The 57671-nt window shown below is 57.9% G+C and carries 44 protein-coding genes and 3 rRNA genes (2 of these 47 only partly in view); 15 read left to right on the top strand and 32 right to left on the bottom strand.

Features of this window, described 5'->3' with window-relative positions:
• On the bottom strand, window positions 1–4 hold the 5' portion of the coding sequence (locus CKV89_RS02445) for a GNAT family N-acetyltransferase (RefSeq protein WP_034401322.1). Its footprint begins 596 nt before the window's first position; the window shows 4 of its 600 coding nt (coding positions 1–4); its start codon is at window positions 2–4; the stop codon falls past the left edge of the window.
• An 852-nt stretch (window positions 5–856) separates the two neighbouring features.
• Here CKV89_RS02445 and CKV89_RS11650 point away from each other — a divergent pair.
• Together CKV89_RS11650 and cysE are read left to right on the top strand one after the other, a co-directional pair.
• Window positions 857–1141, top strand: a complete 285-nt coding sequence (locus CKV89_RS11650) for a hypothetical protein (protein ID WP_154657666.1) — start codon at window positions 857–859, stop codon at window positions 1139–1141.
• 823 nt (window positions 1142–1964) lie between these two features.
• A complete protein-coding gene (gene cysE, locus CKV89_RS02440; RefSeq protein ID WP_084441165.1) occupies window positions 1965–2831 on the top strand; it encodes a serine O-acetyltransferase in 867 nt (288 codons plus the stop codon).
• A 72-nt stretch (window positions 2832–2903) separates the two neighbouring features.
• On the opposite strand, the gene CKV89_RS02435 is transcribed toward cysE, so the two are convergent.
• Window positions 2904–3647: a chymotrypsin family serine protease gene (locus tag CKV89_RS02435; RefSeq protein WP_028327463.1), complete on the bottom strand. Its 744-nt coding sequence runs from the start codon at window positions 3645–3647 to the stop codon at window positions 2904–2906.
• Between the two features lie 315 nt (window positions 3648–3962).
• Between CKV89_RS02435 and CKV89_RS02430 the strand changes: the two genes are divergently transcribed.
• Entirely contained in the window at window positions 3963–5876 is a 1914-nt protein-coding gene (locus CKV89_RS02430; RefSeq protein WP_051277607.1) for a heparinase II/III domain-containing protein, read from the top strand.
• Window positions 5877–6317: 441 nt separating this feature from the next.
• On the top strand, window positions 6318–6503 hold the full coding sequence (locus CKV89_RS02420; protein ID WP_028327460.1) for a hypothetical protein: 186 nt from the start codon (window positions 6318–6320) through the stop codon (window positions 6501–6503).
• A 71-nt stretch (window positions 6504–6574) separates the two neighbouring features.
• On the opposite strand, the gene CKV89_RS02415 is transcribed toward CKV89_RS02420, so the two are convergent.
• Together CKV89_RS02415 and CKV89_RS02410 are read right to left on the bottom strand one after the other, a co-directional pair.
• Complete coding sequence (locus CKV89_RS02415; protein ID WP_084441163.1) at window positions 6575–6808, bottom strand: YbdD/YjiX family protein; 234 nt, start codon at window positions 6806–6808, stop codon at window positions 6575–6577.
• Window positions 6808–9087, bottom strand: coding sequence for a carbon starvation CstA family protein (locus tag CKV89_RS02410; RefSeq protein WP_028327459.1), 2280 nt, complete (start codon window positions 9085–9087; stop codon window positions 6808–6810). Before CKV89_RS02410 ends, CKV89_RS02415 begins: the two co-directional genes overlap by 1 nt.
• A gap of 219 nt (window positions 9088–9306) precedes the next feature.
• Here CKV89_RS02410 and CKV89_RS02405 point away from each other — a divergent pair, with 219 nt between their 5' ends.
• On the top strand, window positions 9307–10617 hold the full coding sequence (locus CKV89_RS02405; protein ID WP_157728069.1) for an FUSC family protein: 1311 nt from the start codon (window positions 9307–9309) through the stop codon (window positions 10615–10617).
• Between the two features lie 100 nt (window positions 10618–10717).
• Here the strand turns inward: CKV89_RS02405 and CKV89_RS02400 are convergent, their stop codons facing one another.
• Together CKV89_RS02400 and purL are read right to left on the bottom strand one after the other, a co-directional pair.
• Window positions 10718–11401: a phosphatase PAP2 family protein gene (locus tag CKV89_RS02400; protein WP_154657665.1), complete on the bottom strand. Its 684-nt coding sequence runs from the start codon at window positions 11399–11401 to the stop codon at window positions 10718–10720.
• Between the two features lie 29 nt (window positions 11402–11430).
• The gene (gene purL, locus CKV89_RS02390; RefSeq protein ID WP_084441238.1) at window positions 11431–15507 is read right to left on the bottom strand and encodes a phosphoribosylformylglycinamidine synthase; all 4077 of its coding nucleotides are present in this window, start codon (window positions 15505–15507) and stop codon (window positions 11431–11433) included.
• 113 nt (window positions 15508–15620) lie between these two features.
• On the opposite strand from purL, the gene CKV89_RS02385 reads away from it, so the two are divergent.
• Window positions 15621–16160, top strand: a complete 540-nt coding sequence (locus CKV89_RS02385) for a methylated-DNA--[protein]-cysteine S-methyltransferase (protein WP_051277604.1) — start codon at window positions 15621–15623, stop codon at window positions 16158–16160.
• Here the strand turns inward: CKV89_RS02385 and CKV89_RS02380 are convergent.
• From CKV89_RS02380 to CKV89_RS02340, 9 genes are all read right to left on the bottom strand, one after another.
• Window positions 16143–17012 carry a PRD domain-containing protein gene (locus CKV89_RS02380; protein WP_051277603.1) on the bottom strand — a complete coding sequence of 290 codons (870 nt, stop codon included), beginning with the start codon at window positions 17010–17012 and terminating at the stop codon, window positions 16143–16145. The genes CKV89_RS02385 and CKV89_RS02380 overlap by 18 nt on opposite strands.
• A 14-nt stretch (window positions 17013–17026) precedes the next feature.
• Window positions 17027–17545 (bottom strand): PTS sugar transporter subunit IIA, encoded by a 519-nt coding sequence (locus CKV89_RS02375; RefSeq protein WP_034401320.1) that lies wholly within the window; start codon window positions 17543–17545, stop codon window positions 17027–17029.
• Between the two features lie 640 nt (window positions 17546–18185).
• A complete protein-coding gene (locus CKV89_RS02370) occupies window positions 18186–18653 on the bottom strand; it encodes a hypothetical protein (protein ID WP_028327450.1) in 468 nt (155 codons plus the stop codon).
• Window positions 18650–19732, bottom strand: a complete 1083-nt coding sequence (locus tag CKV89_RS02365) for an alpha/beta hydrolase (protein WP_028327449.1) — start codon at window positions 19730–19732, stop codon at window positions 18650–18652. The genes CKV89_RS02370 and CKV89_RS02365 overlap by 4 nt, the downstream gene beginning before the upstream one ends.
• Entirely contained in the window at window positions 19729–21423 is a 1695-nt protein-coding gene (locus tag CKV89_RS02360; protein ID WP_028327448.1) for a GMC family oxidoreductase N-terminal domain-containing protein, read from the bottom strand. Before CKV89_RS02360 ends, CKV89_RS02365 begins: the two co-directional genes overlap by 4 nt.
• A gap of 2 nt (window positions 21424–21425) precedes the next feature.
• Window positions 21426–23387 carry a GMC family oxidoreductase gene (locus CKV89_RS02355; protein WP_028327447.1) on the bottom strand — a complete coding sequence of 654 codons (1962 nt, stop codon included), beginning with the start codon at window positions 23385–23387 and terminating at the stop codon, window positions 21426–21428.
• Window positions 23384–24583, bottom strand: coding sequence for a hypothetical protein (locus CKV89_RS02350; RefSeq protein ID WP_154657664.1), 1200 nt, complete (start codon window positions 24581–24583; stop codon window positions 23384–23386). Before CKV89_RS02350 ends, CKV89_RS02355 begins: the two co-directional genes overlap by 4 nt.
• A gap of 44 nt (window positions 24584–24627) precedes the next feature.
• Window positions 24628–25668, bottom strand: coding sequence for a glutathione S-transferase family protein (locus CKV89_RS02345; RefSeq protein WP_028327445.1), 1041 nt, complete (start codon window positions 25666–25668; stop codon window positions 24628–24630).
• A gap of 135 nt (window positions 25669–25803) precedes the next feature.
• The gene (locus CKV89_RS02340; RefSeq protein ID WP_028327444.1) at window positions 25804–26196 is read right to left on the bottom strand and encodes an RNA-binding S4 domain-containing protein; all 393 of its coding nucleotides are present in this window, start codon (window positions 26194–26196) and stop codon (window positions 25804–25806) included.
• An 84-nt stretch (window positions 26197–26280) separates the two neighbouring features.
• Between CKV89_RS02340 and CKV89_RS02335 the strand changes: the two genes are divergently transcribed.
• Window positions 26281–27162: a fructosamine kinase family protein gene (locus CKV89_RS02335; protein WP_034401319.1), complete on the top strand. Its 882-nt coding sequence runs from the start codon at window positions 26281–26283 to the stop codon at window positions 27160–27162.
• Window positions 27163–27788: 626 nt separating this feature from the next.
• Entirely contained in the window at window positions 27789–28250 is a 462-nt protein-coding gene (locus CKV89_RS02330) for a peptidylprolyl isomerase (RefSeq protein WP_231935425.1), read from the top strand.
• Window positions 28251–28330: 80 nt separating this feature from the next.
• Here the strand turns inward: CKV89_RS02330 and CKV89_RS02325 are convergent, their stop codons facing one another.
• Window positions 28331–28660 (bottom strand): hypothetical protein, encoded by a 330-nt coding sequence (locus CKV89_RS02325; RefSeq protein ID WP_028327442.1) that lies wholly within the window; start codon window positions 28658–28660, stop codon window positions 28331–28333.
• Window positions 28661–28794: 134 nt separating this feature from the next.
• Complete coding sequence (locus CKV89_RS02320) at window positions 28795–30636, bottom strand: phosphoenolpyruvate carboxykinase (GTP) (protein ID WP_028327441.1); 1842 nt, start codon at window positions 30634–30636, stop codon at window positions 28795–28797.
• Window positions 30637–30923: 287 nt separating this feature from the next.
• On the opposite strand from CKV89_RS02320, the gene CKV89_RS02315 reads away from it, so the two are divergent.
• On the top strand, window positions 30924–31238 hold the full coding sequence (locus CKV89_RS02315; protein WP_028327440.1) for a hypothetical protein: 315 nt from the start codon (window positions 30924–30926) through the stop codon (window positions 31236–31238).
• Window positions 31239–31299: 61 nt separating this feature from the next.
• Here the strand turns inward: CKV89_RS02315 and CKV89_RS02310 are convergent, their stop codons facing one another.
• Window positions 31300–32961 (bottom strand): dihydroxyacetone kinase family protein, encoded by a 1662-nt coding sequence (locus CKV89_RS02310; RefSeq protein WP_028327439.1) that lies wholly within the window; start codon window positions 32959–32961, stop codon window positions 31300–31302.
• Window positions 32962–33129: 168 nt separating this feature from the next.
• Here CKV89_RS02310 and CKV89_RS02305 point away from each other — a divergent pair, with 168 nt between their 5' ends.
• Window positions 33130–33927, top strand: a complete 798-nt coding sequence (locus CKV89_RS02305; RefSeq protein ID WP_154657663.1) for an HNH endonuclease family protein — start codon at window positions 33130–33132, stop codon at window positions 33925–33927.
• Window positions 33924–34523, top strand: coding sequence for a phosphoribosylanthranilate isomerase (locus CKV89_RS02300; protein WP_197697066.1), 600 nt, complete (start codon window positions 33924–33926; stop codon window positions 34521–34523). The genes CKV89_RS02305 and CKV89_RS02300 overlap by 4 nt, the downstream gene beginning before the upstream one ends.
• Here the strand turns inward: CKV89_RS02300 and CKV89_RS02295 are convergent.
• Complete coding sequence (locus CKV89_RS02295; protein ID WP_028327437.1) at window positions 34520–35650, bottom strand: AI-2E family transporter; 1131 nt, start codon at window positions 35648–35650, stop codon at window positions 34520–34522. The two genes, CKV89_RS02300 and CKV89_RS02295, sit on opposite strands and share 4 nt — an antisense overlap.
• Window positions 35651–35908: 258 nt before the next feature.
• On the opposite strand from CKV89_RS02295, the gene gnd reads away from it, so the two are divergent.
• Window positions 35909–36790, top strand: a complete 882-nt coding sequence (gnd, locus tag CKV89_RS02290; RefSeq protein ID WP_028327436.1) for a phosphogluconate dehydrogenase (NAD(+)-dependent, decarboxylating) — start codon at window positions 35909–35911, stop codon at window positions 36788–36790.
• Window positions 36791–36861: 71 nt separating this feature from the next.
• Here the strand turns inward: gnd and CKV89_RS02285 are convergent, their stop codons facing one another.
• The 4 genes from CKV89_RS02285 to CKV89_RS02270 form a co-directional block, all read right to left on the bottom strand.
• Window positions 36862–38871 carry an OPT family oligopeptide transporter gene (locus CKV89_RS02285; RefSeq protein ID WP_051277600.1) on the bottom strand — a complete coding sequence of 670 codons (2010 nt, stop codon included), beginning with the start codon at window positions 38869–38871 and terminating at the stop codon, window positions 36862–36864.
• Window positions 38872–39070: 199 nt separating this feature from the next.
• Entirely contained in the window at window positions 39071–39919 is an 849-nt protein-coding gene (locus CKV89_RS02280) for an aldo/keto reductase (RefSeq protein WP_028327435.1), read from the bottom strand.
• On the bottom strand, window positions 39916–40806 hold the full coding sequence (gene nadE, locus CKV89_RS02275; RefSeq protein WP_084441157.1) for an ammonia-dependent NAD(+) synthetase: 891 nt from the start codon (window positions 40804–40806) through the stop codon (window positions 39916–39918). Before nadE ends, CKV89_RS02280 begins: the two co-directional genes overlap by 4 nt.
• A gap of 31 nt (window positions 40807–40837) precedes the next feature.
• Window positions 40838–42346: a class I adenylate-forming enzyme family protein gene (locus CKV89_RS02270; RefSeq protein ID WP_028327434.1), complete on the bottom strand. Its 1509-nt coding sequence runs from the start codon at window positions 42344–42346 to the stop codon at window positions 40838–40840.
• Window positions 42347–42531: 185 nt separating this feature from the next.
• Here CKV89_RS02270 and CKV89_RS02265 point away from each other — a divergent pair, with 185 nt between their 5' ends.
• Window positions 42532–43497, top strand: coding sequence for an L-lactate dehydrogenase (locus CKV89_RS02265; protein WP_034401317.1), 966 nt, complete (start codon window positions 42532–42534; stop codon window positions 43495–43497).
• A 123-nt stretch (window positions 43498–43620) separates the two neighbouring features.
• On the opposite strand, the gene rrf is transcribed toward CKV89_RS02265, so the two are convergent.
• From rrf to CKV89_RS02250, 3 genes are all read right to left on the bottom strand, one after another.
• Window positions 43621–43737: ribosomal RNA gene (rrf, locus tag CKV89_RS02260) — 5S ribosomal RNA — on the bottom strand.
• Window positions 43738–43834: 97 nt separating this feature from the next.
• Window positions 43835–46905: ribosomal RNA gene (locus CKV89_RS02255) — 23S ribosomal RNA — on the bottom strand.
• Window positions 46906–47239: 334 nt separating this feature from the next.
• Window positions 47240–48760 (bottom strand): 16S ribosomal RNA (locus tag CKV89_RS02250).
• Together the 16S, 23S and 5S rRNA genes form the textbook arrangement of a ribosomal RNA operon.
• A gap of 686 nt (window positions 48761–49446) precedes the next feature.
• Between CKV89_RS02250 and CKV89_RS02245 the strand changes: the two genes are divergently transcribed.
• Window positions 49447–50691: an NAD(P)/FAD-dependent oxidoreductase gene (locus CKV89_RS02245; RefSeq protein ID WP_028327192.1), complete on the top strand. Its 1245-nt coding sequence runs from the start codon at window positions 49447–49449 to the stop codon at window positions 50689–50691.
• Window positions 50692–50707: 16 nt separating this feature from the next.
• Here CKV89_RS02245 and dnaB read toward each other — a convergent pair whose 3' ends face one another.
• Entirely contained in the window at window positions 50708–53077 is a 2370-nt protein-coding gene (gene dnaB / locus CKV89_RS02240) for a replicative DNA helicase (protein WP_028327193.1), read from the bottom strand.
• A 438-nt stretch (window positions 53078–53515) separates the two neighbouring features.
• Between dnaB and CKV89_RS02235 the strand changes: the two genes are divergently transcribed.
• Window positions 53516–54856 (top strand): MATE family efflux transporter, encoded by a 1341-nt coding sequence (locus CKV89_RS02235; RefSeq protein WP_028327194.1) that lies wholly within the window; start codon window positions 53516–53518, stop codon window positions 54854–54856.
• A 57-nt stretch (window positions 54857–54913) separates the two neighbouring features.
• Here the strand turns inward: CKV89_RS02235 and rplI are convergent, their stop codons facing one another.
• The 5 genes from rplI to CKV89_RS11645 all read right to left on the bottom strand — a co-directional run.
• Window positions 54914–55357 (bottom strand): 50S ribosomal protein L9, encoded by a 444-nt coding sequence (rplI, locus tag CKV89_RS02230; protein WP_028327195.1) that lies wholly within the window; start codon window positions 55355–55357, stop codon window positions 54914–54916.
• A gap of 23 nt (window positions 55358–55380) precedes the next feature.
• On the bottom strand, window positions 55381–55617 hold the full coding sequence (gene rpsR, locus CKV89_RS02225; RefSeq protein ID WP_028327196.1) for a 30S ribosomal protein S18: 237 nt from the start codon (window positions 55615–55617) through the stop codon (window positions 55381–55383).
• A gap of 73 nt (window positions 55618–55690) precedes the next feature.
• The gene (locus CKV89_RS02220) at window positions 55691–56266 is read right to left on the bottom strand and encodes a single-stranded DNA-binding protein (RefSeq protein WP_028327197.1); all 576 of its coding nucleotides are present in this window, start codon (window positions 56264–56266) and stop codon (window positions 55691–55693) included.
• A gap of 23 nt (window positions 56267–56289) precedes the next feature.
• Entirely contained in the window at window positions 56290–56577 is a 288-nt protein-coding gene (rpsF, locus tag CKV89_RS02215; protein ID WP_028327198.1) for a 30S ribosomal protein S6, read from the bottom strand.
• Between the two features lie 310 nt (window positions 56578–56887).
• Window positions 56888–57671: the 3' portion of a hypothetical protein gene (locus CKV89_RS11645; RefSeq protein WP_154657634.1), read on the bottom strand. It continues 629 nt past the right edge of the window; 784 of the gene's 1413 nt are visible here — the last part of the coding sequence; the start codon falls outside the window, past its right edge; the stop codon is at window positions 56888–56890.

The raw sequence follows: 57671 nt of genomic DNA, 5'->3' as shown, positions 1-57671 counted from the left end.
TCATGAATTCAGCTTGCCTGTGGAGGGTGAGTTTTTCCTGCTTTTCGGTGGAGCTGATGCATCCCCAAAAAGATCAGGTAAGGGCTTTCTACTCTTTCGGGACTGCCCAGGCTACGGAAATGACCGCCAGATAAAGAGCAAAACACGCCGTCCGGAACAAACTCTAAACCGAGCCCACTCAAACTCGGATGCATCTATGTGCTCACATGTCTTGAACACCCATGGATTAAATTTTCCGCGTGAGAACCACTAGCTCACAGCGATCATGGCGTCCATTCTGTTGGCACTTGCTGGTCTAATGCACCCTAGCTCTGTCTCCGCCCTGAATTCCGACACCGAACACCTAACCGAGCTCGCGATGAACGAGCAGACCTTTCCCGCCGGCACTGATCCGGAAATGCTCACATTCGTTACAAACGAGCGGGGCGCGCGAAAATATGCTCCGTTAAAGTGCGGAAAAATGTACACCTACCAGGGGACTGGCGGAACCTTCACTCTGCAACGTGCCTGCACCCCAGGGAACCGAGCAGGGTCCCCTTATATTCAATGGGGAATAAAACTAAACACAAACAATGTACGTCGAGCAATTAGCCCAGCCAAAGAAAAAATGTTTTGGAAGACCACTTCCATGGAGGGCTACCAAGGTTTAGTAGCACACAACGGCATCCCTGCCAGCTCCCATTCCACGGGACCTTTACCGGCGTCAAAGCCGGACAGAATATCCACTTTTACGACAATATTACATTCCTGATCAACGACCCTCATGGAGTGCCGCAGCTGCAGCTTGTCCGCCCAGAAGGCTGGATCATATTTACGTCGTAATAGCTAACCCTATGAGACAAAGGGAGTTGATCACATGAGCCCTGAACTTAAGGATTTCAAATATCTGAGCCTTCAAGTTATCGACGAGTACAATAGTGATCAAAAAATCAAACACAAAATCTCATTAGGGGAAGAAACTTTCTTCGGCTCAAATCCCCTATCTGCTTCATCTTCAGATAGATCAATTGGATTGATTGAAACCGATGTCAGCATTATTGACCCTCAGCAATTTCAGCAATTTATTGAAAGCTTAGTTGATTTCCTCCGAGAGGAGCATTGGAGTGAGACAGGGATCTCTAATTGGCCAAAGTGTCAGTGATCTCAACATACCCACCCGCCCTCACTTCATTGGGATTCAAACTACACCGCCCGTTGGGAGTGCCCTCTAATCGAGTAAGGTGTTCAAGAATCGCAGATATCTAGAATATTAATCTTCCCTCTCCAAAATACTTCTTATTCATCTCCCTAAATTCCCCCAGCGGACCTCAAGCAATCAAGAGACCCCCACCTCACGAGACCACCTATCCCCTCGCGAAGCGATAGTGAGACAACGGGATTCAAGTAAGGCACAACGTGCCAAGATCGCATGCATGAAGAAAACCTCGGCGCCCCCCACCTCAGCCTTGCTGTTAGTGACTAGCGGATGCTCAGCGGCAGGATCGAACGGTGACAAGAAAGCTTGCTAGACGGTAATTGGCTCCTGGAACGACGGTACGGCAGCACACGCAAAGCTTCCCGATGATAAAAGTATGTCCACAACTGCGCAGGTACACGAGCTAATAGCACTCAAAAACACCTTTGAAGCCTCATCTGTTCTTGCCCTTCAGGACGCCGAATCAAACGAGCTGCGCCAACTTCCTACAACAGGTACACAGAGCTACCGAAAAAGGCGACAATGGCACGGGTGACTGGGCTAAATCTTTCGCGCAATTCGCCAACTACTGCAAAAACAACTTTGGTATTGAAGAACAAAAGTAGCTATGCGCTGGCCCGGGGGCCTTCCTAGGGGTGGGGGTGGCTGGCCTTGGGGCGGGGGTGGGAAGTTCCGCCCGGTTTTCCACGTTATGGCTTTTGCTTGTGGTTGGGGCGTAGTTCGTGTGATGTGCCTCTTGTGAGGGATTGTGCGAAAGGGCTGTTGCTGTATGAAGTTGGTGGCTGATGAGCTGGTGTGGGAGCGGATTAGGGCAGAGGCGGCTGCGGATGCGACAGCTGAGCCTGCACTAGCGGGTTTTCTGCACAATTGCGTGTTGCGGCATGACTCTTTAGAGGCGGCGCTGACCCATTTGTTGGCGACGAAGTTGGAGAACACAGCGATGACGGCGCTGGTGTTGCGGGATTTGATTTCGACGGCATTAGCGCAAGGGCCAGGCTTGGTGGAAGCAGTGCTTGCGGATTTGCAAGCGGTGATGTCACGAGATCCGGCAGCTCGGGGGTATTCAGCTCCGCTTTTGTATTTCAAGGGTTTTCATGCGGTGCAGGCGTATCGGGTGGCACATTTTTATTGGGTGGAGGGTAGAACTGCATTCGCCCTGTATTTACAGAACCGGATTTCTGAAGTGTTCGCGGTCGATATTCACCCAGGCGCACGCATCGGCAAAGGCGTGATGTTTGACCACGCGACAAGTGTGGTCATCGGCGAGACGGCTGTAGTGGAAGACGACTTCTCGATGCTTCACGAGGTGACGCTGGGCGGAACAGGTAAAGAAGGCGGCGACCGACACCCGAAAATCGGTCGAGGCGTGATGATCGGAGCGGGCGCAAAGGTACTGGGCAATATTCGGGTAGGTGAGGGCGCGAAGATCGGAGCGGGGTCGGTGGTTTTGCAGGAGGTCGCGCCGCATACAACGGTGGCAGGTGTCCCGGCTAGGCCGGTTTCCTTCCCTCCCTCGGCGTTCCCAGCGTTAGACATGGATCAGTTTTTCGGTGAAGTCCCGCAAGTGGAGGCTGCTTCGGAGAAGGTGTACGAGCTGATCGAGCAGGCTAGCGAGGATCCTGCAGAAAAACCATGACAACACTGTTGCGGCCCGGCTCCCCTCTTGGGCGAGGGGCGCCGGGCCGCAACAGTGTTCGGGGATTGGGGATTACAGAGCGGACATTCCCCATGTGCGAAGGGCGAGCTTAGCGGGGACCCAACCGATCCACTGGCCATCTTCGGTCGATTCAGCAACGATGCCGATGGCCCGGCCGCGGGAGTCCACCACCAGGCCTCCGGAGTCACCCGGGCGTGAACCTACTGTGCCTGCGCTTGCTTTACCGAACACCAGGCCTGCGTCGATCTGCTTACGGGTGATGGGCTGCACGGTAATGCCGCAGACAGTTCCAGAGCGGTAACCGTGCTGGCAGACCTTGCTTCCTGCCACTGCGTCGGCAACACCGGTGAGTCGTTTCACCGAGCTGGATCCACCGCGGCTGGACCACACGCTCGCTGCAATGGCACGAGTGGTTCGAACAGCGGCAATGTCGTATTTCGAGGAAACACCGGTGATTTTGCCGATGGGGGTACGGCGGCCGTTGTTCCATGCGGTGTACAGCGTTTCGCCGTATTCACCACAGTGACCAGAAACGATCAGATAGTGCTGGTTGCCTTTACGTGCTGGCAGCCCCATGGTGCATTCGTATCCTGCTGACCGCCCGCTACCGGGTTTGGTTGCCTGGCGTGAGAGCGGGGTCCCGGAAATAAGCGCACCGGTAGGTACCCGACGGTCGGCTTTGAGAGTAGTCGCTGCTGCGGGTGCGGCGGATGCTGCTGGGGTGGCGACGGGCGCCACGATGCCTGCAGCGGTGAATGCGACGGCGGCGGTTGCCGCGATGTAACGGAGATGCATGGCTGACCCTGATCGGTGCGTAGTGAGGTGGGATGTGCAATGCGACACCGTTTCCGGTACCGCTGTGATGGGGGAAGTCGCCCTCACAACACCAACCGTATGCGGCGCGGAGAGTGTGGGCTAGGGTGCGTCGGTACCACTGTGGACACCATCGCGTCACGGTGCGATTACGACGCCGGTAAGCAAGCGAAGCTCGCATCGTGTGAGCTGAAAAGTTGTGCTGTCTTAAACGTTTGTATTGGTGCGCTCAGGTGCGAAGTTGTGTGGGCGATAAGGCGTTAGGAATCAGGATCTTACAGCCACGGAAGGCACCTCATGACCACACTTTTTCGCTTGCCACGCCACGTCCGCAAGCGTTCACTGCCAGCTGCCCTCACTGTGGCCATCATCACCTCAGCAGTAACAGCGCCTTTGGTAGGCCCTGCGCCCCTGGCATCAGCTACCCAAACACACCTGGCTTCGCAGTATGTCTCGGCAGCAATGAACTACGACCAGGCAGGAAAGTCCCAACACTACGTATGCCGCTCGTTCGGTTCTCTGCCCTCTCACAACCCAAAAAAGAACGTAGAAGCCGGATATTTCTCCTGGCCAGAGACACGCAAAGCCAAAGTCGGTACCGGGCAGAACATCAACTGGAAAGCTGACCCATATAAAGACAAAAGCTGGCGCACCTGGTTCCACTCACTCATGTGGATCGGCTCTTTGGTAGAAGCATCCACGCGCGGCCCATACCGATTCCGGGATCCATCCGGTATCGACAAAGCACTTGCCATCGCCCAGGACTGGGTGAAAGACAATCCCTCACCATGGCCCACCGGATCTGGAGCAGGTAACGCAACTCACACTCGCGTCGACGCTATAGCTTGCCTACGCGCAGGACTCATCCAACTCGATAAGCCAGTCCCTGCCTGGCTAGATGCCTCACTGGCACAGCACGCCGAATGGCTGAAGAAAAACACCTGGCCCGACCACAACGTGGGCACCGAGCAAACCTTGGCCGTAATGGGAGTGGGCTGCATGCTGCGCCGACACGACTACACCAGCTACGCAGCATCAAAACTCGCATCAGAAATCTCCCGCGTTATCGACGCCCAAGGCGCCAACAACGAACAATCCACCGGCTACGCGCGCTGGAACTGGGACATCTGGGGAGATGTTGACGCCGCGATCACCGAATGCGACATCAACACATCCGCAACCCGAACCATCCAAAACCGGCGAGCAGCACTGGCCACTTTCCTCGACCACGCTACCAAACCAGACGGCTACCTGACTCAATTGGGAGACACTAAACGCGAAACCGCCGCAACAGGCACACCCGCGCAGGCGTGGATTGCCTCCAACGGCACCCAAGGCGCTCCCCTACCCCAACGGGTCAAGGTCTACAGCGCAGGCTATGCCTTTGGCCGTTCCGGATGGGGAACACCTGCAGGATCCCCTGGACGTCGCCCTGCCCAGGAAGCCATGTACGCCCTGCGGTTCGGCCCTAGAAGGGCTGGCCACGGCCACAACGACCACACCTCATTCACCTGGAACAGCAACGGCCGAGAAATCCTGGGCGACCCAGGAACCGGACGCTATGAAGATGACGCCTGGCGTGATTTCTACACCGGCCCGGCAGCACACAATCAGCTCGTCATCGCAAACATGAAAACCGCACCAATCACCCAGTTGAGGAAAACTTCCATCACCCCTGGGGCTGACTATTACCGCCTGAACGATGCCCCCCTCAACGGTGTGAAACGACAACGTGACGTGATCTTCCTGTCCAACCCCGACATCGTCATCACCGTGGACACCGCCTCCGCAGCGAAGGCTGCATCATTCGCGCAGATGTGGCACTTTCCTGCCGGTCAAAAAGTGTCCCTACGAGGGAACACAGCAACCGCCACCACCCCCAACGTGGCTGGCAAGACCACCATGCTCACCCTGCCCGCTCCCGGTGCTTCCGGCACGAAAAACACGATCGTTGCAGGGAAAACCCGACCAATTCAGGGTTGGATGTGGAAAGACCACTTCACACGATCGGCAGCGCCAGTTATCTCTCGGGCCTTGTCTGGACGCAGCGCACGCATTGCTACAGCTTTCGTCTCCGCAGGAAGCAACGACCGCGTGAACATGAGCGTCACCACCAGCGGAACCACAACGATCTACACGTTTCAGGTAGGTCGACGCACCGCTGCGGTAGCGCTAGCTGCAGATGGAACTCTCTCAAGGCTGCCCAGATGAACTACCCAACCACCGTTATCCACCAAAACACTTCCATTTGCCTGAATCATCACGTAACATAGGGGGATTATCTAGCGCCCCCTTACTGCGTGGCGCCGCGGCACACCACCCCTCCGGAGCAGTACAAAACCGTTCACTCCGGCTCAGCCCGCTCACGGGCCCCACCGAAAGGAGCCCGTTCGCCATGAGGCACACCCCTCACCACCTACGCCGAACCGGCGCATCCTTTCCCCTCCGGCACAAGCATCACCGCATCATCATGCCCGCCGCCTCAGGCCACCCCCTGCCCCACGCGCCCAGGCACCACCTAACGACAAACACCACCACCAGCGCCCAGAGGCAACACCAACACTGCGGCACAAACCGCACCACATCTGTTCATTAAAGAACGGGAGAGGCTCTCTCACCGGACCCCTCCCATACGAGAAAGGGTGACCCATCATGAATCTCCTTACTTCTCGCAAAAACGCGCCAGCCCTACTCATCATCGGACTGGCGCTTGCCGCCCTCATGTGGGCCGCAGGGGGCACATTCGCCCCCTTGATCCCGCTGCTGTTCTCCCTCGTCATGGCTTACAGCCTCGCCGCTGGCGAACGAGGAGACATCCAGCGACAGCTCAACAGCTAACTCAAGAGTGGGTGGGCTAACACCAGCTGGTGTTAGCCCACCCACTCTTGAGTAACACTGAGCACGCTGCCTCAACAGCACCGAGCACCAGGGTTGCGCTCACAATCGCGGTAGTAACGATCCCAAAATTCCCGCTCACTCATCGGTTCACAACCCGGATGCATCCGACGGTGATGAGCCAGGTAATGCTCGTACTTATCTGCACCAAGAATCGACTTCCACGACTTCCATGCCAGACGTCCTGCCGCACGCACTCGGTCACACACATCACGCACGGCAGAACCTCCAACACAAAGACCAACCATCAATGACCCGCCTGATGGGCCGCAGCAATATCAGGGTGCTTTTCGAAATACCCCTGCCACTGCTTCTCCAACTCTTTCTCCAGCGGAGTCGCAACAAACCCCGACGGCGCAAACACTTCGGAAGCAACGACAGGATCCTCCGTATTCAGCACTGACTTGCCGCGAATAGCCTGCACAGCCCGCCACACCGCCATCACGATGACAATCACAGCCAACACTACGAACAAGATCGACAACGAACCCTGCACGAACGTGTTCCGCACAACCGCTTCCATCGCCTCCACAGACTTAGCTGTACCCAACTGAGTCTTACCTGCCGCCAGCGCAGAAGCGAAAGCATTGTGCTGTGCCCAGTAGCCAATAGAGGGAACGGGGCTGAAAATCTTGTAGATCGAACCAGTGATCGTTACTGCCGCAGCAAAAGCAAGCGGAATAGCAATGATCCACAAATGCCGCTTGCGGCCCATGTGAGCACCGATCGCCAGGCATACAGCCAACGCCATCGCCGCGAGCAACTGGTTCGCGATACCGAACAGCGGGAAGAACGTGTTGATACCACCCAGAGGATCGTGAACCCCCAAAAGAAGAATCGATCCCCAACCAGCAACCATCGCTGCTGTGCAGAACCATTTCCCGAAAGACCAATCAAGATCTTTGAAACGCGGCCACACATTGCCCAGAGTGTCCTGCAGCATGAACCGTGCCACACGGGTACCTGCGTCAACACTGGTCAAGATGAACAGCGCCTCGAACATAATCGCAAAGTGGTACCAGAACCCCATCATGTTCGCCCCACCAAGGAACTGGTGCATGATCTGCGCCAACCCGATAGCCATCGTCGGAGCGCCACCAGTACGAGAAACAACCGAAGGCTCTCCAACAGCCTGAGCCGTTGCAGCAAGAGCATCAGCACTGGTGGAAACACCCATCAGGCCCAAAGAGTTAACAAATGCAGCTGCGCCTTCAACTGTTCCTTGAGTGACAGCCGGTGAAGAGTTCATAGCAAAGTACAGACCGCGATCAATAGAGACCGCGCAGACAAGCGCCATGATCGCAACAAACGACTCAGCCAGCATGCCGCCATAACCAACCATGCGAGCCTGGCGTTCCTTCTCCAACAGCTTTGGTGTTGTGCCCGAGGCGATCGTGGCGTGGAAGCCTGACAACGCACCACAAGCGATCGTGACAAACAAGAACGGGAACAACGAACCGGAGAACACCGGGCCGTTATCGCGGAATGCGAGCTCACTAAAAGCAGGCGTGGCGATTTCAGGACGCACCACGACAATACCGATGGCCAGCAGCGCAATCGTTCCGATCTTCATGAACGTGGAGAGGTAATCGCGCGGAGTCAACAGAATCCATACCGGCAAAACGGCAGCCACAAATCCATAGATGATGACCGCCCACGCCAACGTTCCCCGAGAAATGTGGAAAATCTCAGCCAAACCTGGGTTGGCGTTGATCCAGCCACCAGCGATGATCGAAGCCAGCAGCAACACCACACCAATAAGAGACACTTCGCCCACCTTGCCGGGGCGCAAGTAGCGCATGTACACGCCCATAAACAGCGCAATCGGGATGGTCATCCCCACGCTGAAAACACCCCACGGTGAATCACCCAGAGAGTTCACAACCACCAACGCGAGGATCGCGATGATGATGAGCATGATCGCCAACGTGGCCAGCAGAGCAGCTGCACCACCAATTGGCCCGAGCTCATCCTTAGCCATCTGGCCAATGGAGCGGCCACCACGACGCATCGAGAAGAACAACACGAGGTAGTCCTGAACCGCGCCAGCCAAGATCACACCAACAATGATCCAGATCGTGCTAGGCAAGTACCCCATCTGCGCAGCCAAAATCGGCCCTACCAGCGGACCAGCACCTGCGATAGCCGCAAAGTGGTGCCCGAATAGCACTCGACGGTCCGTGCGGACAAAATCCTTACCGTCAGCGGCATACTCAGCCGGAGTGGCTCGAGAATCATCCGGACGCAGCAGCTTGTCTTCGATGTACTTTGCATAAAACCGATACGCGATCGCGTAAGTACACAGCGAAGCAAACACAAACCAAATCGCGTTCACTGTCTCGCCACGCACAAACGCGAGCATCACCCACGCCACGCCACCAAGCAACGAAACCATCGCCCACGCCGCGATCTTTTTAACCGGCCATGCACGCTCATGTGCCTCACGCGCCGCCGGATCTACTTCCACTGGAGGTGGATCAGTTTCAGGAGCAAGCACCCCGGCATTTTCGGACTGGCTAGTGCTCATAAGTTCCCCCGTTCTGCGCCCCGAGGAGCAAATGGTCTGACAATTGCAACCAGACTGCCATTGCTGAACGCTGCCTGGAAACAAAACACAGATGTGTTTCACACCGCACCATCACCGCAGGTCAACCACCACCACTTCGCCATACAATCCGAGTCCCTCCACAGAGCATCCACACACCCCAGATGGAACACACACCCAGCACGAGCGAAAATACTTCTCATGCTCCGATTCGCACCACGCAACGTCATACGCAGCAGTGGTCGCTGGATCGACCACTCAGCCGAACTCTCACGCCGACAAGCTAAACAGCGAGCACGCGAAGTACGCGCCAAAATCTCATTTATCGCGCAATGCTCCATCGCCGCTGGCGCCACCTACCTCATCGCCAAACACGTCTTTAACGTCGCCGTACCCCTCTACGCCCCCGTAGCCGCGATCCTCACCCTCGGCATGAGCTACGGCAAACGATTCAGCCGCGCCGCCGAAGTCACAATCGGCGTAGCCATCGGCACCCTCGTCGGTGAACTTTTCTTCATGACCGTCGGAATGGGAGCCTGGCAAGTCTGCGCCATCGTTGCCATCGCCATGGTGCTCGCCTCTGCCTTCGGCGCATCCACCCTCATGATCAACCAGGCAGGAATCCAAGGGCTCATCATCGCCATGCTCGCCGGCTCAACCACCCCAGCCGGACGATGGAGCGAAGCCCTCATCGGCGCATCCATCGGCCTGCTCTTCGCCGGCATCGTCCCCAGCTCCGTGTTCCGCAGACCCAACTCCCACGCATCACTCCTGCTCGAACGCCTCGGCAGCCTCCTACTCAGCAGCGTCAAAACCATCCGCACCGCCGACCGAAACGCCGCCGAAGACGTCCTCGAAGAAGCCCGCGCCATGGAAAAAGACCTCACCGCTCTACGCGGATTCGCCGCCGACTCCCTCGAAATCACCACAATCCTGCCCTGGTACCGCTCCCGACACGAAGAAATGAAAACCATCGCTGACGCGCTTGAACCCATGGATCGCGCCGTCCGCAACGCCCGCGTCCTCGTACGCCGCGGCACTATCTCGGTCCAAATGGGCGAAGAAATTCCCGAAGAATACGTCCAACTCATGATCGAACTAGCCCGCATCTCCGACGACCTCGCTCTCTGCTTCGGTAAAGGCGGCTCCCGCGAAAACGTCCAATCCACCATGTGGGACCTCTCGCGCCGCACCGCACGACCCGTAGCCGAAGCCCCCCTGTCTGCCGAAGTCATGCGCGCCCAAGTACGCTCAATCATCGTTGACTACTACATGATCCTGGGCACCTCACTAGAAGATGCACGCCGCCTCGTCCGAGAAGCCGACGAAAAATACGCAGAAGAAGCACAAGCCGCCATCGGCAGCATCCTCGATGACCTAAAACCCGAAACCGGCGCCCTACCCGCCTGCGAATTCACCTACACCGGAATCATTCCTGTCCTCCCCACTACCGAAGCACCCAATCCCAAAACCCCCGACACCCCACCAACAAACCCACACCACCCCTCCTAAACCATCACCCCACACGATTTAGCAACCTGAACCACCATCCGAAAACGACAGACAAGCCACCCCTTCCACACAGACCCCACCCCACCCAAGATTTTTCTACCTACCGACGAGCACTAACCGTCAAGTAAAAAATCCACGTCACAACACCGCCAAAAACCACACCAGCACACACATCCGTCGGGAAATGCACCCCTAACATCACCCGATCCACCACCGTCACCACCACAAAAAGCACCCCACCAATCAACACACCAACACGCCCCACCCACCCCAAAAACGGCCACAACACAAACACAAAACCACACACCACAGCAGTCGCATTCGCTGCATGGCCACTAGGAAAAGAAAAACCCTCCGCACACCACACCGGCAGCTCCACCACCGGCCGCGGCCTACCCACCACCCACTTCACAACCGCAGCCAATAACCACGCCCACATCATTCCCACAACGCCACACCCAACACGCTGCCCCACCACAGCAACCCCAGCCCGACGCCACCGACACCACAAAACCCCCAAAACCACCACCCCACACGCATAAACACGCCACGGCTCACTCAACCACTGCCACGCCACAAAAAACTCACGCATAACAGCATGCGAACGAACCACATCTATCCCAGCACTGACAAGCCCCTCATCAACACCGCGCACAACCTTGGCCACAAGCGAATCACCCACAGCCTCAAAACGAAGAACACCCCACCCAATCAGCGCAAAAACAACAGCCCACGCCAACGAAAAGAAAAGGCCGTGCAGGACCGCCACCAAGGGGCCCTGCACCGCCTTTTCACCAAAACAAACGCGACGAATCACCCGATGTGAGCCCGCGCATTCCGGAACAGCCGCATCCACGGACTCGTACCCTCAACAGGCTGATCTGTCCACGAGAACTGCACATTCCGAGCTACCCGCTCCGGGTGAGGCATCATCGCAGTGAACCGCCCATCAGGGGTAGTCACCGCAGTCAACCCCTCCGCCGAACCATTCGGGTTAGCGGGATAAGAAACAGCCGGTGCACCAGTAGCATCCGTGTAGCGCATCACACGCACCACCTCGGCAGCATCGCCACGCACCGAGAAGTCAGCACGCCCCTCACCATGAGCCACCACAATCGGCAAACTCGAACCAGCCATGCCCGCAAAGAAAATCGATGGCGAATCCAACACCTCGATTTGAGCAAGACGCGCCTCGTACTGCTCAGAAAGGTTCCGTGAAAAACGCGGCCACGCCTGCGCACCCGGAATAAGGCCAGCCAACGCCGCAAACATCTGACATCCGTTGCAAATACCCAAACCGAAAGTGTCCGGACGAGCAAAGAAGTCAGTGAAAATCTCAAGTAAACGAGGGTTGTACAGCACCGAACGCGCCCAGCCCTCACCAGCACCCAGCGTGTCCCCATAAGAGAACCCACCTGCAGCAACCAAACCAACCATGCTCGACAGGTCAATCCGCCCCGTCTGCAGATCAGTCATGTGCACGTCAAACGTGTCAAAGCCAGCCTGATCAAACGCCCACGCCGTCTCCACATGAGAGTTCACGCCCTGCTCACGCAACACAGCAAGACGTGGACGCGCCCCAGCGTTATAGAACGGCGCAGCAACATCATCATTAGGGTCAAACGTCGGAGCAACCGAAAGCTCAGTAACACCCTCACGTTTACCAGCCAACGCCGCCGTGAAAGCCTCATGCTCCTGACGCGCGCACTCAGGGTTATCGCGCAGCTGACTAATCCGAGCAGACGTCCCATCCCAGGCCGCACCCAGATCAGCCAAAGCCTCATCCATGACTTTCGCGCCATCAATAACAACCTGAACACGCCGGTCACCACGCGTAGTACCAATACGATGCGTGATCTCACCCAAGCCGTGAGCAGCCAGAATAGCTTCAGCTTTACCCGCTCGCTCAGAGGGAATGCCAAGCACAACCCCAAGCTCTTCAGTGAAAAGCGTCGCCACATCCGGCACATCGAGAGTCAATCCCGTGCTGCCAGCAAAACCCATCTCAACCGTGGCAGCCCACAAACCACCATCAGAACGGTCGTGGTAAGCCACAACCACTCCCGCTTCCCGCAACGCAGTCATCGCCCGCGTCAGGCCAACAAGATGAGACGGCCTCACCACATCAGGCGTAGCCCCCCCGAATACACCGTTGACCTGAGCAAACATCGAACCACCCAAACGACGCTCACCCTCACCCAAATCAACAAGCAAAAGCGTCGTCTCACGATTCTTCGGCAAAGCCGGAGTGAGCGTGCCACGCACATCCGACAACGACGCAAACGCAGAAATAACCAAAGAGACCGGAGACGTCACCTTGCACGTCTCCCCCGTCACCTCATCAGTCCACTGCGTACGCATAGACAACGAATCTTTGCCAACCGGCACACCGATCCCCAGCTCAGGAAGCAAATCCATCGCCACAGCACGAACCGTGTCATACAGCGCCGCGTCTTCACCCTCCTCGCCAGCAGCAGCCATCCAGTTAGCCGAAATCTTCACACTCTCAAGCGACTCAACCGGAGCAGCCAGCAAATTCGTGATGGCCTCACCCACAGCCAAACGACCAGAAGCAGGAGCATTCACCGCCGCAACCGGCATCCGCTCCCCCGAACTCATCGCCTGACCCGCGAAAGAGAAATGATCAGACAACGTCACCGCAACATCGGCAACAGGAACCTGGTGAGGCCCAACCATCTGGTCACGATGCGAAAAACCACCCACCGTGCGGTCACCAATAGTGATCAAGAAACGCTTACTGGCCACCGACGGATGCCGCAACACCGCATACGCAGCATCCCGAAGAGCCCCAGCACCCTTCTTCGACCCGTGGAACGCAGCCACATCCAAACGAGGCGTACTGCGCCGCACCCGAGCCACATCACGTGTCATCTTCGGTGCCTTACCCAACAACACCTCAAGAGGCATATCAATCGGCGCATCCGGACCGCTCTCAACCACGCCGTCACCCCCAGCCTCAGCACAGAGCGCATCCGCAGCATCCAACACCAACCGGCCATCATCAGTAGCCGCACCAACAACAGCGAACGGACACCGCTCACGCTCAGCGATTTCACGGAACATAGGCAACGACTCCGGCGCAATCGCCAACACGTACCGTTCCTGCGACTCGTTACACCAAATCTCCGCTGGCGTCAGACCACTTTCCTCCACCGGAACCGCACGAATATCGAACCGCGCCCCTCGACCGGCATCACTAACCAGCTCAGGGAAAGCATTAGACAAACCACCGGCACCAACATCGTGAATCGCCAAAATCGGGTTATCCGACCCCAACGACCAACACGCGTTAATCACTTCCTGCGCACGACGCTCCATCTCCGGGTTACCACGCTGAACAGAATCAAAGTCCAGATCAGCAGCATTCGTCCCCGCAGCCATCGAACTGGCAGCGCCACCACCCATACCAATACGCATACCCGGCCCACCCAGCTGAACCAAAAGCGAGCCAGCCTCAAACGGAACCTTCTCCGTCTGACCAGCATCAATAGAGCCCAAACCACCAGCAGACATGATCGGCTTGTGATAGCCACGGCGCACCCCATCCACCGTCTGCTCATACACACGGAAAAAGCCACCCAAACCTGGGCGCCCAAACTCATTGTTGAACGCAGCCGCACCAATCGGCGCCTCGATCATGATGTCCAACGGAGAGGCCACATGCGCCGGGAAACGACGGCGCCCCTGCTCATCACAATCACCCACCTCCCACGGCTCATTCGTACCCGGAAGATGCAGATTCGACACCACAAACCCAGTCAGCCCCGCCTTCGGCGCCGAACCCCGACCCGTAGCACCCTCATCACGAATCTCACCACCAGCACCCGTAGCAGCCCCCGGGAACGGTGAAATCGCCGTCGGGTGATTATGCGTCTCCACCTTCATCAACACATGCACATCACCCATACGGCCCGAATACTTATGTGCCTCACCCTGAGCATCAGTAACCGCAGGCAACCACCGAGTAACCTCCCCACCAGCCATAATCGCGGCATTATCCTTGTACGCCACAATCGTGTTCTGGCCATTCATCTTTTCGGTGTGCCGAATCATCCCGAACAGCGACAAATCCTGACACTGCCCATCAATCACAAAATCAGCATTAAAAATCTTGTGACGGCAATGCTCCGAGTTCGCCTGCGCGAACATCATCAACTCAACATCACTCGGATTACGCCCCAACCCCACAAACGCATCCACCAAGTAATCAATCTCATCATCAGAAAGCGCCAAACCCAACGCCGTGTTCGCCTCCACCAACGAATCACGCCCCAGACCCAACACATCAACCCGCCCCAAAGCGGCAGGCTCACGCTCAGCAAACACCAGCCTCGCCTCATCCACCCCCCGCAAAACCGTCTCCGTCATACGGTCATGCAGCACCCCAGCAGCCTCAACCCACTGCTCATCAGCCAAACCAGCCTCTGCACCCACCCCACTCAACGTCAAAACAAACTGCGTCACCCGCTCCACACGGTGAATAGCAATCCCGCAGTTGTGCACGATATCCGTGGCCTTACTCGCCCAAGGCGAAATAGTTCCAAACCGCGGCGCCACAACCATACCAACCCGGCCCTCACCCAGTGATGGCCCTGAATACGCATCCCCGTACTCAAGAATCGACGCCAACCGCTCACAACCCGCCTCATCCAACGGCGAATCAGAAGCCACCACATGCACAAACTGCGCATCAACACCAACAATGCGCTCATCAACACTGCGCAAACGACGAAGCAGCGCAGCTGCCCGAAAATCAGAAAGCGCCGACCCACCAGGAATAAAAGTAACTTCATACACAGGATCAGAACTTCCCTCCAACGCAGAGCCAGCGCTCAACAACGATGCGGAAGGAACAGACGGCGAAGACATGCTGCGGCCTTTCTCGGGTGCGGTGATGACCGACACACCCAGGCTACCCGGACTGGCATGCCACTTCGTCCCCCCCCTACCAACCACCCCGACCCCACCAACACACTGACACCATGACCACCCACCACTTCACCTACATAACCATCAACACCCCGATCAGCGAACTACTCATCGCACAAACCCAAGAACGCATCATCTACATCGCCTTCGGCTGCGAAAACCACACCACCACACTCACCCACATCACCGGCACCACCGGCCCCGGCACACACCACGAAACCCCCATCCTCCACACCGCCAAAACCCAACTCACCGAATACTTCACCGGCACACGCCACCACTTCACCCTCCCCCTAGACCACCGCATGAGCACACCCTTCCGACGCACCATCCAAACCCACCTCGCCACCATCCCCTACGGAACCACCCTCACCTACACCCAACTCGCCACCCAAGCAGGACACCCCACAGCTATCCGCGCCGCAGCCACCGCCTGCGCCACCAACCCCCTACCTCTCCTCCTACCCTGTCACCGCATCATCCGCGCCAACGGCAACCCCGGCCAATACCGAGGCGGCGCCGAAGCCAAAAAATGGCTTCTCACACACGAAAAAACCACCCCCGCCACACCCCGCTCACCCACCAGAACCTGAACGTTCCATCCCCAGCTCTGCATACAAACGCACCGTATGCAACACCAAATACCCCACCTCACCCTCAGTCAGAGACACCCCCAACGCCTCCTCCACCAACTCACGTAACCCCAACGCAGCCCGCACCGCCTCCGGCGAACGCGCCCGCACCGGCGCCAATAAATCCACACCCACATCATCTAGCTGCCGACTCTCCAAAGCCCGCACAAATAAATAACGCATATGCGTCACGAACCGAGCAGCATTCATCGAGTTCTCGTCAATCGCCCTCCCCCACGACTCCTCCAATAGCGAGAACGACCGCCGAATCGTTTCAGTCATGCTCAACGTCCGACTCAAATCACCACCAGCCCACCGGTGATTCACAAAGTGCAAAGCAAACGCCACCCACTCGTCTTCCTGCAAGACCACCCCCAGGCGTGCATTCGCCAAATGCATCGCCTCACGGCCTGCCGCGCTCTCCTCCGGGAACACATGCCCAACCTCCCACCGCAACGGGAAGTCGACCGTGATGCCCATCTTCACCCGCTTCACCGCAACCGACAGGTGGTCCAGCACTGGCAACAACAACGCCTGCCCTACCGAAAGCCCCAACGCATCTCTACCGATGGCGACGATGGCACGCGCAACCTCTGTCTCTTCCATCGTCGCCCCGCTGAGCACATCGGCAACACGTGCCGCCTTATATGGCAGCTCCTCAACGAAACGTTGTACCCCTTCGGTGTCAACCTCATCGCCTGGCTTACGCCCAAACCCGATGCCTTTACCGAGAAGAACAACCTCCGCGCCGTCCTCAACGCCGAGGACGACATTGTTGTTGTAAACCCGCCGAACTGTGACCTGTGAACCCATCGGTAGAGAACGCCTCAGTTCGACACGATGACTGCAACAGCACCATCGTTCGCAGCACTCAAATTGCGTCCTGTCATTGTGAAACGATCACCATTCGTCACAACTACGGGCGTAATCATCGAGGGAACCTTTGCCTCCTGTGACCTAAGGTCACAGGAAATGATCGGTTCCCCAGCTTGCACCCACCGCCCAGCTTGAGCATGCGCCGTAAACCCCTCACCTTTGAGACCCACTGTGTCGATACCGATGTGAACCAATACTTCTGCACCAGCGTCCGTGCGAATAGCAAACGCGTGCATGGTCTCAGCTACCAGCACAAGCTCTCCTGCCACCGGAGCACGGAACACACCTTCATCCGGAAGAACCGCGAAACCATCTCCCATAATTTTTTGAGCGAATACGGGGTCCGGTACCTCCGTGATGTCAACGGTTCGGCCCTGTACTGGCCGATATAGAGCTTCATGCGCAACGTGCGGCTCCACGTGAGTCTCTCCGACGATCTGTCGTTTCCATTTACGCAGCAAATCCAACATTTGTCTGTCCTTTCTCAGGCTCAGTCATCGAAACTGAGCGCATTCGTGAATGCTTTAGCGCTTTCGGGATTACGGCGTAGCTGATGTGTTCCCTGGCCACGTCCTCACATACGGCGTCGACACCGAGCAACATGAGCTGCTCATGGTCGATGAATGCGATAAACAGATTTTCGGGGCGAGATAAAGCGTTCAGGGATGTGATCGCTCGTGTGGAGATGGGTGCACATTGTTGGTCCTTGAAGCCGCGGCGTAAGAGCCAGCGCTGGGGGCTTAAAAATCAGGCGCGATATGAACGCACTGTGTGAGGTGTTGTGAGGGGGCATCGACTCCTGCGAGAACGCGAGGTGGGGCGTTGCCATGCGCGATGAGGGGGGTGAAACACCTGTTTCTGCTCATCCCAGGGACGTGTCTATTGCCTGGGCAGGATCGCGGGCAGGGGTGGTGATGCCTGCAGAGTGGCGGAGCAGTATGGGGGACATGTTTCCTCGGCGACATTGACGACGTTAATCGGGCAGCACGGCTCGATTGCGCGCCTCAGGTTTTGCCGAAAGTTACAAGCCTGATAACGAGCGATAGTTCGTGTACGACGCTACTACAAACAGGCTCGCGTGGTGACAAATCTTTCGGGTTGAAAATACTGTCAGCGAATGACGCGGGTGAGGAATCCGAGAATGAATCTCGGTACTGCACCGTGAAGTGAACAAAGTTGAGGCAGAAGGTCACTGACGTGAACGCGTGCGGTCCCGGTAGAAATTCTGGTTCCGTTCCGTGTGGCTTCAAGAGTGATAGTGGTCGTGGATTTCCACACACGCAGGGGGTTAGGGAGGAGTCGGCGGGTAGCTCGTAGCGTTTTAACACCGTGAAGTTCGACTGGCCCGTTTGGGTCGGCTATGTCGAGTCGATAACGCATTACACGGGTGTTGTCTTCACGGGCGAGGATGGTGACATCTCCTCCGGTGACGGGGCCAGAGAAACCGGGGCCCGTTGCTTTCCCGCTTTCGATGGTGCCGGTGAATCCTTGGTCATGGTTTTCGGGGTGGTCGAGGCGGACGCGCAAGTGGCAGAGGTCGAATCCCTGTCCGCGCATGGTTTCTGTGAAGGTGGTCACCGGCATGCTGTGGTCACTTCCGTGGGTGTGGGGGTTGAGTTGCTGGTGCGGGTAGCAGCAGTAGCGAGGGTGAGAGTTTTGGCGATGAAGTTGGTGATGTGGTGATTGGCGGCTGGTCCGGTTGGCCAGGCTTCGATGTCAACGCCATGGCGAGCACCGTGGCAGGTGCGGAAGGTGATGTTGGCACCGGTCTTTTTGGCTACACCTGTAGCCCACGTGGCAACTTTTTTAGCGTCAATGTAGCGGTCGTGTTCGGGGTCGGATCCGATGATGAGCGTCGGTAGCCCGGCTGGGAGGGGATGTGCTGCGGCAATGGTGGCTTCGGTGAGGAGTCGGGTGGCGAAGAGAGGGTTGTAGAAGGGTGATGCGGGTGTGGGTGGTGCGGCTACGGGAGCGTCTGTGTCGTGGGTGAGGGTGCGTGCTTGAGCGATACCGTCGCCTCCGACGAAGGACAGGGGGGCGACGGCGGGGGTTTCGAGGATGAGTGCGCGGATGGGGCGGGAGAATCGATGTAGGCGGGTTGGTTCTTGGGCGATGCGGGTGGCGATGAGTCCGCCGAAGGACCATCCGGAGAGGATGAGTGGGTGTTTGGTGTGGGTGGCGTGTTCGACTCGGGCTGTGAGTTCGGTGAGGTCGTCGATGCTCCAGCGGTCGATGGGAGCTAGGTGGGATTTGCCGTGGGAGGGCAGGTCGTAGGAGATGACGCGCATGCCACGTTGCGCGAGGCTGGTGAAGAGTGCGCGGTGGTTGTCGAGTCGGTCGGCATGGCCGTGGATGAAGAGGACATCGGCGACGGCTGGAATGGTGGGTTCGAGGACGCCGACGCGGGTGGTTCCGCCGCCAGCGAGGTCGCCTATGTCGAGTTGGCGGGTGTGTAGTCCGGGGACGGTGGCAGAAGGTGTCCAAGAGGGGTCGTGCCAGGGGGCGACTGATGCCGGTGGCATGTCGGTTTTTGCGTTGGCTGGGCTGCGCAGGTCGCGGGCGTCGAGAAGGATTGTGGCGATGATGGAGATGATGAGGGCGAGGACGAGAAAGCTGCCGCGTAGGCAGTTGCGTATGGCGTTGAGGAAGGTGTTCATGGGGTCTCGTTCTCGTGGTGGAGGAGGCGTTCGGCTGCGCGTTCGGCGAGTGCGGCGATGGTGAGTGCGGGGTTGGCGCCCAGGGATGTTGGGCTGGCTGCACCGTCGATGACGTATAGGCCGGGGTGAACGGCGGTGCCTGTGGTGTTGCCGTGTCCTGTGTAGACACGGTGGTCGCGGTCGATGACGCCTGTGTCGACGTTGGGGCCCATGGCTGCTCCGCCGAGGGCGTGGACGGTGACGGGAGATTGCGCGGGGATTCCGCTGCGTCGGACGAGGTGACGGGGGTTGGAGATGTGGATGGATTCTCCGGTTTCGCTTAGGTGGGCGAAGTCGTCTTGTTGTTGGCGGTAGATGTTTTGGCGGTGGGCGTCGGGCCAGTGGACGGTGGGTTCACCGCGGGGTCCGAGTCGGACGGTGCCGTTGGCTTCGTCTGTTCCCATTGCTAGCCAGAGTTGAGAGTGTTCGATGGCGCTGCATCCGGGTGGGCATCCGCCGGGGCGTAGATCGCAGTAGATGCGTTCGTCTCCGCTGAGGGCGAAGCGGCCAGCGAGGAGGCGACGCAACATGGTTGCGATGGGGTATGGGATAACTGCGTCTTGGATGAGGTGACCGTGGGCACCGTTTCGGCGGTCGATCATGCGGGCGATGGTGGGGCCGTATTCGCTGTCGGGGGCGAATTGGTCGCGGGCGCCTATGCCTGCTTGGCGGGTGATGCCTGCGTTGTAGGAGAGGGCGAGGGAGTCGGCATTGCCGGAGAATCGGTGTCCGAGGTTGGGTGAGAGGGCGAGGCCGGCGGCGGAGCTGCGTAGGAGCAGGGCGGTGGTTCCTAGTGCCCCGGCGGAGAGGATGACGGTTGTGCAGTCGAGGGTGAAGGGTGTGCGTTCGTAGTGGGCGCCGACGTAGTTGAGGCGCCATCCGCGTAGGCGCCAGCGATGGTGGGGTTTGGGTGAGGGCTCGATGGTGCGAACTTCGGTGCGGGTGACGATGCGGGCGCCTGCGCTGTGGGCTAAGGGTAGGTAGCTGGCTCGCATGGTGGTTTTTGCGCCAACGTTGCATCCGGTGACGCAGTTTCCGCAGTGTGTGCAGGTGTTTTGTTGGATTCCGTGGGGGTTTGGTTCGTTGGGGCGGGTGAGGTTGACGGCTACGGGGACGGGTTTGACGGGGAGTTTGTGGTGGTGGGCTAGGCCGGTGAGGGGTTCGACGTGTTTGGGGGCTCGTTGGACGTGTTCGGGGCGGAGCATGGCTCGGACTCGCCCGATGTAGGGGGTGAGGGTGCGTAGGTTGATGCCTTCGGGCCAGTGGGGGTCGTTGAAGACTTCTGGTTCTGGGGGGAGCATGACGTTGGCGTAGATGAGGGATCCGCCGCCGAGGCCGTTGGCGATGAGGCGGTCTACGTCTAGGCCTAGGGCGAGGTCGAATAGGCCCATGGGGTTGTGGCGGGTGCGGATGTTGCGGCGGACGCTGGCGAAGTCGTCGGGGAATTCGCCGGGTATCCATTCGCGGCCGCGTTCAAGTAGGAGGATGTCTTTTCCTGCTTGGGCCAGGCGTGCGGCGGCGACGGATCCGCCGAATCCGGAGCCGATGATGACGGTGTCGGCGTCAGTGGGGAGGTGTTCGGTTTCGAGTCGTGGCCAGGTGGGGTGGGTGCCGGTGGTGTGTGTGTTGGGTGTTGTTGGTGTTGTGGTCATGGTTATGCGGTGTGAGTAGTTCGGGCGTCGTTGAGGATGACATCGGCGGCGCGCTCGCTGGCGGCGTAGATGGCCATGAGTGGGAAGAGTGCGGGGATTTTGGGGAAGGCGGATGCGTCGACGACGCGGAGGTTTTCGGCGCCGCGGACACGGAAGCGGGAGTCTAGGACTGCTTTGGGGTTGTTGTCTGGGCCCATGGGCGCGGTGCATGAGGCGTGGTGGCCCCAGGCGTCGCGGCGGATGAGGTTGTCGAGGTTGGGTCCGTTGATGGTGGGTCCTGGGTAGATTTCGTGGTCGCGGGCGGCGTCTGTGAAGCGGAGTTTGCGGGCGAGGTCGTTGACGGAGCGGGCGTGGCGGAATCCTTGTCGCATGGCTGCGAGGTCGGCTTGTGCGCCGGGGGTGTTGGTTCCGTCGTCGAAGTAGCGGAAGTTGATGTCGGGTGTGGCGGTGGGGTCGGCGGAGCGGAGGCGGACGTATCCGGACATGCTTTGTTGGTATCCGCGGATGATGGCCCAGTTGAAGTGGCGGCGGCTGCGGACTCCGTCTTCGGCGAAGTTGGGTCGGTAGCCGGTGAAGTGGGATGGTGCGCCGAAGATGAAGAGTTCTGGGTGGTCGGAGCCGCCGTCGAATTTTTCTTTGAGTCCGATGAGTAGGCCGTTGGAGCGGTAGAGGGCGTTGGGGTCGCCGGAGCGCCAGCGTTGGAGTTCGAGGTCGCCGGGGGCGCCGAAGGCTGCGTCGCGTAGGAGGGCGAATCGTCGGTCGAATTCTGTGACGACGGTCATTTCGTATCGGTCTTGGAGGTTTTCGCCGACGCCGGGTGAGGCGATGATGGTTTGGATGCCGTGGCGTTGCAGTTGTTTGGGGTCGCCGATGCCGGAGAGCATGAGCAGTTGTGGGGTGTTGAATGCGCCGGCGGCGACGATGATTTCGCGGCGGGCGGTGATGTGTCGGCGGTTTTTGTTGCGTTGGTCGGTGTTGATGCGGTGTTGGATGGGGCTGGCGCCGTAGGCGCGGGGTGAGATGACTAGGTCGATGCCGGTGGCGCGGGGGCGGTTGGTGCGGCCGCGGTCGAAGGTGATGCGTTCGACGAGGGCGTCGGTTTGGAAGAAGAGGTGTCTGGTGAGGCGTGGGGCGGCGTCGAGGAGGCGGTCTCGGGTGCCGTATCTGTGTCCGTTGCGGCTGGATTGGGGTACGAGGCATGCACCGGTTCGTGTTGCTTCGACGGCGGCGGGGTCGTTGGGGTCGAAGAGGGTGCCTTTGGCGGTGAGGTTGTTGAGGTCGATGTCTGCGGGGGTGAGGTTGTGGGCTGGGTGTTGGGTGATGGTTGCGGTGACGATGCGGGCGAGGGTGGTGTCTCGGGCGAGGAGGCTTGCGGGGCTGGTTTCGATGGGGAGCCATTCGCGGACGCGTTGGAGGTATTTGTTCATGATGGCGGCGTTCCAGGATGGGTCGCCGGTGTGGCGTGCGATGTAGTTCCAGTCTTCAAGTTCGGGGGCGAGCATGAGCAGGGCGTGGTGGGTGGTGCATCCGCCGAGGGTGGAGGCTCGGGGGTAGAGGACTCCGCCGTGTTGGGGGATGTATGCGCTGCCGTGTTTGGTTGGGTCGGTGTAGTGCTTGACCCAGAAGTCCCAGCTGATTTCTGGGTCGGAGGAGGCGAAGAGGTGGAAGGCTGGGACGTCGTAGACGTCCCAGGATGAGGTGGCGGGGCCTGCGTCGACGACGAGGACGGTGTGTCCTGCTTCGGCGAGTCGGACGGCGAGGGGGCCGCCGCCTGCTCCGGAGCCGATGATGATGTAGTCGTATTCAGTGCGGTTGTCGGTGGCGGAGCTGTCGATGGTGGGGCGGCGGGGGCCGGCGTTGGGGGTGGGGACCCAGTCGTGGCGTAGGGCTGCGGCGCTGGCTGCGGCGAGGGTTGCTCCGGCGGTGAGTCCTGCTGTGAGGAGGTTTCGGCGGGGGATCATCATGGGGTGACCTCTCGTCCGTCGGTGCGGCCGGTGGGTGGTACGGGGCCGCGGCTTAGGGCTGTGGTGATGATGAGGGCGCCGATGAGGGTGAGGATGAGTGCTGCGGTGTAGGGGGCAGGTTGGGTGATGAGGGTTGTTGCGGTGGCGAGGGCGGCGAGGGCAGCGAGGGCGGTGATTCCGGTGCGGGTGTCTGCGCCGGCGTGGCGGGTGATGCGGATGAGGAGGGTTCCGTAGGCCATGGCGATGATGAGGGTGGTCCAGGGGGTGGGGGTGGTCAGGGTAGTCAGGACTGATCCCCAGAGGAGGGCGGCGTGGGCGGTGAGGGTCCACCAGCCGGTTCGGGTGCCGTGGTGGACGGCGAGGGCGCAGGCGGCGAGGGCGCAGGCGGCGCCGAGGAGTAGGCCTGGCCAGGGGTGGGTGGGGGTGAGGTGGCCGGAGATGGCGGGTATGGCTCCGGCGAGGGTTTGGATGATGAGGGCGGTGAGGATGGTGGTGCGTGTGGTGGGCCAGAGGCGTTCGTCGGGGGTTTTTTTGGTGGTGAGTCCGGCCAGGGTGGAGCACAGGAGGATGAGTCCGGCCATGGTGGCGATGTCGGCGCCGTCGATGGCGATGGTGTCGTGGGTCCAGGGGTGTAGGAGAAGGGTGAGGCTAACGGGCAGGGTGAGTGTGGTGGTGATGGCCAGGATGTGGGAGTACTGGATGTTGGTGAGCCAGAAGAGTCCGATGGCGCTGAGGATGAGTGCGGGGATGGGTGGGATTTCGTAGAGGTGGGCGATGGCGGCCCAGGGTAGGGCGGTGAGGATGGTGATGGCTAGGTGGATGGGTGAGCGGAGGGTGGCGGCGATGGCTAGGTTGAGGGTGATGGCGATGAGGAGGGTGGAGGTGAGTGCGCCGCCCCAGCCTAGGAGTGATGACCAGGTGAGGGTGAGTAGGAGGGTGAGGATTCCGGCCCAGCCGCCGAGGGTGTGGGCGATTTCGGTGTTGCCGCGGCGGGCGTTGCGGATTCCTGTTGTGATGAGGATGGCGGCAACGATGGTGAAGACGATTGGGTAGATGGGTGCGGGTAGGGCTGGGAGGAGTTGGGCGACGATGAGCACGATCGCAGCGACGAGGAGTAGAACTCCGATGTTGATTCCGAGGAGCCGGGCTCGTTCGCGTGCGGCTGTGCGGTTGGGTCCGGGGTTCGGGGCGGTCACGTTGAGTAAGTATTCAGCATGTGGCTGCGTGGAAGTTTGAGGTTTCATCTTTTTGTGATGTGGAGTGGTGTATGAGTGGGGTCAACGATTTCGGTGGCAGGTGGTGGGGGTGGTGGGGTGCCGTGGTCTCCCCAGGTGTTGGTGTCGAAGCGGTCTCGGTCGTGGGGATCTAGGAGGGCGCTCATGTCGGGTCCGCTGGGGATGATTTGGGTGGGGTTGATGTCGGTGTGGACGCCGTAGTAGTGCTGTTTGATGTGCAGGAGGTCGTTGGTGTCTCCGAATCCGGGGGTTTGGAATAGGTCTTTGAGGTAGTTCCAGAGGTTGTGCATGGTGGAGAGGGTTTGGCGGTTGCATTTGAAGTGGCCGTGGTAGGCCAGGTCGAATCGGATGAGGGTGGGATAGAGGCGTAGGTCGGCTTCGGTCAGCTGGGAGCCCATGAGGTAGCGGGTGGTGGCGAGGCGTTCTTCGAGGGTGTCTAGGGCTGTCCAGAGTCGGTTGTAGGCGGCTTCGTATTGTTCTTGGCTGCCTGCGAATCCGGCGCGGTATACGCCGTTGTTGATTTCTGTGTAGATGTATTTGATGAGTTGGTCGAGTTCGTGTTGTTGGTGGTGGGGGTAGAGGTTGGGTGAGCCTTCACGGTGAAGGTGGCGCCATTCGTTGCCTAGGTCGAGGGTGATTTGGTTGTAGTCGTTAGTGACGACGGCGCCGTTGTGGGTGTCGATGATGGCTGGGACGGTGATTCCGCGTGGGTAGTTGGGGTGGCGTTTTTCGTAGGCGTCTTTGAGGTGGTGGATGCCTAGGATGGGGTCTTTGCCTTCGGGGTCGAGGTCGAAGGTCCAGCTGTGTTTGTCGTGGGTGGGGCCGGCGATGCCCATGCTGAGGACGTTTTCGAGTCCGTAGATGCGTCGGGCGATCATGGTGCGGTTGGCCCAGGGGCAGGCTCTGGAGACGATGAGGCGGTAGCGGTGTGGTTCGACGGGGTATCCGTCGCGGCCGTCGCGGGTGATGCGGGTGGTGATGTAGCGGGTGTCGCGTTCGTAGGGTTTTCCTGCGGTGACGTAGCTTCCTTGGTTGGTGTTTTCCATGGGGTGTCCTTGGTGGTGCGGGTGGGCGCCATCTCATTTTAGTTGAAACTACAACTATCGGGGTGGGGTGCTTTAGGAAAATAATCGGCGCACTGTTGGCAGCAAAGAGGCTCCAGGGACAGTGAAACTGGGTCCCTATCGGGCGCGGTTGCCACTTCGACCGCGGAGGCGATCAAGTTCGCGGCGTTCGCGTTTGGTGGGGCGCCCCGCACCGGGTTCCCGGACAGCTACTGCAGCAGGGCGGAATTGGCGCGGCGGCGCGGGCGGGGAGGTATCAATGACCGCTTCGGCGGCTGCTGGCGCACCGACGCGTTTATTGAGCAGCTGCACAGCTTGCAGGATGCGCGTGCCCTCGATCTTACGAACTTCGACTTTGCTGCCGATTTTGACGTTGGAGGATGGTTTGGCTTTGTTTCCATCAATGGTGACTCGCCCGTTTTTGCAGGCGTTGGCTGCGAGTGAGCGTGTTTTGTAAACGCGGACAGCCCACAGCCACACGTCGATTCGTACCGTGCTGTTCTCCGCCATCGGCTTAGCGTATCGGGACAGCATGGCAGGGCGGGCGGTTGCTCGCTGTGGGCGTTGATTGGCTTGGACAAGGTAGGAAGTCGAATGAGTGCTGGGGCTGTCCCTGATTACTTGCGGGATTTTAGGGATGTATGGGAAGAGTTCCATCTTTCCGATGTGACTCCGGTGCGCGGTGGAGATGTGGCGAGGTCTTTTCGGGCTCAGACTCCCGATGGTGCTGTGTTTATCAAGGTATTGCCAGATCCGGTGCCGGGGATGTTTGAGCATGAAGCATTGGGACTACGGGCATTGCGGGAGCATGTTCCGGCGTCTTTGAACGTGCCGCGAGTGTTGTCCTCATCGCAGCGGGGGCTGGTGTTGGAGTGGGTTGATGAGGGTGAGCGCGGGTCAGCAGCGACTGAGGAGGAGTTTGGTCGGGGGTTGGCGGGGCTGCATGGTTCGTCGAATGAGTTTTTTGGTGGGGTAGGTGGCGATGCTCGGGGGGTTTTGGGAACGGTCGATTTGGATGAGCGCCCGTGTGACCGGTGGTCGGAGTTTTTTGCAGAGCGCAGGCTGGTGCCTTTGACGGAGCAGGCAGTAGCAGCAGGAAGGTTAGATCCACGTGCGCGGGGCTTGGTGGAGCGGTTGGCGCAAAGGGCAGATGAGTTGTGTGGGGCTGTGGAGCCGCCTGCTTTATTGCATGGGGATTTATGGGCGGGGAATCGTCTTGTTGATGTGAATGGCAGGAATTGGTTGGTGGATCCGGCTGTTTTTTGGGGGCATCGAGAGTATGACGTGGCGATGATGATGTTGTTTGGTGGGTTTGGTTCGCGGGCTTTTGCTGCTTATGAAGAAGTTGCGCCATTAGCTGACGGCTGGAAGTCGCGCGTGCGGTGGTATCAGCTTCCTCCTCTGTTGGTACACACCATCATGTTTGGGGGTTCGTATGGGAATGAGGCTTTGGCTGCGATGGGTGCATATTTGTGAGGTCTACGTGTTGGGTCGTTACAGACATCCGACCAGGACGGTTTTTCAGGGCGATTGTGCTGGATGCAGGAGTGATCCCGTAAGTCTGTTCTATCCACATACCTTCTCCACATTGTGGACGAACTGTTTTATTCGGTGAACACGCAGGTCAAACCCTCTGTTTCCACTGTATTGAGGGCGCTCATTTTCGAAGATCGTGGATCTTTTTGTTGAGGTAATCGAGTTTTTCTCACCGTGTATGGACAAGTTTTCTGTAGGGAGGCGTCTCTTGCATTTCATCGTGGATGAAATACAAGAGAGTCTTCTCTTAGCTGAACAGATCAGGCGCGTCGTAGCTGGCTTATACGGCGTGGGCCGTTGCCAGCAACTACCTTTGTTTTGTGCGTATCTCGACTACAGCCCTTGTCGTGTCCTTGGCCGCATTGACCCTCACGGCGTGCGGCTCGTCGTCTAACAATGCCGGACCAGGTTCGTCCTCCCAGAGCGCCTCAGCGTCGCAACCAGCCAGCGCTGCTCCTACGGGAAAGGTGGAGTGTCCTCCTGCCGGTGGCGCAGAGAAGCGGACTACCCAGTTCCCTGGGCCAGCGCCACAATGCATCGATGACAAAAAGACGTACACCGCGACGGTGAAAACTGACGTAGGTGAGTTTGATGTGTTGCTGGATCAGAAGAAAGCACCAAAAACGGTGAATAACTTCGTGTTTCTTGCACGAAACAAGTACTACGACACCACACCTTTCCACCGCGTAATCAAGGACTTCATGATCCAAGGCGGTGACCATGAAGGAACTGGTCGAGGTGGCCCCGGGTACCGAATTGAAGACGAGTTCCCTCAGCAAGGCGAGTACAAAGTTGGCTCGATCGCGATGGCAAATACAGGCGAGCCCAACTCTGGCGGGAGCCAGTTCTTTGTGGTGACTGGTGAGGCAGGTGTGGGTCTGCCTCCGAATTACTCCCTGTTTGGTCAGGTCACTAAGGGAATGGATGTCGTGAAGAAAATCGAGGCAGACGGCGGTGAGGCTGGCGACCAGGCTGGTGTACCGAGCAAGGTGCACAAGGTAGAGAAGGTCACTATCACTGAAAAGTAACGCATCCCGCATGAGGGAGAACTGGCCGTCGGCGACATGTGTCGCCGACGGTTTCGTCATCTAGAGCGCTTGCCGGATTGTTATTTACAGGTGTGATGGGTGCAGCTGTTCTGGCGGTTATAGGCACATTCAAGGTAGGGGTTGCGCAGAATGACTGCGACGGCAATGGCTGAGGCCCACAGGGCTAGGAGCGCTGTGCTTTGTTTTCCACGTGCTGCTGGAGGCCAAAACAACACCGCGGCTGCGCCTAGCAGGTATGCGGCGGCGATGATCCACCAGCTTTTACGGCGAGCGCGGAATGCGATCCAGGCGAACCCTGCCCAGGCGATGAGTCCTGCGCCGAGCAGGATAGGCAGCATCCATGCGCTGTGTCGGGCACGCCAGATGGTGTCGTGACGGGGGTCGAGCATCTGTCTTTCTGGGTTTGAGTGCTTAGTGAGTTGGTGGTCTGCACGGTACGGCTCCTCGAACGCACCATGCAGACCACCGCATGGTTCACCTCGCACCTCCAGTTACGAGGTGAACCAGTACCGCGCGTGCCTACTTAGTCCTCTTTATTGAGGTCTGCTTCGACGCGGCGGTGGGCTTCCCAAATTTCTTCGGGCAGGTTGGGGAATTGTTCGAGGTGCTCGGCACGGAAGCCCATTTCTTGCTTCCAGCGAGGCACGTCGATGGAAAGGATGCGGTCGAGGTCTTCCTGGGGAATGTCAAGTCCTTCCAGGTTGAGCTCGTCTTGGGTGGGGAGGATCCCGACTGCGGTTTTGCGGCCTTTGGCCTTACCTGCTTTGAGGTCCATTAGCCACAACAGCGCGCGCAGGTTTTCGCGGAATCCGGGCCAGAGGTAGTGGCCGTCTTCAGGGTCACGGGCAAACCAGTTGACGTGGGCGAATAGTGGTTTGTCTGTGGCTCGACCGATGACGTCGAGGTAGTGGCGGGCGTAGTCACCTTCGGAGTAGGACATGAAGGGTCGGTTGGACATGGGGTCGTAGCGCAGTTGTCCGTCGACACCTTCGGCGGCGAAGGTGGCTTCGGCTCCGAGGGTGAGGCCGTCGTAGACACCTTCGGCTAGATCGGTGATGGCGCGAATGAGAGGTTCGCGGTCACGGGTACGGCCGCCGAAGATGATGGCGTCGATTTCAACGCCGACGGGATCGTTGTAGTCGGGTGCAACGTTGGGAACATTGGCTAGGGTGCTGGTGAAGCGGCTGTTTGGGTGTGCCCAGGGTTCGTCTTTTTCGGCCTCGCTGCGTTCGGCGATGGCCTGTCCCTTCCAGTCGTACCAGCCGTCGAGGTCGGCTGGCGGGGTTGGGGTGCGGCCTTCCCACCAGACTTCGTGAGTTTTGGTGTTGTAGGCGATGTTGGTGAAGATCGCGCCGCTGCCTTCTTGGACGGCTGCGATGGCGGTGGGGTTGGTTTTTTCGTTGGTGTCTTTTGCGACACCAAAGACGCCGTTTTCGGGGTTGAGTCCCATGAGCTTGCCGCTCTTTTCGTCAACCCAGAGCCAGGCGATGTCGTCGCCATAGAACTTGACGCTATAGCGGTCGCCGAGTGCGTCTGGTGGCAATGTCATGGCGAGGTTGGTTTTGCCAGATGCGCTGGGGAATCCACCGGTGATGTGGTACTTCTTGCCGGTTTCTTTGTCTTCGATTCCTAGGAGTAGGTACTGCTCGCCGAGGAATTTTTTGCTGGCCCAGCCGTCGTAGGCGGCTTGGCGTAGGCCGTGGGCGATTTTTCCCAGGAGGGCGTTGCCGCCGTAGGAGGATCCGAAGTGCAGGATGAGTCGTTCGTCGGCGACGGTGACGAAGTATCGCTTGTCTTCTGGGGTTCCTTGGCCGAGGTTTTCCAGGTCGCCGGTGACGTGAACGGCGCGGACGAAGGTGTCGGGGTCTTCGAGGTTGTTGATGAGGTCAATGCCGACGCGGGCCATTCGGATCATGTGGAGTACGACTGCACGGTTGTCGGTGAGTTCGACTCCGGCGGCATATTTTTCCAGGGGTGATCCGGGCTGTGCCATGAGGTAGGGGATCACGTACATGGTTTTGCCTTCGCTCGCACCGCGCATGAGGTTTTCGAGCAGTGGCTTCATTTCGTTGGAGTGACGCCAGTTGTTGTAGACGCCTTTATCTTTTTCATCGGCGGTGGCGACGATGGTGCGTGATTCTGATCGGGCGGTGTCTTTGGAGTAGCTACGTGAGTAGTAGCGCCCTTCGCCTGCGGGTTGGAGTTCGCCGGCGTCGAGTGCTTCTTGGATGAGGCGGGCGTCGTCGGATGCGCTGACCACTTCGACGTTTTTCGCTCCGGTAACTTCTGCCCAGTGACTGACGAATTCGCGCACGGACGCGTTCATCAATCCGGCCTTGTCCATCGCTGCAACTACATCAACCACGTTGTCGACCGTCCTCAGTTTGCGTCGTTGGGTATCGCGGCTACGGTGCCGCTTGTTTACACGGTACGCATGTATGCGTTTTCATAGCTCACTGAGCAGTGTCATCTTATTATTTGACACAAGTTTGTCCGATATTGGTTTTTGTATGTGTATGCCGGGTGCCTTTCGGCCACGTCATCACAGCTAGGCGCCCTGCGGCATGGGATGGTCGGGGATGTACTGCGTCTCTGCGGCGGGTGTCCCGTCGTGGAGTTTTGCCGTTGCCCCCGAACTGCAAGGAGTTAGCCGTGCCGGATAAACCTGATCTGTGTGATGAGGGCGAGCGCCATGACGCAAACATCGTCACCCAGTTTGAGCTCAACCAGGCGTTTATTGACGAAGTGGGGGTCGAGAAAGCTGAGCAGCTGCGAAGTGTGCTCGCTGAGCTGACGGCCGCTGGTTTCACCTGCACGGACGCAGCGGAAAAAGAGCTGCGCTCGCGCTTGTCTGTGTTGGGTATTGAGGTTTCTGATCCGGAAGTGACGGCGTTCGCGGATCAGATTGTGCGATCGGTGGGGCCGGTGAGTGTTTTCGATGATGGGTCCACTCCCCCGCATCAGTGAGTAGGTCCGCGTGGCGAGGCTGTTGGTGTGGCGTTGTGGTCTTGCCACGCGGACCTGTTTGTTAGGAGAGGCTGCCGCGTAGCGAGGCGAGCCACATGGCAACGGCAACAGCGCCGGGGTCGGTGTAGCCGCGTCCTCGTTCACCGACGTAGCTGGCCCGGCCTTTGCGGGAAATGCCTTCTTCTGTGGAGGCAGCGCCTTCTTCAGCGGCGGTGACGACGTCGTTCCAGGTGCGTTTTTCGCATGCAGCGGTGGCTGCGGGTAGGAGGGCGTCCACCATGGTTCCGTCGCCGATTTTGGCTCCTCCCAGTTCGCACATGGCGCGCACTCCTGCGGAGAACGCTTCAGGCCAGGGGGTTCCTTGGTCGAGGGCTTCGGCTGCGCGTAGGAACATGATGGCGTAGAGCGGTCCGGAGGTTCCGCCGACGTCACGTCGGGCTATGTGGGAGAGGCGGCGGAGTTGGTCTGCGCCGGTGCCTTTTCCTGGGTTTTTCTGCCAGGCTGCGGCTCCGCGGGCGAGGGTGGAGCCGAGGTCGCCGTCTCCTACGTTGCGGTCGGCGTGGTCGAGTTTTTCGCGGTTGTCCAGGAGCATTGCGCAGGCGGCGTCGATGGCGGTGCGGATTCGTTCGTCGGTGCTGTTTTCGCAGCGGTCGCTGGTGGGGTCTTCGGGTGCTTCGATCCAGGTGATGCGGGCGTTGTGGGCTCCGGCTCCTGGCCAAGCGATGGAGGTTGTGGGGGCGTCGAGGTGGGTGAGGAGTTCTTCGTCGATGGCTAGGAGGGTGACGGAAATGCCGATCATGTCGATGCTTGTCATGACGGGTCCGGCCCAGATGCGGGTGAGGTCGAGGTCGAGGTTGTTGATGGCTTTGGCTGCGGCGCGGGTGGCGATGTCGAGTTCGAGGGCGGATGTGGCGCCTGCTGAGCCGATGAGGGCTACGACTTTTTGTCCGGGGGCGTAGCCGCGGTCAGTGGCGATGCGTGTAACGAGGGTATTGACGAGTTCGTCAGCGCTAGCGAGTTTTTCGCGACTGACGCCGGGTTCTCCGTGGATTCCTAGTCCGAGTTCAACTTCGCCGGTGGGTAGATCGAATCCGGCGTCGGTGGCGCCGGGGACGGTGGCGCCGGTGAGGGCGACGCCCATGGTTCCTACAGATTCGGCGACGCGTCGTGCGGCGGCGGCAACCTCGTTGAGGGGTGCGCCTGTGGCGGCGAGGGCTCCTGCGATTTTGTGGACGAGTACGGTTCCGGCCAGGCCGCGGCGGCCTGCGTTATCTGTGGAGGTGGCCAGGGCGACGTCGTCGGCGACGGTGACGATTTCGATTTTGAGGCCTTCGCTTCGGGCGACTTCGGCGGCCATTCCGAAGTTGAGGCGGTCGCCGGTGTAGTTCTTGACGACAAGAAGTGCGCCTGCCTCGCCGGTGACGGCGCGGATGCCATCGAGGATGGCGTCAACGCTGGGGGATGCGAAGATTCCTCCGGCGATGGCGGCGGTGAGCATTCCGTCGGCGACATATCCGGCGTGGGCGGGTTCGTGGCCGGCGCCGCCGCCGGAGATGATGGCGACAGGTACTTGGTCGCGGCGTCCTTGGGTGATGGCGTGGGCGGTGGCGGCGTGTACGGCGATGGTGCGGTCTTTGAGCAGGGCTAGTCCTGGCTGGGTGAGCGCGACTCCTTCCAACAGTTCGGGAACCACGTCTGCGGGGTTGTTGATTAGAGAAGTCATTTGCACAGGCAAGCACATTCGTTGGCTGTTGTGTTGGGGGTGTGCGCGTGTGGGAGGCGTTGTGGTGGTTAGGGTTTGCCTCCCACGTTGGAGGGCCCACATGGCGGGAAGGTGAAAAGATCACGGCCATGTTTGGTGTTGGTTTTGTGATGGGGCCGGTGTCCTGAAGTGACGTATGTGCAGCGTTTGGTGGGTAAGCGGGCGTGGGGTGTCATTGTGGTGGCGGTTGTGGTGGTTGGCATTGGGTTGTCGTTGTTTTCGCATAATCCGCGGGTGGCTGCGGCGTTTGCTGCGTTTCGGCGGGTGGCGGTTGTGGTGGTGCCAGGGGTTGAGGATTGGCTTCCGGGTGGGGTGGGTTCGTCGGGGGGTGTGCAGGCTAAGGTCTCCGCTGCGGAGGTGGCGGAGGCTAAGGGTGCGTTGGAGCAGTTGCCTGTGGTGACGCGGCGGCGGGTGGCGGGGTATTCACGGGAGGCGTTTGGGCCTGCGTGGAGTGATAACACGGATGCTGAGTTGGGGCATAACAGTTGTGATACGCGTAACGACGTGTTGGCGCAGCAGTTGCGTGATGTGACGTTTAAGGAGGATGCGCGGGGGTGCACCGTGTTGACGGGGGTTTTGGATGATCCGTATACGGGTAAGACGATTCGGTTTTCTAAGCAGAAGGCTTCGGCGGTACAGATCGACCATGTTTTTCCGCTGTCTGCCAGTTATGACTTGGGGGCGTCGTCGTGGTCTGCGGCCAAGCGGGCGAAGTTCGCGAATGATCCGGTGTTGAACTTGTTGGCGGCTGATGGTCCGGCGAATGGATCGAAGGGTGATAAGACGCCGGGTGATTGGATGCCGCCGAATAAGGGGTTTCATTGTGCTTATGCGGTGAAGTTCATCAAGGTGACTAAGGCGTACGGTTTGAAGCTTGATCGGGCGGATAAGCCTGCGTTGGAGAAGGCGTTGCAGTCGTGTTCGTGAAGATTTGTGGGATTACGTCGGTTTCGGATGCGCGTGTTGCGGTGCAGGCTGGTGCTGATGCGGTGGGTGTGGTGATGAGTAACACGAGTGCGCGTGGGGTGGGTCTGGAGGTTGCTGGGCAGGTGGTGGAGGCGGTGGGTGGGTGTGTTTCGACGGTGTTCGTGACGAATGATTTACCTGCGGATGTGGCTGCTGGGGTGGCTGGAAAGTTGGGGTTTTCGGTTTTGCAGCTGCATGGGAGTGGGTATGGGGTTGAGGATTTTGTCAGGGCGGGGGAGGTTTTTCCGCGGGTGTGGCGGGCGACGTCTTTTGTGCAGGCGGGGGTATTGGATGCGTCTGTGTGGGGGGTGGAGTTGTTGTTGTTGGATGCGCCGCGTCCGGGGGCTGGTCGGGTGTGGGATTGGTCGGTGGTGAGGAAGTGTCCTCCGGTGGGGAAGTGGGTGTTGGCAGGTGGGTTGCATCCGGGGAATGTGGCTGAGGCGGTGCGGGTGGTTTCGCCGTGGGGGGTGGATGTGGCCAGTGGTGTGGAGGTGCGCCCGGGGGTGAAGGATCCGGAGAAGGTGTTTGCGCTTGTTGAGGCGGCGCGTTCGGTTTAGGGGTGGTGTGTTGTGGTTGGGGGGTGGGTTTCGATGGCGGGGATGGCGATGGGCATGGTGTCGCCTGCGTCGTGGACGGTGCGGTTGAATCCTTTGTAGGCGGAGACGGCGATGCCGATGACAGGGATGGCTAGGAAGAGTCCGATCATTCCGAGGGCGACTGCGCCGGTGGTGGAGAGCAGGAGGGTGATCACAGGTGGGAATCGGACAGCGCGTGACATGAGTAGGGGTGAGAGGAGGTTGCTTTCGGTGGCGATGACGATGACGACGAGGATGAGTGCTTCGAGTCCGAGGTTGATGCCGCCGAAGAAGAGGGCGATGGCTACGCAGATGGTACCGGCGATGGTGGATCCGATCATGGGGACGTAGCCGAGCATGAGGGTGATAAGGCCTAGTGGTATGGCTAGGGGGACGCCGAGCCATTGGAGGCCGATGCCGATGAGGCTGCCGTTGACGAGTCCGGTCATGGTGGAGGCGAATGCCCACCAGCGTGCGGTTGTGGTGGCCTCGCGTAGGGCGGTGCGGGTGGCGGTGCGGTATCGAGGTGGGGCGATGTGGGTGAGGGCGTTGCTGAGTTGTTCGGCGCCGATGAGGGTGAAGACGGTGGCAGCTAGGGCGAGGGCGGTGATGGATGCGGTGGCGGTGGCGATGTTGAAGCTGGTGATTGCTGCTCCGCTGATGCTGGTGATGAGTTGGTCTGCGCGGGAGGCAACTTGGTTTTGGAGGTTGTCGACTGTGTTTTGGGGTAGGACCCAGCCTTGTTTGATGAGCCATTTGTTGGTGGCTTCGACGCTGCCGACTGCGGCGGTGGAGATGGTGGGGGCGGAGTTGATGAGTTGGATGATGGTGGCCCAGAGGAGACCGGCGACGAGCAGCCCTGTGGTGAGCACGACGATGATGGCGGCGATGGGGCGGGTGAGGTAGCGGCTGAGGGGTTTAGTGATGGGCCATAGGAGGGAGGCGAGGACGAAGGCGAGGAATGCGGAGATGGTGACGATGTAAATGTTGACGGCGATCCAGATGATGAGTAAGAGCGCTGCGGTGATGAGGAGGAAGCGGGCTGCGAGGACGGCTTCGGTGCGTAGTAGTTGGCTTCGGTGGCGGGGGGCGGGTGTTGCGGGGAGCACAGTTCCAGTATTGGCGCTGTTTGGGGTGCTGTTGGGTTACGGCGCGGGGTGTTTCGGTGTGGTGTCGGGTGCGGTTATGAACGTCCGGATGAGCTGTCTTTGACAAGGCCCCTTTATCATTTAAGGAGGATGTGGCGCACGCTGCCACATGTGATTTTGCCGACAATGCCGGTTGGTTGGGTTGTACGGGTCGGGCTCGTTCACTGCGGTGTCGCGGGTTGTGGTTCGTGTGCTTGGCCCGGCGGACAGGAGATTGCGATGAAGCTGGGTTTGATCGGGTTGGGAAAAATGGGCGGCAATATGCGGGAGCGTCTTCGCCGTGCTGGTCATGAGGTGGTCGGCTTTGACACGAATCCGCAGATCGCTGATGTGTCGTCGGTGGAGGAGATGATTGCTGCGCTTCCGTCTCCTCGTGTGGTGTGGGTGATGGTTCCTGATGCTGTGACGGGTCAGGTTATTGAGGAGGTTGCGGGCTTTTTGTCCGAGGGTGATCTGGTGATTGATGGGGGTAATTCACCTTGGTACAACGATGAGGCGCATGCAGCGTTGTTGGCGCAGAAGGGTGCGCATTTTGTGGATTGTGGTGTTTCGGGTGGTGTGTGGGGTTTGCAGAATGGTTATGCGTTGATGGTGGGTGGGCCGGATGAGGCGGTGGCGTTGGCTCAGCCGATTTTTGATGCGTTGCGCCCGCAGGGGGAGTTTGGGTTTGTGCATGCTGGTGGGCATGGTGCTGGGCATTTCGCGAAGATGGTGCATAACGGCATTGAGTATGGGTTGATGCAGGCGTATGCCGAGGGTTGGGAGTTGTTGGAGAAGGCTCCGCAGGTGGTGAATGTTCCTGAGGTTTTCAAGAGTTGGCGTGAGGGAACGGTTATTCGTTCGTGGTTGCTTGATTTGATGGATAACGCTATGGATGCGGATCCGCATTTGGACAAGATTGAGGGGTATGCGGCGGATTCGGGTGAGGGTCGTTGGACAGTGAATGCTGCGGTTGATTTGGGTGTTCCGGTTCCGACTATTTCGGCGGCGTTGTTTGCGCGGTTTGTGTCGCAGCAGAAAGACAGTCCGGCAATGAAGATGGTTGCGGCGATGCGTAAACAGTTTGGTGGGCATGCCACGAAGGAGGAGGCTGACGGCTGAGTTTGGGGTGATGTGCCAGCGGCCCGCCACGTTGTTGTGGCGGGCCGCTGGTGTGTTTTGGGTGGGGTTGGTTATGTGGGGTTGTTGTTTGTGGTGGGGGCGGGGACGTCGTTTTTGAGTGCTACGGAGCGAATCCAGGTGTAGGCGGCGACGATGATGATGGCGAAGAGTGCGATGCCGATGATGTCTGCGATGGGTTCGAAGCTCTTGGGCAGGATGGCTAGCGCATCTTCGTTGTTGGTGGTGGCGACGATTCCGGCGAAGAGAACTCCGAAGAGGGATTCTCCGACGATGAGGCCGGTTGCCATGAGGACGCCGAGCCGTTTGGCGCTTTCGGGGTTTCCTCGGCGTTCGGCCCAGCGGTCGTAGAGCATTCCTAGGAATGCGCCGATGGGGATCATGAGGGTGAGGCTGATGGGAAGGTACATGCCCATGCCGGTGGCTAGTGGTGGTAGGGAGAGTCGGTTTTTGCTGGTGGCGCGGAGTGTTTCGTCGATGATGACGACTGCGACGCCTAGCGCGGCTCCCAGTCCGATGTGTCCCCAGTTGAGGTCTCCACCGAGGACGCCTTTGGCGAGGGTGGAGATGAGGGAGGCTTGGGGGGCGGCTAGGGCGTCTGGTCCAGCTCCGGGGGCTCCTACGAATCCGAAGCTGGTGTTCATGATTTGGAGGATGGGTGGGATGACCAGGGAGCCGAAGGCGACGCCGATGATGAGGGCGACTTGTTGTTTCCAGGGGGTGGCGCCGACGAGTTGTCCTGTTTTGAGGTCTTGGAGGTTGTCGTTAGAGATGGTAGCGACACCGAAGACGATGGCGGTTGTGAAGAGGGTGTAGCCGACGAGTGCTGCGGTGGTGTCTCCGGTGCCTGCGCCGTGAACGGTTTTGATGAGTAGGGCGATGGCGATGGCGACGATGATGCCTACGCCGGAGATGGGTGAGTTGGATGCGCCGATGAGGCCGGCCATGTAGCCGCAGACGGAGGCGACGAAGAGTCCGATGATGAGGACGAAGAGGATGGAGGTGATGATCAGGCCGGTTGCGTTGTCTTGGAGGGGGGTGCCGCGGGTGAAGAGCCACAGGAGCGCACCGATGGGGAGCATGGAGGCCAGGGTGACGGTGGCGACGAGTTTGATGGGGATGTCGCGTTCGGTCAGGGGTAGTTCTTCGCCGAGTGCGCGGGCGTTGCTGGCGGCGAGGGCTCCGGTAATTCCTTTGATGATGGGGCCGATGATTTTGAGGAGGGTCCATAGGGCGGCGACGGCCATGGCTCCGGCGCCGATCATACGGACGTCGTTTTTGAAGACGTGTTGGAGGGTGTCGGCGAGGGGTTCGTTGCCTGCGTTGGCGATGGCTTCGGGGCTAAGGATTGGTAGGAGGATGCCGTGGGAGGTGATGAGCCCGATGATCATGGCGATGCCGACGGTGATGCCGACGAGGTGGCCGACGCCGATGAGGGCCAGGGAGAGGCTGCTACCGATGATGGTGCCGCCTGATCCGATACGGATGCTGCGGGAGATGGATTCGGAGACGAGACGGAGTTTGCCGAGGAGGATGTAGCCCATGGCGGACAGTGCGCCGGCGCTGATGACGGTGAGTCCGCGTTGGTTTTCTTGGGCTCCGGAGGCGGTGTCGCCGACGCGGAGTACTTCTGCTGCTGCGACGCCTTCGGGGTAGGGAAGATCGGAGCCTGTGACGAGGGCGCGGCGTAGGGGGATGGAGTACATGACGCCGAGTACTCCGCCGAAGAAGCAGACTGCGGCGGTTGTCCAGTAGGGGAAGCCGGACCAGTAGCCGAGCATGACGAGGCCGGGCAGGACGAAGATGATGGCTGAGAGGGTGCCTGCGGCGGAGGCGATGGTTTGGACAATGTTGTTTTCGGTGACTGTGTGGTCAGCGAAGTAGCGCAGGATCGCCATGGAGATGACTGCGGCGGGGATTGAGGTGGCGAAGGTGAGGCCGACTTTGAGTCCGAGGTAGACGTTGGCGGCGGTGAAAACGAGGGTGATGATGCCGCCGATGATGATGCCGCGGAGGGTGAGTTCTTTGGCTGTGGGGCCTGTTGTTGGTGTGTGGGTGGTCACGTGGGTGGCCTTCCTGGTGTGTGGCCTGTTGGTGCTTGGTACGTATCGCTGTCCTGGTTTGTGACGGGTTGTCTTTTGGGTCTGCGATTCGGGAGTTCACTGTACTTGTGCTGGGGTGGTGGGTTGGTGTTTGGGGGCATGGGTCAGGCGGGCCGCGGTTGTGGGGTGGGTGGGGCGGCCCGCCTGGTTGGGGTGGTTTTTAGGCGCCGATGTTCATGTCGTCGGGGTCGGGGCCGGAGCGTTTTCCTTGGTCGAGGGCGTTGATGGCGTTCATTTGTTCGTTGTTGAGTTCGAAGCTGAAGAGGTCGTAGTTGGTTTCGATGCGGGTGGTTTTGACGGATCGGGGGATGACGATGGATCCGATTTGTAGGTGCCAGCGCAGGATGATTTGGCCGGGTGTGACGTTGTGTGCTTGGGCGATGGAGGTGATGGTGGGGTCGTCGATGATATTGAGGCGTGCGCCTAAGGGTGACCAGTCTTCGGTGATGATGTCGTGGGCGTCGTGGTAGGCGCGCATGGGGTTTTGGGTGAGGTAGGGGTGGAGTTCGATTTGGTTGATGGCGGGTAGTTCTCCGGTTTCGTCGGCGAGGCGTTGGAGGTGGTGTTCTTTGAAGTTGCATACGCCAATGGCGCGGGTTTTTCCGCTGTCGCGTAGTTCGATGAGGGTTTTCCAGGTGTCGACGTAGGCGTCTTTGGCGGGGGTGGGCCAGTGGATGAGGTAGAGGTCGACGTAGTCGGTGTCGAGTTTGCGGAGGGATTCTTCGAGGGCTTTTTTGGTGGTGTGGGTGCCTTGGGCGTCGTTCCAGACTTTGGTGGTGAGGAAGATTTGGTCGCGGGGTATGGGGGTTTGGCGTAGTGCGCGCCCGACTGCTTCTTCGTTGCCGTAGATGGCGGCGGTGTCGATGCTGCGGTAGCCGGTGTTGAGAGCGTGCAGGACGCAGTCTGTTGCGTCTTGGCTGGGGACTTCCCAGGTGCCGTAGCCGAGTTGAGGCATGGGGATGGTGGTGTTGCCGGCTCGGAGGTTTTTGGTGGGGGTGGGGTTTGTCATGGTTCTTGTCTACTCCCGGTGGCGGGTTTTTGGGGGGAGGGTTGGGGCGTGGTGGGGTGGTTTTTGGTGGGGGTGGCGGGCAGGGCGCGTTTGTGTGCGGTGCGTGTGTACCAGTTGGTGATGGTAGTTTCGGCGTGAGGGGTGATGGTGTGGCCTTCGAGGTAGTCGTCGATTTGGTCGTAGGTGACGCCGAGTGCGGTTTCGTCTGGGTGGAGGGGTTTGTCTGTTTCGAGGTCGGCGGTGGGGGTTTTGTTGATGATGTGTTCGGGTGCGCCGAGGTGGTGGGCGATTTGTCGGACGCGACGTTTGGGTAGGCCGGCGAGGGGGGTGAGGTCGCAGGCTCCATCGCCGTGTTTGGTGTAGAAGCCGACGAGTGCTTCGGCGGCGTGGTCGGTGCCGATGACGAGCATGTTGCGGGCTGCGGCGATGGTGTATTGGGCGATCATGCGTTGGCGGGCTTTGATGTTGCCGCGGATGAAGTGGGGGTTGGTGGGTTGGGTCATTCCTGCCTGGGTGCAGGTGTTCCACATGGCGTCGGTGGCGGGGGCGATGTCGACGGTGAGGGTTTGGTCGGGGTTGATGAAGGTGAGGGCGTCTTGGGCGTCTGGTTCGTCGGCTTGGGTGTTGTAGGGCAGTCGCATGGCGATGAAGGTGGCGTTTGTGCCGGTGTTGCGGGTGCGTTCGACGGCGAGTTGGCATAGGCGTCCGGCGAGGGTGGAGTCGATTCCGCCGCTGATGCCTAGGACGTATCCGCGTGCTTGGGTGTGTTTGAGGTAGTCGGTGAGGAATGTGATGCGTTTTTCGGCTTGTTCGGCGGGGTCGAATGTTGCTGGGTTGGTTACGTGGAGTTCGTTGATGATGTGTTGTTGGAGTTCTTTGTTGTTCATGTTTTTTATTTCTGGTTGGTGGCGTGGGGGGTTAGTTGTTGGGGTGGATTTCTTTGGGGATGGTGATGGCGCGTTTGAGGATTTTTCCGGTGCTTCCTTTGGGGATTTCTGTGGTGAACCAGATGTGGCGGGGCACTTTGAAGGCGGCTAGGTGTTTGCGTACGTGGTCGCGGAGTTCTTGTTCGTTGGTGGTGGTGTTGTCGTGGGTGGTGACGGCGGCGATGATGGCTTCGCCGCGTGTGGGGTCGGGGATGCCTAGGACGGCGCATTCGGCGACAGCGGGGTGGGTGTAGAGGGTGTCTTCGATTTCGCGGGGGTAGACGTTTTCGCCACCGACGATGATGAGGTCTTTGCGGCGGTCGACTATTTCCACGTATCCGTCGTGGTTGATGCGGGCGATGTCTCCGGTGCGGAGGGTGCCGTTGTGGAGGGTTTCGTTGGTGGCTTGTGGGTCGTTCCAGTAGCCGCGCATGACTGCGTGGCCGTGGATTGTGAGTTCGCCGGTGTGGCCGGTGGGTAGTGTTTCGCCGGTTTCAGGGTCGATGATGTTGATGGTGATTCCGGGTAGTGGGGTTCCGACGCTTCCGGGGCGGTTGTGTGTGCCTTGGTTGAGGAGGACGACGGGTGAGGTTTCTGAGAGTCCGTAGCCTTCGATGATGGGGAATCCGAGGGTGTGGGTGAGGCGGTCGTGGAGTTCGGGGGCTAGGGGTGCGCCGCCGCTGATTCCCCATTTGATGGTGGTGAGGTTGTAGGTGTGGTTGGGGTGGTTGTGGACGAAGGCGAGTGCGTTGTACATGGATGGGACTGCGGTGATGCAGGTGATGGCGTGTTCGGTGATGAGGTTGAGGGCTTGGCGGGGGTTGAATTGGGGTTGGAGGATGGTGTGTGCGCCGGTGGCTAGGACGACGTTGAGGCAGACGGTTTGGCCGAATGCGTGGAATAGAGGCAGGGAGCCGAGCATGGTGTCGTTGGGGGTGAGTTTGATGATGTCGGCGCAGATGGTGGCGTTGGTGACGAGGTTGTGGTGGGTGAGCATCGCGGCTTTGGGTGTGGATGTGGTGCCGGATGTGAAGAGGAGGACTGCGAGGTCGTTTGTGCTGCGCAGGGGGTAACTGGTGGTTGGGTTGGTGGTGTTGAGGTAGGTGGTGGGTGGTTGGCCGGGGGTGATGGTGATGGTGGGGATTTGTGTGTTGTGGGCGGCTTGGTGGCTGTTGGGGGTGTCGGGGTGGGTGATGAGGAGGGCGGGGGTTACGTGGCGTAGTTGTGCTTCGATTTCGGTGGTGCGTAGGGCGGGGTTGAGTGGGACCGCGATGGCTCCTGCGCGGAGGGTTCCGTAGTACCAGTCTGCGAATTCGACGGTGTTTGGGATTGATAGGGCGATGCGGTCGTCGGGTTTAATGCCGGCGTTGATGAGGTGTTGTGCGATGGTGTCGGCGCGTTCGCCTAGTTGGGTGTAGGTGAGGGTGGTGGTGTTGTCGCTGAGGGCGGGGCAGTCACCGTGTGTCGCGATGGTGGTGGCGAGCATCTCGGTGAGCGTCATGGGTGTTCCCTTCATTGGCGTGGCGCTTCCGGTTCCAGAATGCCGCATTTTATGTGGTTGTTTTGTTGGGGGCGCGGGGTGCGCTGGGGTGGGATGTGGCGTATTTGGCGTGGGTGGGATGGTGATCTGGGTGGCTTTGTTGGTGGGGGGTGGGGGATGCTGGTGGTCGTATTTGTGTCTTCGTTATGGAGGTTTTGGCAGTGAAGTATGTGCCGAATCGGGTTGTGCTTATTGGTACGGGCGCTGTGGGAATGGCGTATGCGTATGCGGTGGTAAATCAGGGGATCTGTGAAGATCTTGTTTTGATTGATTTGAATGAGACTAAGTCGCGTGCTGATGTGTTGGATTTGAACCATGGTGAGGCGTGGGCGCCGGCGCCGGTGCATGTGACTTTTGGTGATTACAGCGCATGTAAAGACGCAGCTATGGTGGTTATTTGTGCTGGTGCGGCTCAGAAGCCTGGTCAGACGCGTCTTGATTTGATTGACACTAATTTAAAGATTTATTCGAGTGTTGTCTCTCAGGTAATGGCTTCTGGGTTCGACGGTATTTTCTTGGTGGCTACGAACCCTGTCGATATTTTAACTTTTGCTACGTATCGTTTTAGTGGCCTGCCTCGTGAGCAGGTTTTGGGGTCGGGTACTACGTTGGATACTGCTCGTTTGCGGTTCCACTTGGGGCGTCATTTTGAGGTATCGACCGCGAATGTGCATGCGACGATCATTGGTGAGCATGGCGACTCTGAGTTGCCTGTGTGGAGTTCAGCTTCGGTTGCAGGTCGTTCTTTGAGTCGTCAGTTTAAGAATGATCCACAGTTGAAGTCGGACTTGGATGAAATTTTTGAGCGGACTCGGAAGTCCGCTTACGAAATTATTGATGCGAAGGGTTCGACTAGCTACGGGATTGGCATGTCGTTGGCCCGGGTGACGCGTGCGATTTTGAAGAATGAAAAAGCGACGATGCCTGTAAGTGCGATTCTTGATGGTGAGTATGGGCAGGAAGGCGTGGCTATTGGTGTGCCTGCCATTTTGTCTCGTGGTGGGGTGAAGCACATTGTGGAGTTGGACTTGGATGAGGAAGAGCGCGCTGCTTTCGAACAGAGTGTGAGTATTTTGAAGACTCACTACGATGAGGCAACTCGCGCAGAATAAAAACAAGAGTTAGGGGGTGAGGGGTAAAGCATCTGATGCTTTACCCCTCACCCCCTAACTGGTGTTTTTGGGTATGCGGAAAGGGCCTGGAACAATGTTCCAGGCCCTTTCCTTTCACGTATATTCCGGCGGTGACCTACTCTCCCACACCGTCCCCAGTGCAGTACCATCGGCGCTGAAGGGCTTAGCTACCGGGTTCGGAATGTAACCGGGCGTTTCCCCAACGCTATAACCACCGAAAAACCAACAGAACCAATCAGAAACATATCTGTCATGATCCTGTAGGGCTGATGCCCCAAGAACCGCACAGTCGACGCGAACAAAACTCTTAAAAGTGTGTATCAAGCCATCGGCCAATTAGTACCAGTCAGCTCCACACATCACTGCGCTTCCACACCTGGCCTATCAACCCACTCGTCTAGTGGGAGCCTCACACCTCGCAAGGAGGCATCGAGATCTCATCTTGAAGCACGCTTCCCGCTTAGATGCTTTCAGCGGTTATCGCTCCCGAACGTAGCCAATCAGCCATGCCCTTGGCAGGACAACTGACACACCAGAGGTTCGTCCATCCCGGTCCTCTCGTACTAGGGACAGCCCTTCTCAAATCTCACACGCGCGCAGAGGATAGGGACCGAACTGTCTCACGACGTTCTAAACCCAGCTCGCGTACCGCTTTAATGGGCGAACAGCCCAACCCTTGGGACCAACTCCAGCCCCAGGATGCGACGAGCCGACATCGAGGTGCCAAACCATGCCGTCGATATGGACTCTTGGGCAAGATCAGCCTGTTATCCCCGGGGTACCTTTTATCCGTTGAGCGACCGCGTATCCACTAACCACGGCCGGATCACTAGTCCCGACTTTCGTCCCTGCTCGACACGTCCGTCTCACAGTCAAGCTCCCTTGTGCACTTACACTCAACACCTGATTACCAACCAGGCTGAGGGAACCTTTGGGCGCCTCCGTTACCTTTTAGGAGGCAACCGCCCCAGTTAAACTACCCACCAGGCACTGTCCCTGAACCAGATCATGGTTCGAAGTTAGACATCCAATACGACCAGAGTGGTATTTCAACAACGACTCCACACACACTAGCGTGCATGCTTCACAGTCTCCCACCTATCCTACACAAGCCGCACCGAACACCAATACCAAGCTATAGTAAAGGTCCCGGGGTCTTTCCGTCCTTCTGCGCGAAACGAGCATCTTTACTCGTATTGCAATTTCGCCGAGCTCATGGTCGAGACAGTAGAGAAGTCGTTACGCCATTCGTGCAGGTCGGAACTTACCCGACAAGGAATTTCGCTACCTTAGGATGGTTATAGTTACCACCGCCGTTTACTGGCGCTTAAGTTCTCAGCTTCACCCCGAAGGGCTAACCGGTCCCCTTAACGTTCCAGCACCGGGCAGGCGTCAGTCCGTATACATCCACTTACATGTTCGCACGGACCTGTGTTTTTAGTAAACAGTCGCTTCTCCCTGGTCTCTGCGGCCATCACCCCTAGACAGAAAAGTCTTCAGGGCTCCGGCCCCCCTTCTCCCAAAGTTACGGGGGCATTTTGCCGAATTCCTTAACCATGATTCACTCGATCGCCTCGGTATACTCTACCAAACCACCTGAGTCGGTTTAGGGTACGGGCGGCTCACACCTCGCTAGAAGTTTTTCTAGGCAGCATAGGATCACCCTACTTCCCCCAAAAGGGGTCATCATCACACCTCAGGACACACCGGGCGGATTTACCTACCCGGCACCTCACATGCTTGAACGTGGACAACCATCGCCACGCGGAGGCTACCTTCCTGCGTCACTCCATCGCTTACCTACTACCAAATCGGATCACGCACTCAACCCGCAAACAACCCCGAAGGGCCATAAACAAGCATCACACGCTTAGCATCAAAGGCCTCAGTATTGGCGGTGTTTCGCCGGTACGGGAATATCAACCCGTTATCCATCGACTACGCCTGTCGGCCTCGCCTTAGGCCCCGACTTACCCAGGGCAGATTAGCTTGACCCTGGAACCCTTGGTTATTCGGCGGACGGGTTTCTCACCCGTCATTCGCTACTCATGCCTGCATTCTCACTCGTGTAGCATCCACCACTGGATCACTCCGCAGCTTCACACGCTACACGACGCTCCCCTACCCAACTTTCGTTGCCACAGCTTCGGTGGTGTACTTGAGCCCCGCTACATTGTCGGCGCGGAATCACTTGACCAGTGAGCTATTACGCACTCTTTCAAGGATGGCTGCTTCTAAGCCAACCTCCTGGTTGTCACTGCAACTCCACATCCTTTTCCACTTAGCACACGCTTAGGGACCTTAGCTGATGATCTGGGCTGTTTCCCTCTCGACTACGAAGCTTATCCCCCGCAGTCTCACTGCCACGCTTCACTTACCGGCATTCGGAGTTTGGCTAACGTCAGTAACCTGGTAAGGCCCATTAGCTATCCAGTAGCTCTACCTCCGGCAAGAAACACGTGACGCTGCACCTAAATGCATTTCGGGGAGAACCAGCTATCACGGAGTTTGATTGGCCTTTCACCCCTACCCACAGCTCATCCCCTCAGTTTTCAACCTAAGTGGGTTCGGTCCTCCACGACGTCTTACCGTCGCTTCAACCTGGCCATGGGTAGATCACTCCGCTTCGGGTCTAGACCCCGCGACTCAAACGCCCTATTCAGACTCGCTTTCGCTACGGCTACCCCACACGGGTTAACCTCGCCACGAAGCACTAACTCGCAGGCTCATTCTTCAAAAGGCACGCTGTCACCCCACAAAGAGGCTCCAACGGATTGTAGGCACACGGTTTCAGGTACTATTTCACTCCCCTCCCGGGGTACTTTTCACCTTTCCCTCACGGTACTAGTCCGCTATCGGTCACCAGGTAATATTTAGGCTTATCGGGTGGTCCCGACAGATTCACACAGGATTTCACGGGCCCCGTGCTACTCGGGAAACGCACACGGAGTACACGCCATTTCGTCTACGGGGGTCGCACCCTCTACGCCACGCCATTCAAGACGTTTCGACTATGACACGTATTTATCACTCCGCCGCACCATGTCAGTGGTGCACGCACGATCCCACAACCCCGATCACACAACGCCTGACAGCTATCACATGCAATCGGTTTAGCCTCATCCGCTTTCGCTCGCCACTACTCACGGAATCACTGTTGTTTTCTCTTCCTGCAGGTACTGAGATGTTTCACTTCCCCGCGTTCCCTCCACACACCCTATGTGTTCAGGTGTAGGTGACTGGACATGACTCCAGCCGGGTTTCCCCATTCGGAAATCCTCGGATCACAGCCTGTTTATCGACTACCCGAGGCTTATCGCAGATTACTACGTCCTTCATCGGTTCCTGGTACCAAGGCATCCACCGTGCGCCCTTAAAAACTTGACACACAAAGAATCAGATGCTCGCGTCCACTGTGCAGTTCTCAAAACACCAGCCCACACCCGAATCCAAGTAGGAAACCTACTCGTTTTCGAGAGAGGCACATTCGTAGAGTTACCAGCCATACGGCCGATACCTCAAAACCCAACAACGCGCCAAACGTGACCTAACCGAAAACTGTTTTTGTTTCCACGCTTATACGTCTCAATAAAGAGACAGAAGCAGTACTCCAAACCAGAAACCAGATAAGCCACATAATCGATGTTCCACCCATGAGCAACACCCCAGTTCGCACACTCGACGAACATAAAGGGTGCCTCTATTAAGAGGGGCTCCTTAGAAAGGAGGTGATCCAGCCGCACCTTCCGGTACGGCTACCTTGTTACGACTTAGTCCCAATCGCCAGTCCCACCTTCGACGGCTCCCCCCACAAGGGTTAGGCCACCGGCTTCGGGTGTTACCAACTTTCGTGACTTGACGGGCGGTGTGTACAAGGCCCGGGAACGTATTCACCGCAGCGTTGCTGATCTGCGATTACTAGCGACTCCGACTTCATGGGGTCGAGTTGCAGACCCCAATCCGAACTGAGACCGGCTTTAAGTGATTCGCTCCACCTCACGGTATCGCAGCACTCTGTACCGGCCATTGTAGCATGCGTGAAGCCCAAGACATAAGGGGCATGATGATTTGACGTCATCCCCACCTTCCTCCGAGTTGACCCCGGCAGTCTCACATGAGTCCCCACCATTACGTGCTGGCAACATGCGACGAGGGTTGCGCTCGTTGCGGGACTTAACCCAACATCTCACGACACGAGCTGACGACAACCATGCACCACCTGTACACCGACCAAAAAGGGGAGTACATCTCTGCACTTTTCCGGTGTATGTCAAGCCTTGGTAAGGTTCTTCGCGTTGCATCGAATTAATCCGCATGCTCCGCCGCTTGTGCGGGCCCCCGTCAATTCCTTTGAGTTTTAGCCTTGCGGCCGTACTCCCCAGGCGGGGCGCTTAATGCGTTAGCTACGGCGCAGAATCCGTGGAATGGACCCCACACCCAGCGCCCAACGTTTACGGCATGGACTACCAGGGTATCTAATCCTGTTCGCTACCCATGCTTTCGCTTCTCAGCGTCAGTAATGGCCCAGAGACCTGCCTTCGCCATCGGTGTTCCTCCTGATATCTGCGCATTTCACCGCTACACCAGGAATTCCAGTCTCCCCTACCACACTCTAGCCTGCCCGTACCCACTGCACGTCCAGGGTTAAGCCCTGGATTTTCACAGCAGACGCGACAAACCGCCTACAAGCTCTTTACGCCCAATAATTCCGGACAACGCTCGCACCCTACGTATTACCGCGGCTGCTGGCACGTAGTTAGCCGGTGCTTCTTCTGCAGGTACCGTCACTTTCGCTTCTCCCCTGCTGAAAGAGGTTTACAACCCGAAGGCCTTCATCCCTCACGCGGCGTCGCTGCATCAGGCTTTCGCCCATTGTGCAATATTCCCCACTGCTGCCTCCCGTAGGAGTCTGGGCCGTGTCTCAGTCCCAGTGTGGCCGTTCACCCTCTCAGGCCGGCTACCCGTCGTCGCCTTGGTGAGCCGTTACCTCACCAACAAGCTGATAGGCCGCGAGCACATCCCCCACCGAAAAAACTTTCCACCAAACCTCATGCGAGGAAAGGTCATATTCAGTATTAGACCCCGTTTCCGGGGCTTATCCCAAAGTGAGGGGTAGATTACTCACGTGTTACTCACCCGTTCGCCACTAATCCACCCAGCAAGCTGGGCTTCATCGTTCGACTTGCATGTGTTAAGCACGCCGCCAGCGTTCGTCCTGAGCCAGGATCAAACTCTCCAAAAAGAAATCACACCCACGTACACGTAACTAGAAACCTAGTCACCACGAACGCGGGAAAATCCTGGCCGAAACAACACTGACAATTAATGTCACTACATTATTTATAGCGACTATTGTCCGAATTGACTTCAACCAACAAACAATTGGCATCGATTATTCATGGCACGCTGTTGAGTTCTCAAGCATCGGACGCACACGACTAAGAAACCCTAGTAGAAGAATTTCCTCATCAGAGGCGATCGACTATCCTCGACCCGCGCTACTTAAGCGCTTGAGCCGAGAAGCAATCTTACCAGGCCATTCAGCCCGGTGCAACTCCTCGTTTTCCTCGAAGTTACCTCACCCAACGAGACCGGCCACAGCTAAGAAGCCGTGTCCGTTCCTCCCTGCCGGGCGAACAATCACTACTCTAAAGTGACTTAGCGGTGAACACCAAATCGCAGGATGCGACTTTTTTAACGACGCGGTGGCACAGAACACACCAACACCCACCGTGCATCGTTCTATCCCAAGATGCACACGCCCTGAACCGATCTCGCTAGCTAACTCGTGAACCCTGCCTACCTACAGCGATCATCACTGCATAACCATCGATCACTTCCACCAGCACCCCTACTTCAGTCACACCCGTCTCACCAGCTTCCACGCTATCTACTGACATCACCACAAAAAGTCAGCAAGATGCCTGCATGAACAGAGACAACAACGTCGTCATCATTGGCGGGGGCATCGCGGGAGTGACCCTCGCAGAAGAACTGCGCAGACGTAAACACTCAGGCCCCATCACCATCATCGAAACCGAGAAACTTCTCTACGACCGACCACCCTTGTCAAAGGAATATCTACTAGGCCACGTTCCCGAAACGCAGCTAGCGCTGCGACCAAAAGAATGGTTCGCCACCAACCAAATCCGCCTACTCACCCAAACTCACGTCACTAAGCTAGAAAAAAATCACGTCAAGCTCGCAAACGGAACACACCTCGCTTGCGACATCACCGTCCTCGCCACTGGCGGGAGAGCCCGACCCCTTCACAACCTCGACACACAGTCACCTCTTCTCCACTCTCTCCGCACACTCGAAGACGCCCGGCGGCTGCAACCACATCTCGGCAAAGACAGACACATACTCATTATTGGCGCAGGTCTGATCGGCGCTGAGGTAGCTTCCACAGCAAGCGCAACTGGAACTCACATCACACTCGTAGACCCCACGCTCCCTCTCGAAAATCTTCTGGGAGCAACCATTTCAACCTGGCTACATAAACAACATGCCCAAGCTGGTGCTCACCTCATCCGCGGGCGTGTAACCCGCCTAACCACTTCAGACACCCACGTCACCGCTGACGTCCGCGCAAACGACAACAGCACCTATTCCATCACCGCCGACATCGCAATCACCTGCACAGGGCTCACACCTGAAACAACACTCGCAGAAGAAGCAGGAATAGCCACCAATAACGGCATTATCGTCACTCCCAATCAACGCACTAGCTGCCCCAATATCTGGGCCATTGGCGACTGCACCCGTCCCTCCGCCTCCAATGGAACACTGCTACATCCAAACGAACACTGGGAAAGCGCCATACACGACGCCACACGAGCAGCAGCTGACATCACAGGAACACCACCACCCCAAGAACAAACACCCTGGTTCTGGACAGACCGATATGGCTATCACATAGAGCTCACAGGAGATCTACACCCTCATAACCCATCCACCGCGCACATCACACGAGGCACATTCGGCGAACCTCCCTTCACCGTCTTCGCCACAACCAATGGCATTCTCACAGGCGCACTGTCCGTCAACGACCCCCGCACAAACCGGACTGCACGTCGTCTAATCGACCGCCAGACACACATCGCACCCGAAAAACTCACTGACATACACCACGATCTGCGCCAGTACGCCCGTCGTTCGCCTCATCACTAGAGGAACCAAAAACCGATCAGAAATTTGTTGCCATATTGGTAAAGCGGCTGAAATGCCCCTGGAAAGCCACCGTAATCGTGGCAGTAGGACCATTACGATGCTTTGCCACAATGATGTCAGCCTCACCTTCACGCGGAGAGTCTGGCTCATACACGGACTCCCGATGCAACAGCATCACCATGTCAGCGTCCTGCTCAATCGAGTTATGAACTGCTATCCCGTCAGCAACAAAATTGTGGGCCTCCACTACCGTGGCATCAAAAACTTCTTCTTCCCCGCACAGCTCAATGCCCGTGACTACTTCCCAAGCCACATCATTCACTGCCTCAAGATCCATATCGACCGCATCAAGCACTGAGACAACTCGCCCAAGAGGTGCGCTCACCCCCACCTTCGTCGAAACAACAGGATCTTCGCCTTTCAGGACCTCAGCTACCTCACCCCACAATGGCAACTGACCTGGGCCAGGACCCCTCGCACCAGAAACATCACGCACAATCTCTAGCAACCGCCCAGCGTCATCAGCTGCCGGACCCTCAATACCTATTTCCTGCAAAAAACGCCGCTGCGAATCCACACCCACCACGTCTAAAACCCACCCAGACTCATCGCCAGAAATCACAGCCTCGATCCCGAAACGCAACAACAGCCGTGACACCGAATCCAGCAACGAACGCTCATCTGCAAACGCAAAAATCTCACCCCCTGGATTCGTATCGGACAAAGTGACTCCGCCCGAAAAAGAAAAAAAGGATCGGCAGAACAGCGCAATCTGACGCTTAGGCAACGAAAAAACCGCAGCAGGTAGCAAAGCATCCACATGACCAGAAACAACCACAGCTAGATCAACTACCTCAGCGTCCTGCCAAGAGACATCCACCACTTCTGGCGTAGGAACATGCCGCGGTACCGCAATCCGCTCACCCAGCACCAACTGCCCCAACGATGACCAACCCGAGTACGTCAAAAACGGATGATTTTCCGTAGCACGAACCGTCTTACCGCTCGATGTCGTCAACCGATACACAGGCTTAATTCCCGTGGAAAAGACATGTGTCATCGGCCGCACCACATAACGACACTTGTCATCTAACGCCCATACCGGCACATCTTTCGCACCCGAAGCAAATAAATGCCCCAGTGTGACTTCGGCACCAGTATCAGCACGAAGCACTCTCGTATCAGCAGTTAAACAACCTGATTCACGCAGATCACTTACCTGAGGCTTCTTGTCTTGCCGTTGCTCCGGACCACGGTTCAACTGCGACAACGCAATAACAGGAACCTCAATTTCTTTCGCCAACAACTTCAATGCACGCGAAAACTCCGACACCTCCTGCTGACGCGATTCCACCCGCTTGCCAGAGCTCATCAACTGCAAATAGTCAATAATCACCAACTTGAGGTTGTGCCTCTGCTTCAACCGTCGGCACTTTGCACGAATTTCCATCAACGACATGTTGGGAGAGTCATCAATAAACAGAGGTGCCTCGGAAACCTCACCCATCGTCCGAGTCAGTTTTACCCAATCCTCGTCACGCATCGTGCCCTTACGCATGTGCTGAAGCTGAATCCCAGCCTCCGCAGACAAAAGTCGCATTGTGATCTCGTTGCGACTCATCTCCAGCGAGAAGACCACAGCAGCCAATCCATTATGAATAGCCGCAGCTCGAGCAATATCCAAGGCCAATGTAGATTTACCCATCGCAGGCCGGGCAGCGATAACGATCATCTGACCGGGATGCAGACCGTTCGTCAATTCATCTAAGTCAGTGAAGCCCGTAGGAACGCCAACGAGCTCACCACTCCGCCCTGAATTGTTATCGATTTCATCCGCTGCGGCCTCGAGCAAATCACCAAGAACTACATAATCTTCACCGCCACGCTTATCTGCTACGGCATACACCTCAGCTTGAGCAGCGTTGACGATCTCTTCGACATCCCCACCCTCTTGCCCATAACCAAGTTGAACGATCTTAGTCCCGGCATTCACAAGCCGACGAAGAACAGCTCGCTCAGCGACAATCTCGGCATAGTACGAGGCATTAGCAGCGGTAGGGACAGACGAAATCAACTCATGTAGATATGACTGACCACCGATACGCGCCAAGTCGTTACGTTTCCCAAGTTCGTCTGCGACAGTAATAGCGTCTGCAGGTTCTCCTCGACCATACAGATCAATGATCGCGTCATAAACAATCTCATGGCTGGGCCGGTAGAAGTCAGCTCCTCTGACCACCTCAATACAGTCAGCAATAGCATCCTTGCTAAGCATCATGCTGCCAAGCACGCTCGACTCTGCATGCACATCTTGGGGAGGCAAACGATCCGCATCACCTGTCGATGCGGCATCAAAAGCAGACTCGCCCACCTTGGACAACGACACAACCACCCTCCAAACCACGGCGGGGAACAACCACCCCCGTCAACTTAGGCGCACAATCCACACCCGTTCAAGCACGCAACATCACAAACCACCCACAGCTGTGGAAAAGACTGTGGATACCATGTGGAGTAATGGCAGCTTTCGGTGCACATAGTGTGGATCTCTATGGGACAAACATCTGACTCAGATGAAGTACCAACGCATTCAAGTGCATAAATGTCCCCGAAAGCTTGTGGGAAACATAAATACAAGAATTTAAGACTGAACTTCGATGCTGGCGTGTCTTTCTCTTATACCCGCCTTGAAGCCCCACAAGCATCGCATCTTATCCACAGGGCATCAACAGTCACCTACCCAAAAGACCTGTCCCTTACCAACGCCGACTAACCCGCCCAGCTGCTCCTACATGCCCGGCCCAAGCACACATAACCTGGGACCGTGCCACATCTTTCCGACGCCGCACTCACACGCGATATTTGGCGACTCTCTTTCCCAGCCTTTCTCACCCTCGTAGCCGAGCCACTCTTTCTTCTCGCAGATTCCGCGATCATCGGACATCTGGGAACTACTCCACTGGCAGGCTTAGCTGTTGCCAGTGTTGTCCTATCAACAGCCGCAGGAACTTTTGTTTTCTTGGCATATGCGACTACTTCTCTCGTCGCGAGAAACATCGGAGCTGGGAAAATAAACCAAGCACTTCACAGCGGTATCGACGGCACCTGGCTCGCACTGTTACTTGGTATAGCTACAGGTCTCCTTCTCAACATCTTCGCAGCACCCATCAGCAGCGCTTTCGGCACCTCTCCCGATGCCACAGATCAAAGCAGCATCTATCTGCAGATATCCGCCTGGGGCTTACCTAGCATGCTCGTCATACTGGCAGTAACAGGCCTACTTCGAGGTTTTAAAGACACCCAAACACCGCTAGTGGCTTCAACCGTAGCTTTCACCGCCAACATCATCCTCAACATCACTTTCGTCCACGGCCTAAAAATGGGCATCGCAGGCGCAGCTTGGGGAACCGTCATATCCCAGACTGCTATGGCAATCGGACTCGTCTATGCATCTTTCAAAACAACCAGCGGCCAAAAAATCTCATTAAAACCCCACCCTGGACGCATATTGAAGGCTGCTCTCGCTGGAACACCTCTACTTGTTCGAACACTCGCACTAAGAGGAGTTCTCCTCGCAACCACCTGGAGTGCAGCACAACTCGGTGACACCACCGTAGCCGCTCACCAACTCATAACATCCATATGGACATTCCTAATGTTTGCCCTCGACTCCTTGGCCATCGCAGGACAAACACTTGTCGGCCAAGATCTCGGAGCTAGCAAAACGCGAAAAGCACGTCACACCGTTAATCTTCTCACTCGAGCAGCACTACGCCTTGGGCTCACTTTCAGCGTGCTTACTTTTATCGCCGCACCATTTATCCCCACCCTTTTCACACCCGACTACAAAATTCATACAGCCGCACAAGCAGGATTACTAGTTGTAGCCGCCCTGCAGCCAATCGCCGCATATGCCTACTTACTTGACGGAATACTTATCGGAGCAGGCGACACACCATGGCTTGCTCGCACACAAATACTGCTTCTCATTGGCTACCTCCCCCTGATCTTTCTACTCGTTGCTTTCCGAAATGATCTACACGCTGCAGGCCCACCTGTTTCACTCGCAGCACTGTGGGTTATCTACTCGATTTTTATGGCCGCTCGCGCGGCTGCACTCCACGTACGAGCACACTCCGACACATGGATGATCACTGGAGCTTAAACCGCACAACGAGGGGCGTGTCTCTGCCAGCAGAGACACGCCCCTCGTTGCAATAAATCAAGCCTTGACGTTCAGCTTCACAGTCGCCTTAACTTCCGGATGCAGCGACACCGTAGCGGTGTGCATACCAACGGACTTAACAGGCGTAGCGAACTCAACCTTGCGCTTGTCAATCGAAATACCACGCTGCGCCTTAGCCGCCTCAGCAACATCAGCCTGCGTGATAGAGCCGAAAAGACGACCAGACTTTGTCGACTGCGCAATCAGGTTCAGCGGAGTTGCCTCAAGCTGCCCCTTCACACCCTTCGCCTGGTCAAGATCTTTAATCGCACGAGCCTCACGGCCAGCGCGAAGCTGCTCAACTTCTTTAGCTCCACCCTTGGTCCACGGCGTAGCCAGACCACGAGGAAGCAGGTAGTTACGGCCATAGCCGTCCTTGACAGTGACGATGTCACCAGCAGCGCCGAGACCAGAAACCTCGTGCGTCAAAATGAGCTTCATAGCTATTCCTCCCTTACTCTCGCTCAGCGAGCCGAGCTCGTGTAGGGCAGAAGAGCCATTTCGCGAGCATTCTTCACTGCTTTCGCGATGAGGCGCTGTTCCTGCACGCTCACACCTGTGACGCGACGAGCACGGATCTTGCCGCGGTCCGAGATGAACTTACGAAGAAGCGCTGTGTCCTTGTAGTCGATGTTCTCGACCTTCGCCGCCTTAAGCGGATTTGCCTTGCGCTTCGGCTTACGCACTACGGGCTTAGCCATCGTGGTGCTCTCCCTTCTGGGTGAGCCCGGACATAGCAGTCCGGGATGGATACTACGAATAATTGAGTGTCGATCAGAACGGTGGCTCGTCGTACGCCGGACCATTACTCCAGCCACCACGGTTACCACCGGAAGGAGCCTGCTGACCCCCACCAGAACCCTGACCACCCGTCGCCCAAGGGTCGTTGTCTACAGGGCCACGGCTAGGCTGCGAAAATCCGCCACCACCATTGTGACCACCTTGAAAACCACCACCGTTATTAAAACCGCCACCGCCACCGCGGCTGGTCTTCGTGACCTTAGCCGTAGCGTAACGAAGAGAGGGAGCGACCTCGTCTACCTGCAGCTCTAGTGCAGTGCGACGCGCACCGGTTTCTTTGTCATCCCAAGATCGAGACTGCAGGCGACCAGTAACAATCACCCGATGCCCTTTCTCCAAGGATTCGGCAACGTTCTCAGCAGCGTCACGCCACACCGAACAACGCATGAACAACGTTTCACCATCACGCCATTCATTGTTGTTGCGATCAAACGTGCGAGGAGTAGATGCAACGGTAAAACTGGCGACCGCGGCCCCGGACGGAGTGAAACGCAGCTCGGGGTCGGCCGTTAGGTTGCCGATGAGCGTAATTACTGTTTCGCCGGCCATGGACGGGTTCCTTTCGAATCGATTCAGGCTGCGTCGCGACGTAGCAACTTGGTACGCAGAATCGACTCAGACAAGCCGAGCTGACGGTCAAGCTCCTGCGCAACAGCCGACTCCGACGTGAAGTCGATGACGACGTAGACACCCTCAGAGTGCTTCTTAATGTCGTAGGCAAGACGACGACGGCCCCACACATCGACGTTATCGACGGTGCCACCAGCCTTAATCACGTTGATGTAACGCTCCAGAGAAGCGGTGATCGAACGCTCGTCGATCTCGGGGTCCACGATGATCATGATTTCGTACTTACGCATGCTCGTTAACCCACCTCCTTTGGTCTTGTTCGGTCACGGTCGATCCGTGACAGGAGGGTTGCGTGCGTTGTTCACCTGTACCGATGCACCAACAAGCATCAGCACCGAGCCCCACCAGAAAAACTGAAGAGACCGCCACCTCCGACTACCGACACGCGCAACCTATTCGAAGAGTAAGCAGCCGGGCCCTAAGGGCAGGGAGACGAGTGAACATCACCAGAATACCCGGCTTAGACAGCCACGGACGAATCCGGCACCCCCATGTGAAAAACACACAAACCCACAAGAGGACTGCCTACTCCTCATTGTCTCAAAAAGTAATCACGAGCCTGTCCGCACGCCCCGCTGCTACACCAGCAACATCATCTGGCTCCCTCACCAAAACATCATTCGTAGGAGTCTGACGCACTGAACGACGTGAGATAGCCCGCGAGAAACATGACCAACCAACCAGAAGAAGAACTGCCACACGAACTACCAAGAACAAGGCATACCACCCCTCAGGCAAAGCCCGCGACGGCTCAGTTTGCAATGGCAAATGCATCCACACCATGACGAAATACACGCACTCAGACAAAGACCACGCCGCAAAGACCTTCCAGGGCAAACGCGCCAAAGCAACCAATGGCAACAACAGCAAAGCCCATTGAGGAGAAAGCGCCTTAGAAAACAACGCCGCCACGACCAGCATTACCGCAGCAACCTCAGCGATCATGGGACGCCGCGGCAGCGACAACATCATGAAAGCCCCTACCGTAAGCGCGCATACCCATCCTGTAATCGCCACCACCGACGCGACCACTGGTGACAAAGGCACATGAAGAAGAGTGAAGAGATACTGCAGTGAACCAAACTCTGCCTCAGCGCCAAACCACCACTCATAGGGACCGAAAACCCTAAAACCACACACAGCGAAAACACCCAGACCAGCCGCTGCACCCACGACAGCCACAAAACTTAAGCGTCGAGCAGCGGCATAAGCTCCCGCCCGCAAAGCAGAAAACACCACCGCCGCCAACACAATCAAGGCATAACTACGCGAACAAATTGCAAGAGCAAACACTGCCCCCGAGAGGACAACTCGCTCGCGACTC

This window comes from Dermatophilus congolensis, from assembly GCF_900187045.1.
GTDB lineage: Bacteria > Actinomycetota > Actinomycetes > Actinomycetales > Dermatophilaceae > Dermatophilus > Dermatophilus congolensis.
The sequence above is the reverse complement of the archived record's forward strand: the minus strand, read 5'-3'. Positions and strand labels throughout refer to the sequence as shown.

Coding starts and splice junctions, on each gene's coding strand:
- CKV89_RS11650 (WP_154657666.1), top strand. CDS start 857: ATGAGCCCTGAACTTAAGGATTTCAAATATCTGAGCCTTCAAGTTATC.
- cysE (WP_084441165.1), top strand. CDS start 1,965: ATGAAGTTGGTGGCTGATGAGCTGGTGTGGGAGCGGATTAGGGCAGAG.
- CKV89_RS02435 (WP_028327463.1), bottom strand. CDS start 3,647: ATGCATCTCCGTTACATCGCGGCAACCGCCGCCGTCGCATTCACCGCT.
- CKV89_RS02430 (WP_051277607.1), top strand. CDS start 3,963: ATGACCACACTTTTTCGCTTGCCACGCCACGTCCGCAAGCGTTCACTG.
- CKV89_RS02420 (WP_028327460.1), top strand. CDS start 6,318: ATGAATCTCCTTACTTCTCGCAAAAACGCGCCAGCCCTACTCATCATC.
- CKV89_RS02415 (WP_084441163.1), bottom strand. CDS start 6,808: ATGGTTGGTCTTTGTGTTGGAGGTTCTGCCGTGCGTGATGTGTGTGAC.
- CKV89_RS02410 (WP_028327459.1), bottom strand. CDS start 9,087: ATGAGCACTAGCCAGTCCGAAAATGCCGGGGTGCTTGCTCCTGAAACT.
- CKV89_RS02405 (WP_157728069.1), top strand. CDS start 9,307: ATGCTCCGATTCGCACCACGCAACGTCATACGCAGCAGTGGTCGCTGG.
- purL (WP_084441238.1), bottom strand. CDS start 15,507: ATGTCTTCGCCGTCTGTTCCTTCCGCATCGTTGTTGAGCGCTGGCTCT.
- CKV89_RS02385 (WP_051277604.1), top strand. CDS start 15,621: ATGACCACCCACCACTTCACCTACATAACCATCAACACCCCGATCAGC.
- CKV89_RS02380 (WP_051277603.1), bottom strand. CDS start 17,012: ATGGGTTCACAGGTCACAGTTCGGCGGGTTTACAACAACAATGTCGTC.
- CKV89_RS02375 (WP_034401320.1), bottom strand. CDS start 17,545: ATGTTGGATTTGCTGCGTAAATGGAAACGACAGATCGTCGGAGAGACT.
- CKV89_RS02365 (WP_028327449.1), bottom strand. CDS start 19,732: ATGAACACCTTCCTCAACGCCATACGCAACTGCCTACGCGGCAGCTTT.
- CKV89_RS02360 (WP_028327448.1), bottom strand. CDS start 21,423: ATGACCACAACACCAACAACACCCAACACACACACCACCGGCACCCAC.
- CKV89_RS02355 (WP_028327447.1), bottom strand. CDS start 23,387: ATGATGATCCCCCGCCGAAACCTCCTCACAGCAGGACTCACCGCCGGA.
- CKV89_RS02345 (WP_028327445.1), bottom strand. CDS start 25,668: ATGGAAAACACCAACCAAGGAAGCTACGTCACCGCAGGAAAACCCTAC.
- CKV89_RS02340 (WP_028327444.1), bottom strand. CDS start 26,196: ATGGCGGAGAACAGCACGGTACGAATCGACGTGTGGCTGTGGGCTGTC.
- CKV89_RS02335 (WP_034401319.1), top strand. CDS start 26,281: ATGAGTGCTGGGGCTGTCCCTGATTACTTGCGGGATTTTAGGGATGTA.
- CKV89_RS02325 (WP_028327442.1), bottom strand. CDS start 28,660: ATGCTCGACCCCCGTCACGACACCATCTGGCGTGCCCGACACAGCGCA.
- CKV89_RS02310 (WP_028327439.1), bottom strand. CDS start 32,961: ATGACTTCTCTAATCAACAACCCCGCAGACGTGGTTCCCGAACTGTTG.
- gnd (WP_028327436.1), top strand. CDS start 35,909: ATGAAGCTGGGTTTGATCGGGTTGGGAAAAATGGGCGGCAATATGCGG.
- CKV89_RS02280 (WP_028327435.1), bottom strand. CDS start 39,919: ATGACAAACCCCACCCCCACCAAAAACCTCCGAGCCGGCAACACCACC.
- nadE (WP_084441157.1), bottom strand. CDS start 40,806: ATGAACAACAAAGAACTCCAACAACACATCATCAACGAACTCCACGTA.
- CKV89_RS02270 (WP_028327434.1), bottom strand. CDS start 42,346: ATGACGCTCACCGAGATGCTCGCCACCACCATCGCGACACACGGTGAC.
- CKV89_RS02265 (WP_034401317.1), top strand. CDS start 42,532: ATGGAGGTTTTGGCAGTGAAGTATGTGCCGAATCGGGTTGTGCTTATT.
- CKV89_RS02245 (WP_028327192.1), top strand. CDS start 49,447: ATGAACAGAGACAACAACGTCGTCATCATTGGCGGGGGCATCGCGGGA.
- rplI (WP_028327195.1), bottom strand. CDS start 55,357: ATGAAGCTCATTTTGACGCACGAGGTTTCTGGTCTCGGCGCTGCTGGT.
- rpsR (WP_028327196.1), bottom strand. CDS start 55,617: ATGGCTAAGCCCGTAGTGCGTAAGCCGAAGCGCAAGGCAAATCCGCTT.
- CKV89_RS02220 (WP_028327197.1), bottom strand. CDS start 56,266: ATGGCCGGCGAAACAGTAATTACGCTCATCGGCAACCTAACGGCCGAC.
- rpsF (WP_028327198.1), bottom strand. CDS start 56,577: ATGCGTAAGTACGAAATCATGATCATCGTGGACCCCGAGATCGACGAG.